This is a genomic window from Streptomyces sp. NPDC054883, assembly GCF_053610645.1.
Genome location: NZ_JBSGYT010000028.1, coordinates 1 through 54,840 on the forward strand (window position 1 = coordinate 1; position 54,840 = coordinate 54,840).

Below are 54,840 nucleotides of genomic sequence, written 5' to 3' on the forward strand. Positions count from 1 at the left end.
CCCTCTTCGGAAGAGGGGCGCGGCAGGCCACCGCCCTGCGTGTGGGTACCGCCCTGTCGCGGTGCGACTACCACCGATACCAGCGGCCGCTGCCCCCCTTCGGACGAGCGACGAAACCGATCAGCCACAGGACCAGAACGGCGATGGCGATCCACCAGAGGATCTTCACCGCGAAACCGGCACCGAAGAGGATCAGGGCGAGCAGAAGAACGAGAAGCAGGGGAACCATAGTTATCAACCTCCGAAGCGCCTTCTGCCCGGCCGCTCCGCCCGCATGCATTCGATTTTTATTTGTTTCTTATCCCGGCAGGCGGGCAGGAGATCCGGCCGCGATCGGTGCCCCGGCACGGCCGGTACCGCGATGATGGAGCGGATATCGACACGCGATCCGAAGGAAATACCCGCCATGCCCGTGCCTGCGGACCCGAAGGTTCTCCATCCCATGCCCGAGCAGCCCCGGGTGGTGCTGCTCAGGCCGCTGGTGAAGTCCTCGCTGATCGAGGTCGGGGAGTACTCCTACTACGACGACCCGGACGATCCGACCGCGTTCGAAACGCGCAACGTGCTCTACCACTACGGGCCGGAAAGGCTGATCATCGGCAAGTTCTGCGCGCTGGGCACGGGAGTGCGGTTCATCATGAACGGAGCCAACCACCGGATGGACGGTCCCTCGACCTTCCCCTTCCCCACCATGGGCGGCTCGTGGTCCGACCACTTCGACCTGCTCACCGGACTGCCGGACCGGGGGGACACCGTCGTCGGCAACGACGTGTGGTTCGGCCACGGTACGACGGTCATGCCCGGCGTACGGATCGGCCACGGCGCGATCATCGGCACCGGAGCCGTGGTCACGGCCGACGTGCCCGACTACGCGGTCGTCGGCGGCAATCCGGCCCGCCGTATCCGTGCCCGGTACGGCGAGGACGAGATCGCCCGCCTGCTCGCGGTGGCCTGGTGGGACTGGCCCGCGGAGCACATCACCGCACACGTCCGGACGATCATGGCGGGCAGCATCGCCGACCTGGAAGCCGCCGCCCCGAAGGCGCCGGAAGGGTAGGCAAGGCGCCCCGTGCCCAGGCCGGTCCACCAGCTCGGCGGTGGCACGGGGCTCGGCGTGCGGGTGCACGCATTTCCACGCTGCCGGAGGTCAGATGCGGCCGCCGGTGAGCCTCGTGAGCGGGCCGCTGCGGCGCAGCGCCGTACGGCGGCCCAGGGTGTAGGCGGTGGTCACGGCGGCCGCGCCGGCGGTGGCGGCGCCGGCCGCGAGGGCCTTGCGGGCCCGGAGCGCGGTCCAGACCCAGCCGGCCCGGCCGACGGTCCCGCGGAGCGCCTGCGCCGCGGCCGCGGTCTTCTCCGCCAGCGGGGCGGGGAGAGCCGTGAAAGCGCCCGCGGCGCCGCTCGCCGTGCCGGAGGCCGCCTTCGCGCCCTCCCGCGCGGCGCTGCCGGCCCGGGACCTGCTCTTGGTTCCGTTGGACGAACTGCGGTCTGTGGAACTGTTGTTGGTGGACTTCTCCGATTCAGTCATGTCCCGCGTGTGACCGAAAGCCCGTGCGGTAAACCCCGCGCCTTCACAGGAGCTTCCCCAACGGCCCGAGGTCGATGTTGAGGTCTTCGGGGCGGAGTCCGAAGCGGCTGCGCAGGAGTTCCATCCGGTCTTCGAGGAGCATCAGGGTCAGGCCGAGCCGCTCCTCCTGGTCCTCGGTGAGAGTTCCGCTCTCGACCCGGCGCAGGGCTTGGCGCTCCATCAGCTGCCGCAGCAGTTCGATGATGGTCAGGACGAGGCGGGCGAGGTCGCGTTCGACGGTGTCGGGGTCGAGGTCCACCCGCTGCGGACGGCTCATGACGCTCCTTCCCCCCAGGGGGCGGGCACGGTGTCGTTCACCGAGCTGATCAGGGCTTTGAGGTCGATGCGCACCAGGTCGATGTCGGCGATCCGCAGGGTGATGTCGCCGGCGAGGACCACACCGCCCGCCAGCAGGCGGTCGAGGAGGTCTACGAGGGCGACTTCCTGATCTCCGATCATGCGGGCTCGGCCGACGGGGCGGGCGCGTTGGTCTGGGTGAAGGAGTAGGGCACCCAGGGGCCGGTGACTTCCACCCGGACGCCGGGCGGCAGGTCGTCGGCCGCCGGGACCTCGTCGAGAAAGGCCTGCCGGCGCGCGGTGCGAACGAGGTAGGCGGCGTTGAGGACGTTCTGTCCGGGCGCTTGGGAGAGCTGCTGTTGCTGGGGCGGATGGAGGACGGCGCCTGACGCCTCGTGACTGAGCCGTTCGTGGAGGGCTTCGGCCGTTCGCCGGGCCCGGCCCGTACGGTCGGCCTGGTCGCGGCGGGTGGCCAGGCGGCGTCGGAGGTAGTCGCGGCCGGAGGCGGCGGAGGCGCCCGTCGTGTCCGGGTCGGCGGCCGGGGAGGCGGCGGGTGTGGCCTGCGCGTAGAGCTTGACGCCCCATTCCTCCGCGTCCTTCACCCGTTCCAGGGCTTCGCCGATGGTCCGGTGGGCGTCGTCCAGCATCCGCCGGACTCCGTGGCGGCCCCGGCAGAGGGTCGCGAGCCGGAGGGGGACAGTGGTGGTCTGGCGGCCGACGTGGGCGACCACGTCGTGGTGGGCCCGGGCCACGTCGGCGAGCCAGTCCAGGTCCTCCAGGTGGGCGCGCAGCGGCTCCTCGTCGAAGTGGGCCGCATCCACGGGTTCTACGACTGCCGTGAGCCCCTGGTGCTCGACCAGCTCGAGCCCGTGGCCCAGACGGGCCTGAGGGTCGAGCGCCAGGGGCGCGGACGGCGGTGTCGCGCTCCGCAGCACGGTGTAGACGTAGAGCAGCAGTTCGTCGGTCACGGGAGTTCCTCCTGGCGCGCCTCCAGCTCGGCGACGCGCCGGCGCAGTTCCTCGTTCTCCCTGCCCAGTTCGCGGTGCCGGGCCTTGGAGGAGAGGGCGGGGTCCTGTTCCCACCAGTCGATCCCCATCTCCTTGGCCCGCTCCACCGATGCGACCACCAGGCGCAGCTTGATGGTGAGCAGTTCGATGTCGAGGAGGTTGATGCGGATGTCGCCGGCGATGACCACGCCCTTGTCGAGGACCCGTTCGAGGATGTCGGCGAGGTTGGCACTGGAGTTGTCGTCGTAGGGCCGGGGCAGGCCGGAGGGCATGGTCATGCGCGCCGTCGGTCTTCCCGGCGGCCGCGCGGCCGGGCGGCTTCCGGCTCGTCGTCCGCGGGGCCGGGGCCGGATTCCTCGTCCGCTTCCACCCGGTCGTCGTCGGGGGCGCCGGCTTCGTCCTCGTAGCCCTCGTCGTCCTCGTAGGCGCCCGGCTCTTCCTCGTCCTCGTAGGCGTCGTCGTAGGCGTCGTCCGCCTCATCGGCCTCCGGCGCCGCGGCTTCGTCGTCGTCGGGGTCGGTCGTGTCCTCCGCGTCGATCTCGTCTGGCTCCTCGTGGTCCTGTTGGTCCTCGGGCTCCTGGTGGTCCTCGACGAGTTCGCCCTCGCGGATCTCGCCGCGCCAGCCGTCCGGCCGGCCGCCGTTGACGGTGAGGTAGCGGGCGTAGTTCTTCAGGTCTAGGCGGACCCGTCGGCCCTGTGCGCGCCAGAGATTGGCGGTCTTCTCCACGAGGCCCTGCGGGTGGTACTCGATGACCAGCAGGACACGGGTGAGGCCGGCCGCCAGTTCGTGGAAGGTGACCACGCCGCGGGTGGTGCCCTTGGCTCCCTCGGAGGTCCAGGCGATGCGCTCGTCGGGCACCTGCTCGGTGACGTGAGCCGTCCAGCTGCGGCGGGACCAGAAGATCTTGGCGTTCCAGTCGCTGGTGGTCTCGTCGGTGGCTTCGGCGCTGGTGACGGCGCGCGCGAACTCCGGGAAGTCGCGGTACCGGGTCCACTGGTTGTAGGCGTCCCTGACGGGCACGCCGACGTCCACCGATTCGAGGATGACGGTGGGGCGGCCACGGCCGGGCTTGCCGCCCTGCCTGCCCAGCCGGTCGCGCAGGGCGTCGGCGGCCTTGTCCTTGGCCTGCTTCGCCCCGGCTTCGACGACCGCCCGAAGGGGCCCGCGCCCCTTGCCGATCCGGCGGGCGCCGTCGAGTGCGAGTGCCTTCAGACCGGGGCTGCTGCCGTCGGCCAGTGCGTTCAGGTGGGCGGTGGAACGGCCCATGGCCCGTCCGGCGCCCGTCAGCAGGCGCTCGGCCTGGGCCAGCAGGTAGGCCTCCAGTTCCTGCTTGGCCCGGTCGGCGGCGGGGCTGTCCTTGAGTCGTGCCAGTGCGGTCTCAGGCATCGCCGTCACCTCCCTGGCCGTGGCCGGCGGACCTCTTCGCGGCTCGCCGGGCAGGCGGCTTGTCGGCGTCGGTGCTCCTGCGCTTCGTCCTGTCCGGGCTCTTGGCCGTAGCGGAGGAGGCCCGCCGGTTGCCGGTGCGGGAGGCTGCCTGCTTGCGGGCAGGTCGCTTTCGCGCCGGCCGCTCACCGGTAGCTTCCTCGTCCCCCTCGTCGGCCGCCCGGGCCTTGCCGCGCTCGCCGTCCCCGTCGGCCTCCTCAGCCGCCCGGTCGCCGTCCTCGTCGTCGCGGCCGGTCAGGCCCGCGAGGCGGTCCTGCACCCCCAGCGTGCGGTCGTGGAGCCGGTCGGCCACCGCCTCCAGCCGGCGGTCGACCAGGGCGCTCGCGGCCGCCGATCCGACCCCGCGCAGGTCCGTGCGCAACTGCTCGCGTATCTCCTTGAGCTGCGGGCTGTCTCCCAGGCGGCTGCCGATGAAGGAAGCGACCGACGCTCCGTCCGGGGCGAGTTTGCGGCCTAGCACCAGAGTCGTCAGGCCGAAGGCGAGTTTGGCCTTCTTCGTGCGGCCGAGCACGTAGCCGGCGCCCAGCGCCACTCCCATTGCCATGCGGTTGTTCATTGGGGTCGCATCCTGGTTTCAAGTCGGGCCAGGAGTTCGTCCTCCCGGCGGTCGAATTCGGACTCGTCCATGCGGCCCGCCTCGAAAGCCGCGACGAGCTCGGCGAGCTCGCGCTGGACGACGGCGGGGTCGTAGTACTGCCGCTCCGCTTCCGCGACGACCTGGCGCAGGACCCAGCCGGTCCCGCGCAGCGGCGCGGCAGGGAGCAGCAGTACTTCCTTGAGCAGCCCCACGGCGCTCAGTCCGCCTCGGCGAAGCTGTACGGGGGCAGCGGTCCGGTCGCCTGCACCTGGAGGTGTTCGTGCTGCTCGTACAGGCCGCGGACGGCGGCCAGGAAGTCCTCCCGGCGCTCGCGGTCGACGAGGAACGAGTAGTTGGCGAGCCAGCCCGTGCTCTCGGGGCCCCGGCGCACGCCTTCGGCGAGGGGCACGAGGGTCTGCTCGATCAGGGCGGCGTCCGCGCGCTCGCGCTCCGAGACGGCCCGGGCGACGAGTTCACCGAAGGCCAGCTTCTGCTCGTGGGTGCCGCCCCCGGCCGCGCGGTTGGCCTCGTGCCGGGCGCGGAGTTCGGGGTCGGCCGCGAGTACGGCGTACAGGACCGCTTCCTCGTGGTGATTGGCCTTGACGTTGTACTCGTCCCGGCCGGTCAGGACGCCCAGTCGGGCCAGGTAGGCGTCGTGGTGCTCGTTGAGGATCGCGCCCACGGCCTCGTCGTCGGGAGAGACGCCGCCGAAGCGCAGCGGCAGGACGGGCCCGCCGACCTGCGCCTGGATCACCACCCGCTGGTGGGCGAGCAGGTCGCGGCGCTTGGCCTTCAGCTCCGTGGGAGCGTCGCTGACCAGGGCGACCAGTTCTCCGGCCTTGACGGTTCGGACCGGCAGCGGCGGATCGCCTATCCCCTCGATGCTGTCGGGCAGCTGCTGCGAGGCGCGCGTGATGCCGTAGACGTAGGTGCTCATTCCTTCTCCTCCCGGCGGGTGGTGGTGCGGCGGCGCGGCCGGCTCTCGCTCTTCTCTTCGGAACTCTCTTCGCGCGCCTGGCTGAAGGCGTCGGAGATGGTCTGCGCGGCGCCGCTCAAGGCGCCCTTGGTCTTGCCCCGCGCCCCGGATTCGGTCATCTCACCGACGAGGTCGGGCAGGCCGGGGCTCTTGCGGGGGCCGGCTTCCAGGTCGAGTCGGTTGCAGGCCTCGGCGAAGCGCAGGTAGGTGTCCACGCTGGCCACGACCACACGTATGTCGATCTTGAGGATCTCGATGCCGACCAGGGAGACCCGTACGAACGCGTCGATGACCAGGCCGCGGTCCAGGATGAGTTCGAGTACGTCGTACAGGCCGCTGGAGCCGCCGCCCGAGGCGGCGGGCGCGGGCTGGGCAGGAACGACAGTCATAGTTTCCGGTTCCCTTTCTGTCGGGCAGGGCCGGGAGCTTCCGCCGGGTCAGCGGCGGTCCGCACGACCCCTTTCGTAGCGGCGGGTACGGCGGTAGCCGATGAGCTCGCCGTCGCCGTCGACTTCCACGTCGTACGAGGCGAGCAGCGTCATCGTGTCCGGGACGCGGGGCAGTTCGACGATCTCGACCTTCAGCTTCCAGGTGCCGTCCTCGGCGCGCTCACAGGAGCTCACCGCCTCTGCCGGCAGGCCGAGCAGCTGGGACAGCTGCTGCATCGCCGAAAGGATCACCGCTGCCGGGCGCGGGGGCTTCCTCTCGTCCGCCTTCTTCTGTGTGTCGTTGTCAGATGTGTTGGCCATGACTTCCTCCTGCCGCGTATGACCAACTGACCCGGCCTCAAACGGTGCGGTGCGTCCCGTCCGGTGAAGGCGCGCCGTGGCACGGTCCTACGGCAGGGAGTCCAAAGGGGGCGGCGACGCGGGTCCGCCCGGCGGAAAACCTCGCGAGGGCGGCGCGAGACCCGCCGCGGCCGGGCCGGATCCCGGCCGGGTCCCGGCCGGGTACGGGCGCGGTCAGCCCGTCGTCCGGTGCTCCGCGATGTCGCAGTCGGTGTAGACCGGCGGCCTGGTCATCAGTCCCGAAAGCCGCTGGGCCAGCTCGCTCGTCTCGGGCGCGTTGCTGTTGGCCATCGCGTCCTCGTGGGACTCGAACTGGACCACGGCGAGGTAGCGGTTGGGATTGGCCCGGTCCCGGAGCAGGGTGCGGGCGGCCGGGGTGCTGGTCCGGCCCGCCGAGCGGACTTGCTCCTCGTAGGCGCGCATGAGGTCGCGTACCTCGTCGATGCGCTCGGTCTCGAAGTCGATGATCTGTGCGAACTTCATGGTTCCGGTGCCTCCTGGAGCGTGGCGGCCCCGGGGCTGGGGCCCTTCCTGCCGCCAGCAGACACCGGCGCCCGCGGCGCCCCCGGCTCACACGCCCGGCGGCGCGGCGATTCCACGAGGATGGCGGGGGAGAGGCGGAAGATGGGCCGGACGAACCATGCTGCCCCGGACGCGGAGGAGGAAGAGGGCGTGTACCGACCCGACGGCTGGGACGCACGGGTGCGCATCGGGGTGCTCACCCCGCATGCCGATGTGGGACCGGAGTCAGAGCTGCGCGCCATGGCCCCCGGCGACGTCGGTGTCCACGCGGCGCGGGTCCCCTTCGGCGCGATGCGGTCGGGCGGTGCCATGGACCGCACGATCCCGCTCGCCCCGGTACGGGCCTTCGCCGAGCCTCCCCACGTGGACGAGGCGGCGGCGCTGCTGGCCGAAGCGCCCGTCGACGTGCTGGCGTTCGCCTTCACCAGCTCGGCGTACGTGACCGGAGCCGAAGCCGAGGCGGGGATGCTGGACCGGCTGTCCGCGCGGGCGCGCGGCCTGCCGGTGGTCGGCACCTGCTCCGCCACGACGCGGGCGCTGCACGCCCTGGGGGCCGGCCGCATCGCCCTGGTCGACCCGCCGTGGTTCAGCGCCGAACTGAACGGCCTCGGCCGGTCGTACTACGAGGCCGCGGGCTTCGCGGTGGTGTACGCCGCGCCCTGTTCGCTCCCCAGCGGGCAGCGGCTGATCCGGCCCGCCGAACTGCACGACTGGATCGCCGGACACGTGCCGTCCGGCGCGGAGGCCGTGGTCGTCGGCGGCAACGGATTCCGCGCCGTGGGGGCAGTGGAGAACATGGAACGGACCCTGCAGCTCCCCGTACTGACGGCCAACCAAGTACTGCTGTGGGCCGCGCTCCGGGCCGCCGGGAGCTCAGCGGCCGGAATCGAGGGGTACGGGCAGTTGTTCTCGCGCACCGCCGACGGATGATCGGCACCGCCGGTCCCGGCCCTCGGGGCGGGGGTCGCTCGGTGGTCACGACGTCGAAGGCCGGGTAGCTTCGGCTTGGCGTCGGTGAATCGGGTCGGTGCCGTCGGAGACCCAGGTGGCGTCGCCCGAGTGCTCGGTGCGGATGTTGCAGACGACCTTGGACGAGCCACCGGCTCAGCGGTACGGCGGAGGGCAGCTCGTGGATCCCCTGCTTGAGCCGCTCCGGGGCTGGACATCGGCCTGCGCGCCCCGCCCCCGCCCCACCCGCGCCGCGGCGTCCGCCACGGCCCCTCAGCGGTTCGAGCACCTCGGCCTGCCGCCGGGGCGGCTCCGCATGACATCAGCGGGCGTCCGGGTCACCGCTCTCCCGGCGGCTGCGCCGGCGTCGGCCGAGGGCCCCCGCCAGACCGATCAAGGCGCCCGAGAGCGCGCCGGCCACGAGGATGCGCAGCAGGTCTTCCATCGAGTACTCCCCTCCGAGCCAGGTTCACCGTCGCCCGGGCCGCCTCGGCCGCCGGTCGAAGACGGCTTCGTCCGGCGGAGGCAGTCCAGGTGCGCAGGTGCCTGATCGACTACGAACGGCGACACTATCGACGTGCCGACGGCCTGGCTTGGACAAATCTGACCTCGGCCTCAGAGCGCGAGGGCTCCCTCCGCCACTCGGGCCGTCGCCACCCTGCCGGGCGTGGTGCCGGCCAGGGCGCGGAACTCTCGGTTCAGATGCGCCTGGTCGTAGAAACCGCAGGCGGCTGTCGCCTCCGTGAGGTGCGCGCCCTCACGCGTGAGCAGCCTCATGGCCCGGTGGAAACGCAGTACCCGGGCGGAGGTCTTGGGCGTCAGGCCCACCTGTTCGGTGAAGCGGCGCACCAGGTAGCTCTGGCTCCAGCCCACTTCGGCCGCGATCCGGCCCACCGGGACCGCTCCGCCGGCCCGGGACAGCAGTCGCCAGGCATGGCCCACCTCGGGCGCGGGGCGGGGTCCGCGTTCGAGCCGGGCCGTCAACGCGAGGTCCAGCAGGTCGAAGCGGGCTCCCCAGTCGCCGGTGGCCGCCAGTTGCTCCACCAGCGCTCCGGCCTCGGGTCCGAGGACGTCACCGAGCTGGACCACCCTGTTGGTCAGCTCGCTCATCGGCACGGCGAACAGCCGGTAGGCGCCCAGTGGGGTCAGCTCGAGCCGAATGGCCTCCTGACCCCCGGGATGGTCACAGACCCGGGGTCCGTCCTCCAGACCGGCCACCAGCGAGCCGGTCACCTGGCTGTCGGGAGGCGTGCCGTCCAGTCTGCGGATGTGCGCGAACGGTTCGCCGAGGCTGATCACCACGACGGCCCGGCCCGTGGGGACCAGCCGCACCCGGTAGGGGGAGGCCGTCGCCTCCCAGTAGCCGGCGTAGCTGTGCAGGACCGGCCGCAATCGCTGCGGCCAGGGGCGGGTCACCCGCCACCGGGCGCCCACCCTCGTCATCTCGACCCCCGGACCGGCCCGGCCCGTCCTTGCGCCCCCCGGCATACGCCTCCCCCTCCCCCGCGATACCCCAGCATCCTATGGAGGGCCTATGGAGGGGGCCGCGGCGTCGGGTCCGCCGGCGCAGCGCTCAGGTGTCGGGCTCCGCGGCCGAGATCGCGGCGAGGGCCGACCCGGGGTCGCGTTCCACTTCGAGATCGCCCAGGGTGACGACCCCCACGAGTTCCCCGTCCGCCGTCTGCACGGGCAAGCGCCGCAGCGCGTGCCGACGCATGAGGTCGCTGGCCCGGTCGACGCCGTCGTCGGGCTTGATGGTGACCGGTTCGGTGCTGCAGACCGCCTGCACCGTCGTCTCGGCGGGATCCCGGTCCTCGGCCATGGCGCGGATGACGAGGTCCCGGTCGGTCAGGATGCCGTGCAGCCGACCACCGTCGACGACCAGGACGTCCCCGATGTCGGCGTCCCGCATCACGCGCGCGGCCTCTGCCAGGGAGGTGAGTTTTTCGACGGTCACCGGCTTCCCGGTCATCACCTCGTGGACTCGTCGGGTCATGGCTCCTCCCGCTGCTTGAAGCGGCTGCTGCCCGGCGCCTACCCTTCCTGGCGAGCGGTACGCCCCGGTGGGCCTGCGGCGCTTCCGGGGCGCTCATCCGGCGCACGTCACCCGTCGTGGCGTATGAGCCGGCGGCGGACGCCCTCAGCGACCGGCCGCACGGGGCGCCGGCCGACGAGGCCCGTCACGGACCGCCTGTCACGGACCGCCTGCCGCGGCCCGGGGCAGCCGGCCGCAGGCTCCTCACGGCTGTCCGCCGGCCGCTGCGGCCGTCTGCCGCAAGGTGCGGCCGGAGCGCGTGGAGCGGGCCCGTCTGGGATCGGGCGGTCCTTTCGCCGAGGCGCGCCCGTCGGCGCGCTTGACCAGCAGCCATGCCTCGCGCCCGCCACTGCCGGAGGTCCGGAAGCGGGTGAGGGCGTAGCCCCCGTGCAGCTTGTGGCCGTCCAGCCAGAAGGAGGCGTGGCCTGCTGCGAGCGCCTGGGCGAACGGGATCTCCCTCCCGTCCTTGCGGGCCGAGAGGTTGCGGTAGGTGCCCTCGTCCCAGATGATCACGCTGCCCGCGCCGTACTCGCCCTCGGCGATGACGCCTTCGAACTCCCGGTACGCGAGCGGATGGTCCTCGGTGGGCATGGCCAGTCGCTTGTCGTGCGGGTCGCCGGAGGGCCCCTTGGGCACCGCCCAGGACTTCAGTACGCCGTCCACCTCCAGCCGGAAGTCGAAGTGCAGGGCGGTGGCGTCGTGGATCTGCACCACGAAACACGGCCGTAGGTGCGGCTGACGGGGCGCGGCAGCGTCGCCCCCGCCGCTGGGCTCCGCGGTCTTCGAGAAGTCACGCCGTCGCGCGTATTCCGCGAGTCGGCCCTTGGGGGTCATGGTCACCTCCGGCGTTCCGCCCGCGTCTCCACTTCCGCTACCGGGCCCGTACCCGCGATGCCCCCGCCCATGGGCGGGGGCATCGCCGCCGGTCGTGGCTTGGGCCGTCCGGGGGGAAGCGACGTCCGGCACGCGCCGGGCGGGGAAGGACAGAGGTGGGTCACCGCCGCGGGGACAGGATTCGGTGCGGGTGGGTGCATCCGAAGGTTCCCCGGCCGCCGAACCACCGAGAGCGCAGTCGCCCATCCGACGGAGGACCGCAATTGATTCCGAAGGCCGTTCTCGAACAGGCCCACACCGTGGCCCGGGCCGGGTCGACCGGCTCCAGGTGCGCGCGGGTGGACGCAGACGTGCCCGCGGCGGTGCACCAGGAGCTGGCAGCCGTCCTGGACGATCTGCGGGTCAGGGCACGCGCGCTCGACTCCGTCTTCGCCTCCGACGTGGCGGACCGCCTCGTCGCCTTCACCCTGCGGGGCGGGCGCCGCAACCGGTCGAGGTTCCTCTGGTGGGCCGCCCGCGCCTGTGGGGCCGGCGAGGCCCTGACACCGGCCCTGCTGCGCGTCGCCGCAGCCCTGGAGCTGATCCAGACGTGCGCCCTCGTCCACGACGACGTGATGGACCGGTCCGCGCTCCGCCGGGGCGGCCCGTCCTTCCACGCACAGCTCGAAGCGCGGTACGCCGACGGATGCGAGGACCCCGGAGCCTTCGCCGCCTCCGCCGCCGTCCTCGCCGGGGACCTGGCCCTCGTATGGGCCGACGACCTCGTGGCCGCGGCCGCTCTGCCGGATGCGGCACGGGACACGGTGCTGGAGATATGGCGGCTCATGCGTACCGAGATGGTGGCCGGACAGTACCTGGACCTGCACACCCAGGCCACCGGCGCCCGTTCCACCGTGCTGGCCCTGCGCACCGCCTGTCTCAAGACGGCCCGGTACACCGTGGAGCGGCCGATGGTCCTGGGCGCCGCCATCGCCGGGGCGGGCGCCGCCACGGTGGCGGCGCTGGGCGCCGCCGGGCGCTGCGCCGGGGTCGCCTTCCAGCTCCGCGACGACCTGCTCGGGGTGTTCGGCGATCCGCAGGTGACCGGGAAGCCGGCGGGCGACGACATCCGGGCGGGCAAGAACACCTACCTGGTGGCACTGGCCCGGTCCCTCGCCGCCGCCGGCCCGGACCCGCGTGCGCCGCACCTCCTCGACCGGTCCCTGGGCGACCGGTCGCTCACCGAAGCCGACCTGGCCGAGGTCAGGGAGGTGCTTCGGCGCACGGGCGCGGTCGAGCGCGTCGAACGGCGGATCCGGCGGCTGGCCGCCACCGCGGAGCGCCACGTGGCCCGGGCGGAGCTGCACGGGCCGGCCGCGCTCACCCTCGTACGACTCCTGCGGGAAGTCGCGTCCCCCGGTCCGCAGCAGGACCGGGGTCCCCGCCCGCTGCCCCCGTCCCCGGCCGCCGCGGCCCGGTGCACCGGAGGTGGCCGATGAGGACGGTCACCGGACGTACGGACCACGTGGTGGTCGTGGGCGCCGGCCTCGCGGGGCTCGCCGCCGCCCTGCACCTGCTGGGCGCGGGGCGGCGGGTAACCCTGGTGGAGCGCGCCCCGGTGCCTGGGGGCAGGGCCGGTCTCCTGGCGAAGGGCGGCTTCCGCTTCGATACCGGCCCGACCGTCCTGACCATGCCCCACCTGCTGGAAGAGGCTTTCGCGGCCGTCGGCGACACGCTCGGCGACCGGCTGGAACTCACACCCCTGCATCCCGCCTACCGCGCCTCCTTCGCCGACGGCAGCTCGCTGGACGTGCACACCGGGGCCGAGGCCATGGAAGCGGAGATCGAGCGGTTCGCCGGGAGCCGTGAGGCGCTCGGGTACCGGCGCCTGCGCAGCTGGCTCCAGGACCTCTACCGGGCCCAGATGAAGCGGTTCATCGACACGAACTTCGATTCGCCCCGGCAACTGCTGCACCCGGACCTCGCCCGCCTGGCAGCGCTGGGCGGCTTCGGCCGCCTGGACCCCGCCATCGGACGCTTCGTCAAGGACGAGCGGCTGCGCAGGGTCTTCTCCTTCCAGGCCCTGTACGCGGGTGTCCCGCCGGCCCGCGCGCTGGCCGCCTACGCGGTCATCGCCTACATGGACACCATCGCCGGTGTCTACTTCCCCACCGGCGGCATGCACGCCCTGCCGCGTGCCATGGCCGCCTCCGCCGCCGGCGCGGGCGCCACCCTGCTCTACGGGCAGGAGGTGAGGCGGCTGGAGCGGCGCGGCGAGCGGATCACCGCCGTCGTCACCGACCGGCAGCGCATCGCCTGCGACGCCGTCGTCCTCACGCCCGACCTGCCGGTCACGTACCGGCTCCTCGGCTCGTCACCGCGGCGGCCCGTGCGGCTGCGGCACTCCCCCTCGGCCGTGGTCCTGCACCTGGGCACCGACCGCAGCTGGCCCGGGCTCGCCCACCACTCGATCTTCTTCGGCCGGAAGTGGAAGGAAACCTTTCACGAGTTGACGCGGACCGGGCGGCTGATGAGCGACCCTTCCCTCCTCGTCACCCGGCCCACCGCCACCGACCCCCACCTGGCCCCGGCCGGGCGGCACAGCCTGTACGTGCTGGCGCCCTGCCCGAACACCGACATCGGTCCGTCGGCCGGCCAGTGGGCGGCACTCGGACCCCGTTACCGCCGGGACCTGCTCGCCGTACTCGAACGCCGGGGACTCAGCGGTCTCGAAGCCGCCGTCGAAGAGGAGGCCCTGGTCACCCCGGCCGACTGGACCGCGCAGGGCCACGCCGCCGGCACCCCTTTCTCCGCCGCGCACACCTTCGCCCAGACCGGCCCGTTCCGCCCGCGCAACCTCGTGCGGGGCACCTCCAACGCCGTCATCGCCGGCTGCGGCACGACACCCGGTGTCGGCGTCCCCACGGTCCTCATCTCCGGGAAGCTCGCCGCCGCCCGCATCACGGCGGAAACCCGACGTCCGCTCCCCCGCGGCCGGTCCACCGAGAACGGAGCTCCGGCGTGACCCGACGGGAACTCGACGCGGCCGGCATCACCGAGCCGGCCCTGCGCGCCGCGTACGCCGCCTGCCGCCGTCTCAACGCCCGCCACGGCAAGACGTACTTCCTCGCCACGCGCCTCCTGCCCGCCGACCGCCGCCCGGCCGTCCACGCCCTCTACGGCTTCGCCCGCTGGGCGGACGACATCGTCGACGACCTCGGCGACGCCACCGAAGGGCAGCGCTCGCGGCTCCTGGGAGACCTCACCGCCTCACTCACGACGGTACTGGGCGGCGGCGGCAGCGAGGACCCCGTCGTCCGCGCGCTGGCGGACACCGCGTTGCGCTACCGCATTCCGGCCGCCCACTTCACCGACTTCCTGACCTCCATGCGCAGCGACCTCAGCGTCACCCACTATCCGACGATGCGGCACCTGTGCGACTACATGCACGGCTCGGCCGCCGTCATCGGTCTGCAGATGCTCCCCGTCCTCGGCACGGTCGGCCCCCAGGACGAGGCCGCGCCGTACGCCGCCGCTCTCGGCGAGGCGTTCCAGCTGACCAACTTCATCCGGGACGTCGGCGAAGACCTCGACCGCGGCCGCGTCTATCTGCCGCTGGACCTCCTCGGCGCACACGGCGTGGACCGCGACCTGCTGCTGTGGAGCCGCGGCACGGGGCGCGGCGACCCGCGGATCACCGAGGCGCTCAAGGCCGCGGCCGCGCACACCAGGAGCGTCTACGCGCGGGCCGAACCCGGCATCGGCCTGCTGCACCCCACGAGCCGGCCCTGTATCCGCACCGCCTTCGTGCTGTACGGCGACATCCTCGACGCCGTCGCCCGCGACGGGTACGCCTCCGTCCACCGCCGCTCGGCGGTCCCCCGGCGGCGCCGGGCGGCCGTCGCGGGGCGGGGCCTGGTACGGGCCGTCGCCGCCCGGCGGCGCCGCTCCGGCGGCCGCCCGCAGCAGCCCGCCCGGCCCGCGGCCACGGCCGTGCCGACGCCGCAGAACCTGCCGGAGAACGTGACGGAGACAGCCCGGTGAGCCCGAAACGCACCCGCCGCAACCGCTACCCGCTCAGCCTGCGCCGGGCGCCCGTCCCCTGGGAGCGGCAGGAACCCACCTGGCGCGCCGCCTCGCCTCGGACCATCGGAGCGTCATTGGAGCGCGCGCTCGCCCGCCCGTCGGGCAACTGGTACGTGCTGGGTGCCTCGTCCGGCATCGGGCCGGGCAGGCCGCACGGCTTCGCCGTGGCCGGCGAGGAGATCGTGGCGTGGCGCGACGGACAGGGGCGGCTGGCGGCCGGGTCCGGGATCTGCCCCCACCTGGGGGCCCCGTTGGCACGGGCGCGGGTCCACTGCGGGACACTCGTCTGCCACTGGCACGGAATGGCTCTGGACGGTGGCCCGGTCGCGGGCTGGACCGGCTATCCGGCGCACGACGACGGCGTCCTGTGCTGGATCCGGCTCGATGCGCACGGCGGGGAGGAGCCCACGCCCCGGCCCGCCGTACCCCGGCGGCCCGGCCCGGCCCGCGCGGTGGCCGCCGTCTACGAGGCCACCGGGACCTGCGAGCCCGAGGACATCGTCGCCAACCGTCTCGACCCCTGGCACGGGGCCTGGTTCCACCCCTACTCATTCGTCGACCTCCGGGTGCTGGACGCGCCGGGCCCGTCGTCGGCACCGGACGAGGCCCTGGTCGTCCGGGTGTCCTTCCGCCTCGCCGGCCGGGTCGTCATCCCCGTCACCGCCGAGTTCACCGCCCCCGGGCCCCGTACCGTCGTCATGCGCATCACCGAGGGCGAAGGGCGGGGCTCCGTGGTGGAAACCCATGCGACCCCACTGGGGCCGGGGCGGGACGGCCGGCCCAGGACCAGGGTGACGGAGGCCGTCATCGCGGCCTCCGAGCGCCCCGGCTTCGCCGTCGCCCGGGCCGGTGCGGCGCTGCTGCGGCCGCTCATGCGCCAGGCGGCGGGCCGGCTCTGGAAGGACGACCTGGCGTACGCCGAACGCAGATGGCAGCTGCGCAGCACCGGCCGCTTCCCCGGCTGACGCCCGGGGGTGCGCTGCCTCAGGCCCGGCCCAGCCGGGCCAAGGACCGCATCGTCGCGGAGCGCCCGCGGGCCGGCACCGTCCACAGCGTCTCGCCCCGTACCCCCCACTGCTCCAGCAGGGCGTTGGCGGCCAGGAACCCGCTCGTGGCAGCCCGCTCCATCAGCGCCACCGGCAATCCCGTACGGACCACGTCGCCCGCCACCACCAGCCGCGGATCGGGAGTGCGCACCCCGGGACGGGAGGCATAGCCGCCGGTCTCGAACAACGGGCAGTCCTCGTGCCATTCGTGCCGGACGCCGACCGTCCCGGCCCCGCGGGTCTCCGGGTACACCGTGTGCAGCTGCTCCACGAGCCGTTGCTCCACCTCCGCGCGTTCCTGCGCCGGGTCCACGGCGTACGCGTGCAGTTCCACGACCGAGCCGCCGGTACGCAGCGCCCACCGGTGCGCTTCTCCTTCCCAGCGGTCGAGGACGCTGACGTTGTCCAGGTCCCCGTAACCGCTCGTCCCGAGGAAGCCCGGGCGCCGCGGCCGTACCGGCCGGTCCAGCCACCATCGCGAGACGAGGAACGGCGGGGCGGTGCGCAGCCCGGCGATGTCCGCGCGCCACTGTTCGTCGCCGAGACCGGGCGAGGCCGCCACGACCCGCCGCAGACCCGGGACGTCCATGGCGAGCACGACCGCGTCGAAGCGTTCGTCGCGGCCCGCCGCCCGCACCTCGTGGCCGTCCGGCCCTGCGGGGCGGACCTCTTCCACGGCGGTCGCCGGGCGCACGTCGGCACCCAGCGCGGCCAGGTGACGGCCCAGCGGCTCCCACAAGGCCTGCGGGAACGGCTCGCGCGGTACGTCGAAGAGCAGGCCCTCGCTGGAACCGAGGAAGTAGATGTGGAACATCAGCACCAGCTCGGCCGCCGACAGCCGCGCCGGGTCGGCGAAGAAGCTGCGCGAGAACACCTCGAACGCGAGGTGGTGCGCGGCCTCCGGGAACCGGATCGCGGCCAGGAACTCGGCGGCGCTCACCCCGTCGAGCCGCCGGTAGACCTCGGGCACGGCCACGTCCAGCAGCGGCAGCGCGGCGCGCGGGTCCATCCGGGTCAGGTCGCGCCAGCCGAAGGAGGGACTGCGGGCGACGAAGCCCAGCGCACTGAGGGGAGGCGTGCGCGGTACCCGGGCGAAGCCGTCCTCGCCGCCGCCGCTGTGCCGGAGCGGGTAGTCGGGCAGCCCCACGAGTCCGTGCAGGCCCGGATCCGTACGCCCGAGCAGCGCGCGCAGGTTGTAGTACTGACGGAAGAACGCGTGGAAACCTCGGCTCATCGTGGCCCGCGAACCGTCACCGAGCCGGACCGGCCACCCGGCCAGTCGCCCGCCGAGTCCGTTCTCCCGCTCGAACACGGTCACCGCGACGCCGCGCTCCGCCAGCAGCACCGCGGCGGCCAGCCCCGCGATGCCGCCGCCCACCACCGCGACGTGCGGCGCGGGTCCGGCGATCCGCTCCCGGCCCGGCCGCCCCGGTACCTCGTGCGCCCGCCGGTCCCTGCCCGGAAAGCGGCGCTGCCGGCCTCTGGAGGTCATTCCGCCGGCCCCCCGCGCCCCGGGGCCCGCGCCACGAACGTGTGGGTGATGCCCCCCTGCCACCCGGCGAGCGGCAGGATGCGTACACCGGTGAAACCCGCGCGGCGCATCCGGTCCGCGAACCGCGGGGCCGTGTCGAAGGCGACGACGCTGCGCCACAGGTGCTCGTACAGGGCCGCGTCCCCCGTCGCCCGGCCCAGCGGCAGCACCACTGCCCGGCACACCGCGCTCCAGGCGGCCCGGTGCACCGCGCGGCCGCTGAGCGTGTATTCGTGTACGGCGATCCGGCCGCCCGGGGCCAGGGCCGCGAGGACCGCCGCCAACGCGCCGTCGGTGTCGGTGACGTTGCGGAAGAGGTACGCGGCGAAGACCGCGTCGAAGGGGCCGCCCGCTCCGGCGGCGGGCAACCGGTCCGCGGGTGCGTGGACGAAGGAGACGTTCGGCGGCCACCGCTTCGCCGCGGCCCGCTCCAGCATGCCCGCCGAGGCGTCGACCGCCGTGATCTCGCACCCCTGGGCACCCGCTGCGAGCAGCGCGGCGGTCGAGGCGCCCGTTCCGCAGCCCAGGTCGAGCAGCCGGCTGCCGTGGGGCAGCGACCGGACACCGAGCCGGCGGGCGGAGCGGCGCAGTTGGCTGTGGTAGCCGGGATGGGCGCCGACCAGCAGATCGTAGGTCGACGCGGCACGGTCGAAGGCGGCGGACAGATCGTCGTCGCGCAGCAGGGGTACGGGGTGCGTGAGTGGCATGGGTTCCTTCCAGGGGGCGGCCGCGGGAGCGTCCTCGGCGGGTCAGGAGTGGGTCCGCCGTGGTAGCAGGGGCAGTTCCAGCAGGGACAGGAGCATGGGGGCCACGGGGGTGCGCAGGCCGAGCAGGAAGTCCTCCCACCAGGCCGTCGTACCGTCCAGGAACCGCAGCAGCCGGTCGGCCGGCACGGTCCGGAAGAGGTCGGCGAAGAAGCGTGCCCCGTCCATCCGGCCGGTCGCGAGGGCGCGCAGCAGCACCGCGTCCATGGCCAGCGGGCGGGCCCGGTACGGGCGGGGGACGGCCGGGTCGCGGCCGTGACGCAGCGCGGCGTCGATGGCCCGCGTCTGGCGCTGGATCGCCGCGAACGTGTAGCCCGTCGAGGGCCGGGTCGCGCCGCCGGCCGCTCCGATGGGGACGATGGAGCGGCCGCGGCTGCGCGGATAGCGGGAGTCGGTCATGGGGATGACGCCGGATTCGGTGCCGCTGACGGTGAAGGCGCGCAGACCGAGGACGTCGCGGCAGTAGGCCAGCAGTTCCCTGTCGTAGGCCGGCTTGGGCAGCACGTTCGGCGAGAACTGCGTGTACTCCACCAGGGCTTCGGTACGGCTGAAGGGCAGCACGTAGCCGAAGGACAGGCCCGGCTCCGGCTGCGGCGTGCGGAAGTCCATCAGGTGGGCGCAGGACGGATCGAACGCCGGAGCCGGGGTCCGGACGAACCAGCCCTTGAAGTGCTGGAGCAGTGCGGTGCGGAAGGGTGGGAGGGGGCACAGGGGGCGCGAGTCGAAGGCCCACCGGGCACGGTACGTCTGCGGACGCCCGTCCGCGTCGTACCCCCGTACCTCCGCGCCGCCCGGGCGGTCCCGTACCGACTCGACGTCCAGCCGGCGGCGCCGGCAGCCCCGGGCCGCCAGCGTCCGGCCCGCGGCGGCCTCGAACTGCGGGGAGCGCAGCATCTTGTACCGCCACGGGCCGAGATCCGCGTCGGCGGGGCGGCCGTCTCCGCCGGTCACCCGCAGCCGGTCCCACTGGCCGGTGAGCAGCGGGTCGTGTTCACCCGGTCCTTCCTCCCAGAAGCACCACGTCCGGTCCGGCGCGCGCAGCGGACCGGCGCCCGCCTCCAGGACGGCCACGGAGGGCGGACCGGTGGCCCAGCCGCCGGGGGCGGTCAGGCGCAGGGCGAGGCTCAGTCCGGCGGCTCCCGCCCCGATGATCACCACGTCCGCGTCCCGGCCCAACCGCCCCACCCCTTTCGCTCCGCTCCACAGTGACCGCTGCCCTGCTTCCCTTCCCCGAGTGCGGCCGTCGCGGATGCACCGGCTCGCCCGTATGGCCTCCTGCGGAGCCGCTCTGCGTGCCGCGGCCCGACCCGGGCCGGGGCTCGGGTATCACCGTGGGTGACGGGATACGCGCGCCGGGGTGCGGCGGGGTCAGGAGGGCGGCTGGTGGACGTGGAGCGGCATCGGGGACTCGAAGCGGCGGGGGCGGCGATCGGTGCGCTGCCGCCGAGGTGGACGGCGGCGTCGGAGCGGGCGGCGGGCGGGTTGTGGCGGCTGCCGAGGGCGGCCGACGCCGTGGAGTGCGCGTTGGGGCAGGGCGCGGACGGCCTGCGGGAGCGCGGCTGGGTGATGGTGCGCGCCCGGGTCGCCGAGGAGATCGGCTCGGGCCGGGACTGGACGCGGGAGGCCGCCGTATGGCTCGCGCGGGGAGGGGCGACGTGGCGCGAATCCGCCCGGGTGACGGGCGACCTGGCGTGGCGGGCGCGGGCCGAGGGAGCCAGTGCCCTGCTGTTCCTGGACGAGGCGTACGTGACCTCGCTGGATCCGGGCACGGCGTTCGGGCGGGGCCTGTGGCACTGCTTCCTGACGACGCTTCGCTACGATTTCCGCTGCGCCGCCATCGAGGAGTTCTTCGCCGGACCGCCGGCCGGACGCGAGCGCGCGGACCCGTACACCGACGCCCTGCACGCCTTCGCCCTGCTCGGGCGCTCGCGGACGGAGGGGCTGGAGGTCATGGCGGAGGTGGTGGCGAGGGCGGGCGACGAGGACAAGGTGGTCCACGCGCTGCTGCACGGACTGTGGCTCGGCGAGAACCTCCCCGGCCAAGCCTCGCTGATGCTGGAGCTGCTGGAGAGCCCCGCCTTCGCGCAGGGCCTGCTGGGGCCGGAGGCGCTGTTCCGCAAGGCGGGGGCGCTGCGCAGGCTGGGACGGTACGAGCCCGCCCTGGCGGCCGTGCAGAGCGCGATCGACCGCCTCGATCCCGGCGAGGTCGTCGTGCACGCCGACTGCGTCCGCGAGCGGTCCCTGATCCTGGCGGAGCGCAGCCTGCACACCGCGACCGGCCCCCGGACCGCCCCCGCCGACGGCCCGGCGCCGGGGCCCGCTTGAGCCTGCGGTCGCCGGGGGCTACTGGGTCGGCGGCGGGGTGAACTTCGTGAGGATCAGCAGGGTGTCGACGAGGTCCTCGGCCGGGGCGCCGGTGGCCAGGCGGCGGAGTTGCTGCCCGAAGACCAGGGCGACGGCCACGCCGGCCAGGCGTTCGGGGTCCGGCACGCCGAGCTGGGTCAGGATCCGGGTGGCCAGCAGGTCGTAGGCGGCGAAGCACTCCGCCGCGGCGGCGCGCAGCCGCTCGTCCCGGCCGGCCTGGACGTACAGCTCGAAGGGCGCGATGTGGCGGCTGTCGAAGGCGTTGCCGCCCGCGACCCGTGCCACCACCTCGGCCGCCTGCCCGATGTCGAAGCGCTCGTCGGTGCAGGCGTCGGCGAGCTCCGTGAAGTGCCGGGTCTCCTCGGCCACGAAGTGCAGCAGGCTTTCGCGCAGCAGCTCGTACTGGGTGGCGAAGTGGTAGGTGACGGAACCGAGGGAGACGCCGGCCTCCTTGGCGATCCGCCGGTTGGTGACGGCGGCGATGCCGTCCTGCCCGATGATCCGCAGCACGGCGTCGATGATGCTCTGGCGGGTGTCGGAAGCATGGGGCATGCCGGCATTCTGCCCCATCGGCTGACACGAGTACCCGCGCGGGGATGGGGAGTTGACGCGTCAGGGGTGTGGACAGCCGATGAGGCAGTGCCTACTGTTCGTTCGAACGAACAACAGGGGTCCGCCGCACGGGAGTCGTCGTGGAGATATCGGGATCGAACGTTCTGCTCACCGGGGCCACCGGAGGCATCGGCTCCGCACTGGCCGCGCGCCTGACCGCCCAGGGGGCCCGGCTCACCGTCAGCGGGCGCCGGGAGGAAGCGCTCAAGGCCGCCGCCGACGCCTGGGGCGCCCGCACCGTGGTCGCCGACCTCGCCGTCCGGGCCGACGTCGTCCGCCTCGCCGAGGCGTGCGCCGAGGCGGACGTACTCGTCGCCAACGCCGCCCTGCCCGCCAGCGGCGAACTCCTGGACTACACCGAGGAGCAGCTCGACCGTGCGCTGGACGTCAACCTGCGCGCCCCCGTCCTGCTGTCCCGGCTGCTCGCGGCGCACATGGTGGCCCGCGGCCGCGGCCACATCGTGCTGGTCGGCTCCATCTCCGGCAAGGCGGCGACCAAGTCGACCTCCCTCTACAACGCGACGAAGTTCGGGCTGCGCGGGTTCGCCCTTGCCCTGCGCCAGGAACTCAGGGGCACGGGGGTCGGAGTGTCCCTCGTACAGCCCGGCTTCGTCCGCGACGCCGGGATGTTCGCGGCCACCGGCGCCACCCCGCCGAACGGCATCAGGACCGTCACGCCGGGCCAGGTCGCCGACGGCGTCGTACGAGCCGTCCGCCACGACCGGTGCGAGGTCAACGTTGCGCCGCTGGAGCTGCGGCTGCTGAGCGCCATCGCCGGGCAGTTCCCCGGGTTCGCCGAGCGGATCCAGGCCCGGACGGACATCGACGGCTCCGTGCGACAGATCGTCGACGCCCAGCGCTCACGCCGCTAGTGCTGTGGCCGGGAAGGTTCGCCGGGTTGCGGTGTTCGGTGCGGTGCATCGCAAGGCGGAGGGCCGCGGCTCGTACTGGACGTACTTCCGTGGTCCGACAACGCGGCGAGGTGCAGCGCCGGGCGCCGCGACCCGGTGGACCTTTCCGGCCACAGCACTAGGCGGACGCCGGTCCCGCGCGCCGGGCGGGACCGGCGCCCGCCTCCCCTTGTCCCCACACGTTCCCGTACCTCCTCGCCCGTGGGCTCCCGCACATCCGCGCCGCTTCCATGCCACCTCATGTGAACGGAGAGCACCGCTGTGCCGAGTGAACATGCATCTTCGGCCCCACCGGGCCGCGGACCCGGCTGGTAACGGGGCGACCTGCACCTGCACAGCGTGCACTCCGAGGGCAAGCGCACGGTGGACGAGATCGTCGCGGCCGCCCGCCAGGGGCTGCACTTCATCGCTACCTCCGACCACAACACCAGCTCGACCGGGGTGACGTGGCACGGCAACGTCCCGGCCGACCTGCTGGTCATCAACGCCGAGGAGGTCACCACCCACCACGGGCACTGGCTGGCCGTCGGCCTGCCGCAGGGCGAATGGGTGGACTGGCGCTACGGTCCCGCGGACCAGGGGGCGTTCGGGAGCCACACCCGGCGCGTGCACAGTCTGGGTGGACTCACGATCGCCGCCCATCCGTTCATTCCGGCCGCCGGATGCTTCTGGGAGTTCGGCCTCGACCGGGTGGACGCGGTGGAGGTGTGGAACGGGCCGTGGACCCTGGACGACGCGGCCAACATCGCCGCCTGGCACGTCATGCTGTGCCTCGGCAAGCGGATCGCCGCCGTGGGCAACAGCGACGCGCACAGCCCCGCCGACGCCGTCGGCCGGCCCCACAACGTGGTGCGTGCGGCCGCCCTGTCCACGCCCGCCGTGCTGGACGCGCTGCGCCTGGGCCGCTCGTACGCCGTCGAATCCGCGGCCGTGACGGTCGACTTCACCGCCCGCACCGGCGCGGCGGTCGCGGGACCCGGCGAGGAACTGCCGCTGTCCTTCTTCGACACCGTCGACGTGACCTTGGACGTGACGGGCGCCCCGGACGGCATCGCCACGCTGTACACGGAGTGGGGCATCATGGCCGCCACCTGCATCGACGGCAGCGGCAGGGGGCAACTGCGCTGACGCGGCCGGGGCAAGGCCTCGCTGTTCGCCCGGGCCGAGGTGTGCCGGCCCAAGCCCGCCTCCACCACGCTGGACCAACTGGTGGCCATCACCAACCCGGTGTGGTTCTACTCCGCGCAGCTGCCCCCGTACGACGTCGAGCGGCGCGCGCTCTTCCACACCGAGCGCCGCCCCCGACGGCTCGTGGAGCAGCATGCGGCCGCTGCCGGGCACCGACGCCGGCGCCACGTCGTTCGCGGGGGTCCAGAGCTCCGTGGCCGGCCTGCCGGACGGCTCCGTCGTGGTGCTGGGCATCGCGCCCGACAACGGCCTGTGGCTGACCACCGTACGGGGTCGGGCCGTGCTCCAGCCCTGGCAGCACGTCCAGGGGCCGGACGGTGCGAGCGGGTTCGCCGTCCGGGAGGCGGACATCGCCGCCTTCCCCGACGGCACCTGCCGGCTCGTCGTGACCGCCTTGGACGGCACCGCGTTCCACCAGCAGCGCCGCGCGGACGGCATCCTGCCCGGCTTCCGGACCCTGCCCGGGTTCACCGCGCGGAGCCGCTGGGGTGCGACGAAGGTCTCGATCACCGCCATGCCCGACGGGTCCTCCCGGGTCCTCGCGATCGGGCTCGACGGGATCGTCTACCACCAGCAGCGGCCGCCCGACGGCTCCTGGACCGGATTCCGGCCCCCACGGGGCGTCACCACCCCCACCATGGGGGCCGGCGCCATCGGCAGCACCGGAACGCCGGACGGTTCCGCCCAGGTGGTGGCGGTCGGGCTCGACGGGCGGATCTGGCACAACCTGCGCAAGCCGGACGGCTCCTGGACGCCGTTCGCACAGGTACCCGGCCCGAACGGGAGGGACCCCTTCCCCGCGGGGCAGGTCCGGATCAGCGCCCTGTGTGACGGCGCCACGCACCTGACGGCCGTCAGCGCCGGCTAGCCAGGGGGTGTCCGGGGCGGGCGCGGCCCGGCCGGCACCGCGGCCCGGCCGGCACCGCGGCGCGAGCGGCGAGTGCGCCCGTGGCGGCGTACGCGTGCACGTGCGGGCAGGGCCCGGCGGGGCGGGGCACCATGGGCTCATGAGAACGCGTCCGGTGCTCGTCTACGACGGAGACTGCGGCTTCTGTACGGCCTCGGCCGGAGCGGCCCGGCGCCTGCTCCGCCCCTCGTGTGAGTTCACCCCGTGGCAGTCCGCCGACCTGCAGTCCCTCGGCATCACCCGGGAGCGGGCCGAGTACGAGGCGCTGTGGGTGACTCCCGCCGGGGAGGTGTACGGCGGCGCGCAGGCGGTGGCGAGACTGCTGCTCAGCGCCGGCCGGGGATGGCCGGTCCTGGGGGCGGTGCTCACCCTGGCGCCGATGCGGTGGATCGCCCACGGCGTCTACCGGGTCATCGCGGTCAACCGGAGGCGGCTGCCCGGCGGCACCCCGGCCTGCGCGGTGCCGCGGCCGGGAGCGGGCCGGGGGTTGTCCGGCGGATCAGGGCCGGACCTCCTCTAAGCCGCGGCCGCCCCCGGACCTGCCCCGGTTTTGATCGGCCGGGCCCGGCGGCCGTAGGGTTGGCCGGCAAGCGGACCATGACCATGATCGACGATGAGGAGCAGCCGTGAGCGAGTCGGCGTCCACCGCCCTGCAGGAGCAGATCGCCCGGGAACTCCAGGTGTCGGACACCTTCGACGCCGAGCTGGAGATCGAGCGCCGGGTGGCCTTCCTCTCGGAGCGGCTGACCTCGACCGGCCTGCGCGCCCTGGTCCTCGGCATCAGCGGCGGCGTGGACTCCACCACCGGTGGGCGGCTGTGCCAACTCGCCGTCGAGCGGGCCCGGGCCGGCGGCCACGAGGCGGCCTTCTACGCGATGCGGCTGCCGTACGGCGTCCAGGCCGATGAGCGGGACGCCCAGCTCGCGCTCTCCTTCATCAAGGCGGACCACGTCCTGACGGTGGACGTGAAGCCCGCCAGCGACGCCGCGCTGGCGGCGGCCGTCTCCGCCGGCGTGAGCTTCCGCGACGCCCACCACCAGGACTTCGTCCAGGGCAACATCAAGGCACGCCAGCGCATGATCGCCCAGTACGCGGTGGCCGGCGCCCACGAGGGCCTGGTCGTCGGCACCGACCACGCGGCCGAGGCGGTCTCCGGCTTCTTCACCAAGTTCGGCGACGGCGCGGCCGACGTGGTGCCGCTGACCGGGCTGACCAAGCGCCGGGTGCGGGCCGTCGCGGACGCCTTGGGCGCCCCCGCCGAGCTGGTGTGGAAGGTCCCGACCGCCGACCTGGAGACCCTCGCCCCGGGCAGGGCCGACGAGGACGCGCTGGGAGTCACGTACGACGACATCGACGACTTCCTGGAGGGCAAGCCGGTCGACGAGCGGGCCTTCGAGACCATCGTGCACCGCTACCGGCTCACCGGGCACAAGCGGCAGTTGCCCCTCGCCCCGTAGTCGTCTGTCGCGCCGCCCGGCGCGGCCACCGCGGCGGCGCCGGCCCGGAGTCATCTGGTGAAGACCGCCCGGGCGATCCCGTCGGGGGCGGCGCCCGCCTCGGCGACGAGCTCGCCGTCGGCGGACCAGATCCCCGAACGGCCGGACGTGTGGTCGAACCCGCCGCCCGTCGGCCCCGCGAAGGCCGCGGTGGCGACCCACACCCCGTGGTCCGCGGCGACCCGGCGGGCGCGCTCGCCGTGCAGCCCGGCCTCGTGGTCGGCGTGGACCACCCCGGCCAGGTAGCCGTCGATGCCCAGCGCGGCCGTCTTCGCGGCGTGCTCGGGAATGCCGGTGTCGCGGCAGACCGCCAGCCCCAGCCGCCACCCGTCCACTTCGATCACGGCGGGCTCTCCCGGCACGAACCGGGCGGACTCGCTGCCGTGCAAGTGGACCTTCGCGTACGCCACGCGCGCACCGGCTCCGTCCACGGCCAGGACGCCGATGCGCGGGCCCGGCACGGGTGCGCCGACCAGCGCGAGCGTCCCGGTCTCGGCGCAGGCGGCGACGATCGGAGCCAGCCGGTCGTCGTCCGGGGAGACCGGCGTCGCCGCGAGCTCGTACCCCGTCAGTGACATCTCGGGGAACACGACCACCCGCGCGTCCGCCGCCCTGACGGCCTCGGCGTGGGCCACCGCGTTGGCCGCCACGTCGTGAGCCGCGCACCTCGGCTGCGCCACCGCGATGCTCAATGTCTGCTCCACCCGAACTCCCCTGGTCACGTCCTACGCATCACCTCACCCTATGCAGCGGCCGCCTCCCGGCCGTTCCGCCGCAGGTCACTGCCCGCCGCCATGTCGAGCGGACCGCCGGAGATTCCGTGTGGGCCCGCCGTTGGATGCGCAGACTCGGCCCCATGGCGCACATGGGCGCGTTCCGGGAGGCGGTCGGCCGCTGGGCGGCCGGCGGTCCCGGCGAACCGGCGGGTGAGCCGGCCGTACGACTGGGCCTGCGGACGGCGGTGCGGTGGAAGAAGGCCCCAGTGACCTCGCGTCCGCCGAGGCGCCGACTGCGAAACGGGCCCGGGCGCCGCACCGGAGCGGGAACCCGGATGGATCTGAGTATCTGCGCTCTTACCGGTGCGGGGACGGGCCCGAACACTGGGGTCATGTGCGAAGGAATCCGGATACGTGTTCTCCCCCTGTTGACGGCCCTGGTGCCGGCGGCGCTGTCGATGGCGCTGTGGGCTGCCTGGCTGGGCTGGGACCAGCACCGGGACGTCCACCCTGACGGCTCGGTGACCGGCCCTTACGAGACGTGGCAGGTGGTCGGGCTCGGGGTGACTCTGCTGGCGCTGGTGTACTGGGCAGCTTCCCGCAAGCACATCGCCGCAGCCGTGCTCGGCACCCCCGCCGGACTGACCGCCGCCGCGTACTACGACTGGTCGGACGACTCCAGCGGGCTCTTCGTCGTCGGGGTGGGCATGGTCATGATCGGCAGCTCGGTCGTGACCGGCGTCTTCTCGGCCTTGGTGGCCTCCCGCAAACGGCAGGCCGGTGCCGGGCGGCTGATCCGCTGATCCGCTGATCCGCTGATCCGCTGTGGGCCGTCGGGGGCGAAGTCGCCCGCACCTGCGTGCGCCTGCCACCGGGTGTCCGCACGAGGTCGGACAGTTGCGCTGGTCAAGGCACATGGCCCGGGTGCGGGCGGCATCGAGGGAGCGACCGATGGACGCAGCAGGACCACCGGACCGCAGGGCTCTGCTGGCCGGCGTACTCGCGGGCGCCACCGTCGGGCTCGTGGGGTGCGCGTCGAAGACTGGCGCCACGCCGGCGGCCGGCGCGTCGGCGACGGTGCGGCCGGCCACTCCCGCCGAGGCGTTCGCGAGGCTGATGGAAGGCAACGAGCGCTGGGTCAGTGGCGACCTCCGGCATCCCGACCGGGATCCGGACCGGCGTCAGCTGGTGGCCCAGTCGCAGGAGCCGTTCGCGGCGGTCCTCGCCTGCATCGACTCCCGGGTCCCGCCCGAGCTGCTCTTCGACACCGGGCTGGGCGACCTCTACGTGATGCGCACGGGCGGAGAGGCGGTCGGTCCGGTGGTCACCGGTTCCGTCGAGTACGGGCCCATGACCAGTGGCACTCCGCTGATCGTGGTCCTCGGGCATCAGCGCTGCGGCGCCGTCGAGGCCGCGTACAAGTCCCTTCGTGACGGCAAACCGCTGCCCGGCAACCTCCAGGCGATCGTCCGGGCCCTGCAGCCGGCCTACGCGCAGGCGGTGCGGGAAGGCGGCACCGACCCGGTCGAGACCATGGCCCGCGCCCAGGTCACGCTGACCGCGACGGGTCTGCGCTCCAACCAGGACCTCGCCCCGCTCGTCGAGAAGGGCGCCCTCGGCGTGGTCGGCGCCTACTACTCGCTCGACACGGGCAAGGTGCAGGTCCTCTCGGGCCGCCCCTGAACGGGCAGGACCCCGGGCTGGTTGCCCGTGCGGGGGCAGCCGCCTTACGCTCGCGGCATGCCGCGCGAGAGGGAAGTGCCGCCGCCGGCCGATGTGTTGCGCGCGGCCTACGGTGCGTTCGACGCCGTCGTCGTCACGATCACGGACGAACGGTCCTGGCTGCCGACCGGCTGTGCCGGCTGGTCGGTGCGCGATCTGGTCTTCCACTGCCTGGCCGACGCGCAACGGGGCCTGGTGGCGCTGCACACGCCCGCCGAACGGGCCCCGGACCGGGACGCGGTCAGCTACTGGGCGGACTGGGGCCCGGACCCCCTGGGCGCGGCCAACGGCCGGCGGTTCAACCGGGTCGTCGCCAGCATGTTCCTGCACGTCGAGCAGTTGTGCGGGCTGTATTCGGAGACCGCGGGCGCGGTGGTGGACGCCGCGGCCGGAGCCGCGGCCGGCCGGCCGGTCGCCACCCAGGGCCACGTGCTGCGCGCGGGCGACCTCATCCGCACGCTGGCCGTCGAGGCGACGATCCACCATCTCGACCTCGTCGCGTTCCTCCCCGACGCGCCGGGCCCTTCGGCAGCGGGGCTCGGCCAGGTGCGCCGTACGCTGGACGGGCTGCTCGGCCGCCCCGTACCGGTGGCCTGGGACGACGCCGCGTACGCGCGCGCGGCGACCGGGCGCGCGCCGCTGACCGAGGCCGAACGGGACCGGCTGGGCGCGGACGCCGCCCGGTTCCCCCTGTTCTGTTGAACCGGCCGCCGCCCGACGGCCATAGTGGACAGCGACCGGGATCCTTCCCTCAACGGAGGCGTGGATGAAGCGCGTTGTCTCTCTGATCGTCTCGGCGGCTCTCGGAGCGGGCCTGGTTGCCGTCGGCGCGGGCCCGGCGTCCGCGGACGCCTACGACTGTCGCACCTGGTACGAATCCAGCACCACTGCCGCCGGTACGTGCACCAACGGCACCGGCGAGTTCCGGGTGTACACCAAGTGTGTCCGGACCCTCGCGAAGGACTACACCGTCTACGACCCCACGTGGAACCGCGTGGGCACCACCAGCACGGCCACCTGTTACAGCGGGGGCCGGGCCACCGGCGCGGGCATCCAGGTGCGCTGATCCGACGACGGCCGGGCCGCGCGGCGCGCACGGCCCGGCCGTCATCGGCACGTGACTCCAGTCACTTGAGCCACGGATGAGACATGGCTTCCGGGGGCACCGGGCAAGAGCGGGGATTCCCAGGTCGCCGCGGGTCCGCCGCGGTACCGGAACCGGAGGTACAGCGCGCCGTGTCGGAGCAACACACGATTCACACAGCCGGGACGTGGCGGTCCGCGGTCTCAGGGGCCACCAGGGAGATCCTGGATCCCGCGGACGCCACCGTCCTCGCCGTGGTCGCCGAGGGCGACGCCGCCGACACGGACGCGGCCGTCAGCGCCGCCCGGGCCGCCTTCGACGGCGGACCGTGGCCGGGTACCCCGGTCGCCGAACGTGCGGCGCTGCTGCGCCGGACCGCCGACCTGCTCCAGCGTGACCGGGAGCACATCGGCCTGCTGGAGAGCCGGGACGCGGGCAAGACGCTCGAAGAGGGCCGTGTGGACGTGGACTGCGTCAGCGACGCCTTCCGCTACTTCGCGGACCTCGTCACCGGGGAGGGCGCAGGCCGGGTCGTGGACGCCGGCTCCCCCGACATCCACAGCGTCGTCGTCCACGAGCCGGTCGGGGTGTGCGCGCTGATCACCCCGTGGAACTATCCGCTGCTCCAGGCCAGCTGGAAGATCGCCCCGGCCCTGGCGGCGGGCAACACCTTCGTCATCAAGCCGAGCGAGATCACCCCGCTGACCACGGTGGCCCTGATCAGGCTGCTGGTGGAGGCCGGCCTGCCCGCCGGAGTCGCCAATCTGGTCACCGGCCCCGGCGATCCGGTCGGCGCCCGCCTCGCCGCCCACCCCGACGTCGACCTGGTCTCCTTCACCGGCGGCCTCGCCAGCGGTACGAAGGTCATGCGGGCGGCCGCCGACACCGTCAAGAAGGTCGCCCTCGAACTCGGCGGCAAGAACCCGAACGTGGTCTTCGCCGACGCCTGCGCCACCGAGGAGGGCTTCGACACCGCCGTCGACCAGGCCCTCAACGCCGCCTTCACGCACAGCGGCCAGGTGTGCTCGGCCGGCTCCCGGTTGATCGTCGAAGAGCCGCTGCGCGAGCGGTTCGTCGCCGAACTCGCCCGCCGCGCCGAGAAGATCCGCCTCGGCCGCGGCACGGACCCGGGGGTCGAGTGCGGCCCGCTGGTCTCGGCGGCCCAGCTCGAACGGACGCGGTCGTACGTGGCCTCCGCGCTCGCCGAGGGCGCCGTCCTGCGCGCCGGGGGCGAGCGTCCCGAGGGGCCGGGGTACTTCTACCGCCCGACCGTCCTCGACCGCTGCCACCGGCGGATGCGCGTCGTACGCGAAGAGGTCTTCGGGCCGGTCCTGACCGTCGAGACGTTCCGCACCGAGGACGAGGCCGTCGCCCTCGCCAACGACACCGAATACGGCCTCGCGGGCGGCGTCTGGACGGCGGACCACGGCCGGGCCCGCCGGGTGGCCGGGCGGCTGCGCCACGGCACCGTATGGATCAACGACTTCCACCCCTACCTGCCGCAGGCCGAATGGGGCGGCTTCGGGAAGTCCGGCATCGGCCGCGAGCTCGGCCCGTCGGGACTGGCCGAGTACCGCGAGACCAAGCACGTGTACCAGAACCTCGCCCCGCGCCCCGTGCGCTGGTTCGCGGGCTGACGGGGGGGCAGGAGAGACATGACCGGCACCACGCACCACTCCGACCGGCCCGAGCCCGAGCACGAGTACGACTACGTCGTCGTCGGCGGCGGCACCGCCGGCTCCGTGATCGCTTCCCGGCTCACCGAGGACCCCGACGTCACCGTCGCCGTCATCGAGGGCGGCCCGAGCGACGTGGACCGCCCCGACGTCCTGACCCTGCGCCGCTGGATGGGCCTGCTCGGCGGGGAGCTCGACTACGACTACCCCACCACGGAGCAGCCTCGCGGCAACTCGCACATCAGGCACAGCCGGGCCCGCGTCCTGGGCGGCTGCTCCTCGCACAACACGCTCATCGCCTTCAAGCCGCTGCCGTCCGACTGGGACGAGTGGGCGGACGCGGGCGCCGACGGCTGGCACGCGGCGGCCATGGACCCGTACTTCGACCGGCTCCTCAACAACATCGTGCCGGTCGGCGAGGCGGACCGGAACGCCATCGCCCGCGACTTCGTGGACGCGGCGCAGGACGCGCTGGGCGTGCCCCTGATCGACGGCTTCAACCGCAAGCCGTTCCACGAGGGCGCCGGGTTCTTCGACCTCGCCTACCACCCGGAGGACAACAAGCGCTCGTCGGCGTCGGTTGCCTACCTCCACCCCGTCATGGACGGCCGGCCCAATCTGCGGCTGCTGCTGCAGACCTGGGCCTACCGCCTGGAGCTGGACGGCACCCGGGCCCGCGGGGTCCACGTCCGCGCCGAGGACGGCAGCAGGTCGCTGATCACGGCCCGCCGTGAGGTGCTGGTGTGCGCGGGCGCCGTCGACACCCCGCGGCTGCTGCTGCACTCCGGCATCGGCCCGCGGCGCGACCTGGAGGCGCTCGGCATCCCGGTCCGCCACGATCTGCCCGGTGTCGGCGAGAACCTGCTCGACCACCCGGAGTCGGTGATCGTCTGGGAGACCGACGGCCCGATCCCGGAGAACTCGGCGATGGACAGCGACGCGGGCCTGTTCGTCCGGCGCGACCCGGACTCCCCGGGGCCCGACCTGATGTTCCACTTCTACCAGATCCCCTTCACCGACAACCCGGAGCGGCTCGGCTACGAACGCCCGGCGCACGGCGTGTCGCTGACCCCGAACATCCCCAAGCCGCGCAGCCGCGGCCGTCTCTACCTCACCAGTGCGGACCCCGAGGCCAAACCGGCCCTGGACTTCCGTTACTTCACGGACGAGGAGGACTACGACGCCCGCACGCTGGTGGACGGGATCAAGCTGGCCCGCGAGATAGCCGCGACCGAGCCGCTGGCGGGATGGCTGCGGCGCGAGGTCTGCCCGGGCCCGGAGATCACCGGCGACGAGGAGCTGAGCGCGTACGCCCGCTCGGTGGCACACACCGTCTACCACCCGGCCGGCACCTGCAAGATGGGCGCCGACGACGACGAAAGGGCCGTTGTGGCACCCGACTTGAAGGTGCGCGGCCTCGACGGCCTGCGCATCGCCGATGCGTCCGTCTTTCCGACGATGCCCGCCGTCAACCCGATGATCGGAGTGCTCATGGTCGGGGAGAAGGCCGCCGATCTGCTGCGGGGCGGTGATGTCCGGTGAACACGACCCTGACCGGTGCGGTCGCGCCCGGCACCGGAACCACCGACTCCGCCGTCTTCGCCGTCGAGGGCCTGTGGAAGGTCTTCGGCCCCCGGCGCAAGGCCGCCCGGGTCCCGGGCTCGGAGTACGCCGCCCTGCCGGCCGCCGAGCTGCGCGAGCGGACGGGCTGCACCGCTGCCGTGCGCGACGTCAGCTTCGACGTCCGCAAGGGCGAGGTCTTCGTCGTCATGGGCCTGTCCGGCTCCGGCAAGTCCACCCTGGTGCGCTGCCTGACCCGGCTGATCGAGCCCACGGCCGGCTCCCTCGCCATCGACGGCGAGGACGTCCTCGCCATGGACGCGGCCCGGCTGCGCGAGCTGCGACGCCACCGCGCCGCCATGGTCTTCCAGCACTTCGGCCTGCTGCCGCACCGCACCGTGCTCGACAACGTGGCGTACGGGCTGGAGATCCAGGGCATGAACCGCGCCGAACGGCGGGCCAGAGCCGCGGAGATGGTCGCCAAGGTCGGCCTCGAAGGCCTTGAGGGCCGCCGGCCCGGCCAGCTCTCCGGCGGTCAGCAGCAGCGCGTCGGCCTGGCCCGCGCCCTGGCCGCCGATCCCGAAGTCCTCCTGTTCGACGAGCCGTTCAGCGCACTCGACCCGCTGATCCGCCGGGAGATGCAGGACGAGGTGGCGCGGCTGCACCACGACGAGGGCCGCACGATGGTCTTCATCACCCACGACCTGACCGAGGCGCTGCGCCTCGGCGACCGGATCGCGCTGATGCGCGACGGCCGGATCGTGCAGCTGGGCACGCCCGAGGAGATCGTCGGCTCGCCCGCGGACGACTACGTACGGGACTTCGTCCGCGACGTGCCGCGCGAGCAGGTGATCACCGTACGCAGCGCGATGCGCCCCGCGGTGGCCGACGAAGCCGCCCAGGGGCCGGCGCTGACGCCTGCCGCCACGGTGGTGGAAGCCATCGAGGCCGTCGCACGCAACGGCGGTCCGGCGCGGATCGTGGACCACGGCCGCTGCCTCGGCGTGGTCGACGACGCGGGGCTGCTCGCCGTGGTGGCCGGTCTGCCGGCGCCCGACGGCCGGGGGGTGGCGGCATGATGCCCCGCACCCGCTGCGCCGCCCCTGTCCCCGGCACCGGGCGGTGGCGGGGATGACCGCGACGACCACACCCGTGCGCGAGCCGGGCCCGCCGGGCCGGCTGCCCGTAGCACCTGCCGGACCCGACGGGACCCGGCGGCCGGACGACGGCAGACGGCCCGGCCGCGAGCCGTCCGGCGCCGGCTCGCCCGCAAGCCGCCTGAAGACGCTGTTCCTCCAGCACCGCGCAGGCCGCAGGGTCCTGCCCCTCGCCGTCGTCGCCGTGCTGCTCGCGCCCCTCGCGGTCTTCTTCCCCGGCGCCGCCTCCTGGCCCGCCTCGCTGGCCGTCGACGTGTCCGGGCCGCTCGGCCGGGCCGGCGACTGGATCATCGACAACCGGGACAGCCACCCGCTCTTCCTCTACTTCTTCGGGCACGTCAGCAACGCCGTGGTGGTGTCGGTCCGCGCGGTCTACGTGGTCCTGCTCGCCGCCGGCTGGACGGGCGTCACCGCCCTGGCCGGCCTGGTGGCGCTGCGTCTCGCCGGCGTCCGGCTCGCCCTGACCTGCGTCGCCGCGTTCGCCGCGTGCGGGCTGCTCGGCATGTGGGTGCCGACCATGCAGACCCTGGCACTGATGGTCGTGGCCGTCGCCGCCTCCGTCGCGGTCGGCGCCGTGCTCGGACTCGTCGCCGGGACTTCGGCCCGCGCCGACCGCGCGCTGCGCCCCGTGCTCGACACCATGCAGGTGCTGCCCGCCTTCGCGTACCTGCTGCCCATGGTGCTGGTGTTCGGCATCGGCGTGCCCGCCGCCGTCCTGGCGACCGTGGTGTACGCGGCTCCGCCGATGGCCCGGTTGACCGCGCTCGGCCTGCGCGGGGCCGACGCCGGGGTGCTGGAGGCCGCGGCCTCGCTCGGCGCGACGGCGCGCCAGCGTCTCCTCACCGCACGGCTCCCGCTGGCCCGGCGACAGCTGATGCTGGGGGTCAACCAGGCCATCATGATGGCGCTGTCCATGGCCGTCATCGCCTCGGTGATCGGCGCCGGCGGCCTCGGCGACCGCGTGTACCAGGCGCTCGCCTCGGTCGACGTCGGTGCGGCGCTCGCCGCCGGCCTCCCCATCGTGCTGCTCGCGGTGGTCCTCGACCGGACCGCCGACGCGGCGGGCAGCCGGCTGGGTACCGCCCCGGTCCCGGCTGCGCGACGGCACCCGCTGCGCCGGGTGCTCGCCGGCTGGTACGGATGGCTGCTGACGCTGCTCGCGGCGGTCGCCGCGGCCGTCGCGGGCCGGATGGCGGGCACCTCCCAGTGGCCCGGTTCCTGGACCGTCCCGATCGCGGAGCCCGTGAACCGGGCGGTCGCCTGGATGACCGGCCACCTCTACTCGGGGGTCCCGGTGGTCGGCGGCACCGCCGACTGGGCGGCCCGCTTCACCGGCTGGATCCTCGACCCGCTGCGCTCCGGGCTGCAGGCCACGCCCTGGTGGCTGCTCCTGGCCCTGGTCGGCGCCCTCGGCCTGCTCGTCGGTACCCGGCGTACCGCGCTGACCGCCGTCCTCGCCCTGGCCGCCATCGGTGTCCTCGGCGCGTGGGAGCCGTCCCTCGACACCCTCTCCCAGGTACTGGCCGCGGTCGCCGTGACCCTCGTACTCGGTTTCGCCGTCGCCGTCGGCGCGGCCCGCAGCGCCCGCGTCCAGCGTCTGCTGCGCCCGGTGCTCGACGTGTGCCAGACCATGCCCCAGTTCGTCTACCTGATCCCGGTGGTCGCGCTGTTCGGTGTCGGGCGGGCGCCGGCCGCGGCCGCCGCCGTCGTGTACGCGCTGCCCGCCGTGGTGCGCATCACCACCGAGGGCCTGCGCGGGGTCAGCCCGGCGGCCCTCGAATCGGCCCGCTCGCTCGGCGCGACCGGTTCGCAGCAGCTGCGCCAGGTCCAGCTTCCCCTGGCCCGGCCGGCGTTGCTGCTCGCCGTGAACCAGGCGGTGGTGCTGGTCCTCGCCGTCGTCATCATCGGCGGCCTGGTCGGCGGCGGCGCGCTGGGCTACGACGTCGTCCTCGGCCTGGCCCAGGGCGACCTGGCCACCGGGCTGGTGGCCGGCGCCGCGATCGTCTGCCTCGGCCTGCTGCTCGACCGCGTCACCCAGCCCGTGAAGGAGGCCTGACATGCGGATCCCCCACCACGGGCGGTGCCCCGTCCGAGGGCGGCGCACCGTCGCCGCCCTCGCCGCCACGGCGTCCCTCGTCGCACTCACCGCCTGCGGGGCGGCCGACATGACCCGCCAGGCCTCCCCGTACGCCGCCGCGCAGGGCGCGAAGACCGTGACCCTCTCCGTCCAGTCCTGGGTCGGGGCACAGGCGAACACCGCCGTCGCGGCGTACCTGCTCGAACACGAGCTTGGCTACCGCGTCGACACCGTCCAGGTGGACGAGGTGCCCGCGTGGGACGCGCTCAGCCAGGGCAGGGTCGACGCGATCCTCGAGGACTGGGGGCACCCGGAGCAGGAGAAGCGGTACGTCGAAGGCAAGAAGACGATCACACCGGGCGGCGACCTGGGCGTGACCGGCCACATCGGCTGGTTCGTCCCGACGTACTTCGCCGAGGAGCATCCGGACGTCACCGACTGGAAGAACCTCGGCAAGTACGCCGGCCGACTGCGCACCGCCGAGAGCCGCGGCAAGGGCCAGCTGATGGACGGCTCCCCGTCGTACGTCACGAACGACAAGGCGCTGGTCAAGAACCTCGGGCTCGACTACGAGGTCGTCTTCGCCGGATCGGAGGCGGCGCAGATCACCCAGATCAGGCAGTTCGCCAAGGAGCACAAGCCGTTCCTGACCTACTGGTACGAGCCGCAATGGCTGTTCGAGCGGGTCCCGATGACGGAGGTGAAGCTGCCCGAGCACCAGGAGGGGTGCGACGCGGACCCGGAGAAGGTGAACTGCGCCTACCCGCACACGCCGTTGCAGAAGTACCTGAACACGCGCTTCGCGGAGAACGGCGGGAAGGCGGCCTCGTTCCTGAAGAAGTTCCACTGGACCGTCGCGGAGCAGAACGAGGTGGCGTTGATGATCGCCGAGGAGAAGCTGTCGCCGGAGCAGGCCGCCCGTAAGTGGGTGGAGCGCAACGAGCAGGTGTGGCGGCCCTGGACGCGCTGATCCGTCCGCCGCGCCGGCGCCGGCCGCTCGCCGGGCTCGGCCATACGGCTTGAAGTCGCCGGTGTCCGGGGAGGTGACGCGACGCGAAGGCTCCGTCTCCCTACCTTCGTGGGTGTTCCTTGCCCGATCGAAAAAGGTGGATTCGTGCGCTCTGTACGTTCTCTCGTCACCCTCCTCGCCGCCGGTGTCGTCATCTTCGGCGGTGCGTCCTCCGCCAGCGCGGACGTGAACGTCACCTACCAGCCCGAGCCCTCGTACACGTTCGTTTTCGGCAACTGGCTCCAGTTCGCGGCCGACGACGTGTTCAACGCGGGCCACGACAACACGGTCGGCTCCAACAACTGAGAGCGGTGATCCGCAGCGCCTTCTGCCGTCCGGCAGGGACGTGAGCGGACACAAGGGTGCACAATCGTTTACCCTGGGGGTAAACAGTTGTGCACCCTCGCCGTGTCCCGCTCTCGTCCCGCGTCTGGAGCAGCATGCCCCCCGCGATACCCGCACCCGGCGCGGCCCCCGCGCGCTCCCCGCGCCCCCGGGCCGTCGTGCCCGTCCTCGCCTTCTGCGGCGTGGTCGTCGCCGTCATGCAGACCCTCGTGGTTCCCCTGCTGCCGCACGTGCCGGACCTGACGGGCGCGAGCCCGGGCGCCGCCGGCTGGCTGGTGACCATCACCCTCCTGACCGGCGCGGTCTTCACCCCGGTGCTCGGCCGGGTGGGTGACATGTACGGGAAGCGGCGGGTGCTGCTCGCCTCGCTGGGCGTGCTCACCGTCGGTTCCGTCCTGTGCGCGGTCAGCTCCGACATCGGCGTGCTGATCACCGGCCGGGCCCTCCAGGGCGCGGCCCTCGCGGTGATCCCCCTGGGCATCAGCATCATCCGCGACGAGCTGCCCGCCGACCGGGTGCTGCCATCGATCGCCCTCATGAGCTCGACGCTCGGCATCGGCGCGGCGATAGGCCTGCCGGTGGCCGCGGTGGTCATGGAGAACTTCGACTGGCACACCATGTTCTGGGCGTCGGCCGCCCTCGGCCTGCTCGATCTGCTCCTGGTGCTCTGGATCGTCCCCGAGTCCCCGGTGCGCTCCCGGGGCACCTTCGACGTCCTGGGGACCCTCGGGCTGGCCGGTTCCCTCGTCGGGCTGCTGCTCGCGATCACCCAGGGTGCGGACTGGGGCTGGGCCTCCGGCCGCACGCTCGGCCTGCTCGGTGCCTCCGTCGCCGTCGGGCTGCTCTGGGGACGGTTCGAACTGCGTACCCCCTCCCCCATGGTGGACCTGCGGGTTTCCGCCCGGCCGGCCGTGCTGATCACCAATGTCGCGGCCCTGCTGATCGGTTTCGCCTTCTACGCGAACTCCCTGGTCACCGGCCAGATGGTGCAGGAGCCCACGAGCACCGGGTACGGGCTCGGCGCCTCCATCGTCGTGAGCGGCCTGTGCCTGCTGCCCGGCGGCCTGGCCATGGTCGCCCTCTCCCCCGTCTCCGCGCGGATCTCCGCCGCGTACGGGCCCCGTACCGCGCTCGCGCTCGCCGCCGCCGTCATGGCCGTCGGCTACGTGGTCCGCTTCTTCACCAGCCACAGCCTCTGGCTGATCGTGACCGGCGCCACGGTGGTGGCCTCCGGCACCGCGATCGCGTACTCGGCGCTGCCCGCCCTCGTCATGCGGGCCGTGCCGGTGAGCGAGACGGCCGCGGCCAACGGGCTCAACACCCTGATGCGCTCGGTCGGTCAGGCCTGTTGCAGCGCCGTGGTCGCCGCCGTGCTGGCCCACGTGACGTTCGTGGCCGGCGGCCGCTCCGCCCCGACCCTGCACGCCTACCTGCTGATCTTCCTGATCGCCGCCGGAGCGGCGCTCGCGGCCCTCTGCGCCACGCTCTTCCTGTCGTCGGACCGGCCCGGGGGCGGTGCCCCGCGCGACCGCGGCCCCCGGGGCGGTACGGTCACGGTGTCGGCGTCCGTGACCGCCGCCCGGGAGAGCGCATGAGCAGCACCGACGGATCCGCCGCCGCCACGGCCGGCGGGGAGGACGCTGCCGGGACCGGACGCGAGGCCATCGTGCGTGCCGCGCGCCGGGCGTTCACGTTGCGCCCGTACGGCGAGGTCACGATGCGCGGCATCGCCGCCGCCGCCGGGGTGAGCCCGTCGCTGATCGTGAAACGGTTCGGCAGCAAGGAGGCCCTCTTCAACACGGTCGCCGACTTCCGGACCGCCGCCGACGAGCTCTTCGCCGCTCCGCCGCCCGTGCTCGGGCGGCACCTGGTGCTGACCATGGTCGAGCTGCGCGACCGGTTCCGCGGGGACCCGCTGCTGCGGGTGGTGTTCTCGCTGGGCATCGAGGACGAGCGCACGCTGCTGCGCGAGCGGTTCCGCGAGCAGGTCACCGACCGGCTGGCCGCGGCCCTCACCGGGCCCGACGCCCAGTTGCGGGCCGAGCTCATCGCCGGCCAGCTGCTGGGTCTGGGCGCCACCCTGAGCCTGCACCGACCGGACGGCGCCGGCGCCCGGGCCGGCGCCGAACGGCTGGCGGACCTGTACGCGCCGGGCCTCCAGCGGCTCATCGACGGCGCCTGACCCGGCGCCGCGAAGGCAGCCCACCAGGGCCGGCCGCTGACCGCCTCGGCCGGCCCGGTGCCCGATCCCGTTCATGGAGCGGGCCAACGGGTGGCATGTACAGTTCAGTAGCCTCGTCGGCGATCACCGGACTGCCGCGCGTTTCGAGAAGGCGGTCACAGCATGAAAGCGGGCGTATCCGCGAACGGGGCACAGCCGCGCCTGGCCGTGCTCGACGGCATACGGATCCTCGCCGCCCTCGCTGTCGCCTTCTACCACTACACCGCCCTGGAAAGCGCATGGGGCAAACCGACCGACTCCGTATTCCCGGACGCCCACCGCTTCGCCGTCTACGGCTGGCTGGGCGTCGAAGTCTTCTTCCTGGTCAGCGGCTTCGTCATATGCATGAGCGCCTGGGGCCGTACCGTGGGGGACTTCGCGGCGTCCAGGTTCGCGCGCCTCTTCCCGGCCTACTGGGCCGGGATCATCGTCACTTCGGTCACGCTCTTCACCTGGCCCGAGGTACGAAAACTGCCCGTTCTCAGCGATGTCGTGGTCAACCTGTCCATGCTCCAGGGCGGATTGCGCATCCCGCACATCGACGACGTGTACTGGACGCTCTTCGTCGAGCTGAAGTTCTACGTTCTTTTCGCAGTCGTGGTCATGTGCGGTGTGACGTACCGCAATTGCGTCCTGTTCTGCGGTCTGTGGACGATTTCCGGGGTGGTTTCCGCCACGGCGGACAGCGGACTGCTGTCGTTCTTCGCCTTCCCGTCGTTCTCCCCGTACTTCATCGCCGGCATCGCCTTCTACCTGATGCGCAGATTCCGTCCGAGCGCCGTCCTGTGGGCCATCGTCGGCATCCAGTTCGTGCTGGCGCAGCAGTACGTCCGCGCCCGGATGGTCTCCAACCTGGGCAGCGCCATCGCCGAGCGGACGCCCGCCTGGCCCGCCCACGCGCTCATCACCCTCGGCTTCGTCGTCATGGCGGCCTGCGCCCTGGGCGCGCTCGACGCCGTCCGGTGGCGCTGGCTCCCGTACGCGGGCGCGCTCACGTACCCGTTCTACCTGATCCACATGATGGCCGGACTGACGCTCATCCACCGTTTCCGCGGCCAAGTGCCACCCGTCGCCCTGGTCCTGGGGGTCACCGCCCTCATGCTCGCCCTCTCGTGGGCCATCCACCGGCTCGTCGAAAAGCCCCTGGGTCCCAGACTGCGCCGCGCACTGCACCGCGGCATACAGGACATCCGCGTGCACAGCCTCTCCCGGTCACCGCTGCCACGGATTCCCGCCCAGGCGTGCGCGCCCGAGGCCGAACGGACGTCCTCCCTCCAGCGGGAACCGTCCGGGCGCCCCTGAGCGCGACGTGCCGACCCCAGCGGCCCCGTAGGCCCCGTAGGCCCCTCCACCCGTGACCTGTGAGAACGATCATCGCCATCAAGCACTCGACCGGACGGCAGTCGGTTGTACCGTCGGCCATGGACCACATCCCGCCACGCGGAATCGTCGATCTGCGTGGTGACTCCGGCCCGGACGTCCCGATCTCCTACCCGCACGATGCCGTCGTCGTCGTGGCCGGGCTTCCCGGCAGCGGGAAGAGTACGCTGCTCAACGCGTGGGCCGCGGCCGCCACCGTCGTCGATCCCCGCGCCACCCGCACCGCCTGTGAAACGCTGATGCCGTCCTGGCTCCCGTATCCGGTGTACCGGCCGTGGGCGCGGCTGCGGCACATGCGGTGGATACGTACGGAGATACGCGGCGGCGCGTGCCCGCTGCTCGTCCACGACTGCGGCAGCCGCGCCTGGATGCGCCGGTGGCTGGCCCACAACACCGACCGGGCCGGGCGGCCCCTGCACATGGTCGTGCTCGACGTCGGTTCCGACGAGGCGCTGTCCGGCCAGCGCGCCCGTCGGCGGCTATCCTCGCGGCGCGTCTTCGCCACCCACCAGAGGGGCCTGGCGCGACTGCTGTCCGGCGTCGAACGCGACGGCCTCGCGACGGTCCCGGGGCTCAGTTCCTTGGTACTGCTCGACCGTGGCTCAAGGGACCGCGTCCTGCCTGTGCGGTTCGGCCCACGGTCCCCCCGGGGCTGAACACGTAGCCACACGACCACCCTGCAGGGCATCGCGTTCGACTCGGTCAACGGGCACCTCTACACCCTGCAGACAGCCGGCGCTGTGGCCGGCGGCTCCGCCCTGCCGGTGGCCGACTCCCGCGAACCGGAGGGCATGGCCGTCTGCATGGGCCCCCAGGGCCTGCGTCTCTGCTTCGGCATAACGAACAATTCCCCGTCCGACACGCGCCGATTCGACCTCTGCTACAAGGTCTGAGCCGGATCCGGGGCGGGGCCGGCCGGCGTGGGTTCCGGCTGTGGATCGGCTGTGAAGCGACGTAGGGAGGGGCTCGGGGTGCGGGAGGAGTGCGGACAAGTTCTATATTCGTATGAACCATCCACACGCGGCCCTGCTGCGGTGAGCAGGGGGGACGACAGTGATGGCCGACACCGACGCCGCCGCGGGCACCCGGGCGGAGTCCCGCAGCAGCCGCAAGGTGCGCCGCAAGGCGCAGAACCGCAAGCGGCTGGGCATAGCCGCGGCCGTCGTCGCCCTGGGTGGCGCAGCCGCCACCGCGTACGCCTTCACGCTGGGCGGCGCCTCCGGGTCCGCTCAGCGGGAGGCCAAGCTCGCGGCGGCGAACGGGGCCGCCGGCGCGAAGGGCCCGGAGCAGCCCTGGGACGGCAAGGTCAAGATCCTCGGAGACGGCTCCACCTCCTACACCGGCCCGCAGCCCGGACAGCTCAAGCCCGAGCGGCTCAAGCCCGGCGAGAAGCCGCCGCAGTTCGTGGTGTTCTCCTGGGACGGCGCCCTGGAAGGCGACGACCACCTCTTCTCGCACTTCCGCCAGGTGGCCCAGGAGAGCAAGGCCCACATGACCTTCTTCCTGACCGGCATCTACCTGCTGCCGGACAGCAAGAAGTCGCTCTACCACCCGCCCCAGCACAACCCGGGCGCGTCCGCCATCTCGTACCCGACCGTCCCGCACGTGAAGTCCACGCTCGCGCAGCTGCGCGGTGCCTGGGCCGACGGCGACGAGATCGGCTCGCACTTCAACGGCCATTTCTGCGGGCCCAAGGGCGGCGGGGACTGGAGCCCCGACGAGTGGAAGAGCGAGATCGACCAGACGTACTCCTTCGTGAAGAACTGGAAGACCAACACCGGTTTCACCAAGGAGGCGCCCCTGCCCTTCGACCCGGACCGGGAAGTGGTCGGCGGCCGCGCACCCTGCCTGGAGGGCCAGAAGAACCTCCTGACCGCGATCAAGCCGTACGGCTGGCGCTACGACGCGAGCTCGTCGGGAGACTTCCAGCTGTGGCCGTCCAAGCCGGACGGCATATGGAACTTCCCCCTCCAGCTGGTGCCGCTCCAGGGCAAGGAGCTGCAGGTCCTGTCCATGGACTTCAACTTCCTCTACAACCAGTCCGGCGACAGCACCCAGGGCGACCCGGCGAAGTTCGCGGCGTGGCAGGCGCAGACCCGCGCCTCGTACCTGAACGGTTTCAACCGCGTCTACAACGGCAGCCGGGCGCCGATGTTCATCGGCAACCACTTCGAGGACTGGAACGGCGGCATCTACATGAAGGCCGTCGAGGACGTGATGAGGGACGTCTGCCCGCGCCAGGAAGTGCGCTGCGTCTCGTTCCGGGAGCTTTCGGACTGGCTCGACGCCCAGGACCCGAAGGTGCTGGCCCAGCTGCGGATGCTCGACCCGGCGCAGGCGCCGGACTGGACCACGTTGATCAAGTAGTCGGGCCCCGGCAGCCGCCGGGCGGCGCGTGCCGCCCGGCCTACTTCACCGCCTTGATGTAGTCGGCCCACAGGTTCAGCGCCCGGTCGCTGCCTGGCGTGGCCGGGGTGTCGCCGCCCAGCCCCGTCAGCGGCAGCGGAATCAGGTCGGTCAGCGACATCCGGTAGACCACCACGGCCGTGGACTCGCGCTCGGTGCTGCCGACGAACCAGCCCGCCGTGTTCGCGGCGGTCGTTCCCGTCTTGCCCGCCGCCCCGGGGTGCGCCTTGGCCACCGCCTTCGCCGACCCCTCGGTGACGGCGGACCGCAGGGCGTCCGTCACCTCATGGGCGGTCTCCGCCTTCATGGCCCGGACCGGGTTCGGGGCGGCGAGCGGCAGCGCGGCGCCGTTGCGGCTGACCGCTCGCACCGAGTAGGGGTCGGTGTGCATGCCGCCGGCGGCGAAGGTCTCGTAGGCGCCTGCCATGCGGATCGCGCTGGGGGTCGAGTTCTCGCCGAGTGCGAACGTGGGGATCCGCGGCCCGAGGCTCGCTCCGAGCAGGCCCGAGCGCTCGGCGAACGCGTCCACCCGGTCGAGACCGACGTCCAGGCCGAGCTGCAGCATCGGGGTGTTGACGGAGTTGGCGACGGCCTGGCGCAAGGTCACCTGGCCCCAGTTGCGTCCCTCGTCGTTTCGGCCCTTCACCGCCTTGCCGCTGCGGTCCCAGTACGGACCCTCGGGCGTCTGCACGGTCACCTGGTCGTTGCCGTCGTACGGGGTGGAAGGGGAGACGGGCGTACGGGCCTCGTCGCGCGTGCGCTGCACCCCCTCTTCGAGCGCGGCGGCGTAGACGAACGGCGTGAACGCCGTGCCGGCCGGGATCGTCGTCGCGTTCGACTCGTTGAAGCCCTGCTTGAGGTAGTCGGGGCCGCCGTACACGGCGAGCAGCCGGCCGTCCGGTGCCACGCTCGCCGCGCCGACCTTGGCGTGTTTGTCCGTGTTCGGACGCCGCTCGGCGTCGAAGTCCTTCTGGGCCTCCTGGACGGCGGCGGTCAGGGCCGTCATCCGGGCCTTGTCGAAGGTCGTGTAGATCTGGTAGCCGCCGAGGTCGAACTCGGCGTCCGGGATGTGGCCGGTCTTGATCGCGTACGCCTTCGCGAGCTCGACCAGGTAGCCGGTCTGCGCGCCGGGGGTGCCGGGTAGGGACGCGGCCGTGGGCTCGGGGAACTTCGTGTAGGTGGCGCGCTCGGCGCGCGAGAGCTGGCCGGTGTCGACCATGCGGTCCAGGATCCAGGACCAGCGCTCGACGGCCCGCGCGCGGTTCTCCTGGCCGAGCGCGGGGTCGTACAGCCCGGCGCCCTTGAGGAGGGAGGCGAGGAAGGCGCCCTCGCTGGGGTTGAGCTGCGAGACGTCCTTGCCGTAGTAGGCCTGGGACGCGCGCTGGATGCCGTAGGTGCCGCGCCCGAACCAGCTGGTGTTGAGGTAGTCCTGGAGGATCTGCTTCTTGTCCTTCTGGTTGTCCAGCTTCACGGCGAGCAGGATCTCGGTGAACTTGCGGGACAGGGTGCGGTCCTGGCTGAGGTAGGCGTTCTTCACGTACTGCTGCGTGATGGTCGATCCGCCCTGGGTCTCTCCCCCCGTCACGGCGGCGCGCAGGGCGCGCAGGACGCCGGACGGCGAGACTCCGGGATCGGAGTAGAAACTCGCGTTCTCGGCCGCGAGCACGGCGCCCTGGACCTTGGGGGGCACCTTGTCCAGCGGCATCTCCTGTCGGCTGACCCAGCCGGTGCGGGCCATCGTCGAACCGTCCGCCCAGTAGAAGACGTTGTCCTGTTGTTGGGCAAAGGAGTTGAGATCGTCGGGTATGTCGGTGGTGGCGTAGGCGATGGCGACGAAGCCCGTCACGGCTATGCACGCGTACAGACAGGCGCCCAGCCACTGGCGCCAGGAGGGTATCCACCGGCGCCAGCCGGTGCGGCCCGGCCTCGGGAAGTCGGGCCGCAGGCGCCGCAGTCGGCTGCGCGCCGCGGCGGCGGCCGGCGCGAGGGCGCCGAGGCGGCGCGCCTGCTCCCGGAGGCGGCGGAGCACCGCGAGGCCGCCGACGCGCGCCAGGACCCCGCCCGTACGCTTGGGGGCCGCCCGCCTGCCACGCGATCGCCCTCCTCCAGCCGAATCCTGCCTGCCCACTCCGAATGCCCCCTGTGCCGTGCTTTCCCCGCACACCCTAGATGCACTTGCTGTGAGACCGGGAGGCGGTGCCGACTTCCCGCCGCGGTCCGGGCCGATCGGCGCCCGAGGGGGAAACGGAGGGGGGCAACCCGGCAAATGGGGCGACCGCCCCTGGCGGCCGACGGCGAAGCGGAACGCGACCAAACCGTCGCCCAGTTGTGCGAAGATGCCGTCCCCCGGTTCGTGTGTACCGGGTGACAAGGGGAAACACAGTGATACCTAAGAGGTTCAGGCCCGCCGCCATCGCGGCCCTGACCGTGGCCCTGGCGTCCGGCAGCATGCTCGCCTACTCCGCGAGCGCAGGCACCGGACCCGAGGCGGCCGATCGCGCCACCACCGATTCCTTCGCCCGCATAGCCGACGACGTGCTCTCCCAGCGCACCCAGGCTCTGGTCGAGGCGCAGCCGGGACACCACGACTCCGGCCGCAGCTCGGCGAAGACGCGGTTGTCGGCCCAGCTGAAGAAGGACGAGGACGCGGCGATCGCCTCGCTGCGGTCCCGCAAGACGCGGCTCGCGGAGCTCGGCGAGGCCTACACGGGCGCCGACACCCGCGTCGCCGTCGACCGGGCCACGGTCACCGGCGGGAAGGCGACCGTCCAGGTCACCGAGCAGACCACGCTCACCTACAAGAAACTGCGCGGGGACGAGCCGGCCACCACCGACTTCCGCACGCGCTACGAGCTCACGCTCACCAGCAAGCGGGGCGGCGCCTGGGAACTGACCTCGATCAAGTCCCAGGAGAACGGCCCCGTCGCGGTCAACGAGCCGGTCGCGGCCGCGGCGAACGTCGTCAAGGACGACGGCAACCAGTACCCGGACGGCACGCCCGCGTCCACCAAGTACCCCGCCCCGGCCAAGCCCAAGGCGAAGACCGGCGGCGCCTACGACTACGCCGCCATGGCGAAGTACGCGGAGAAGTACTGGAGCAACTACAACCCTGCGTACCGGAAGTTCACCGGCGCCGGGGGCGACTGCACCAACTTCATCAGCCAGGCGCTGAAGGCGGGCGGCTGGAAGGCCGTGCCCGGCTCCTCCTCGGACTACCGGAACTGGTGGTACGACGGTGCCCGGCAGTCCGACTCCTTCGTCGGCGCCAACGAGTGGGCGTGGTTCACCCTGTCCAACCAGCGGGCCGCCAACCTGGCCAACGTCTACCAGGCGGACGTCGGCGACATCGTGCAGGTGGACTTCAACAAGGACGGGTCCAAGGACCACTCCATGATGGTGACGTACCGCAGCAGCGCGGGAATGCCGTACCTCACCTACCACTCCACCAATACATACCGCAAGTCCCTCGCGAGCATCATCGCGTCCTACCCGAACGCGGTGTACTTCGCGTACCGCACCTGACGGATGCCCTCCGGCCCCTCCTGCCGTGGCACCGCCACGGCAGGAGGGGCATGCGACATGCGGGAGTTTGTCCCGTTCGGGGTGTTCGGCGCGTTAGTTCCGGGTAGGGCGCAAAGATGAGCTACGTACACCCTGGCGAGGAGTACTCGCGCGACAGCCGGTACCTGACCACCCGGATCACCGCTGACGGACGCGACGGTTTCCCGGTGGAGCCCGGCCGCTACCGTCTCGTGGTGAGCCGCGCCTGCCCCTGGGCGAGCCGCGCCGTGATCGTACGGCGACTGCTCGGGCTGGAGGAGGCCCTGCCCATGGCCGTCGCCGGGCCGACGCACGACGAGCGAAGCTGGACCTTCGACCTCGATCCCGGCGGCCGGGACCCGGTGCTGGGGATCGAGCGGCTCCAGGAGGCGTACTTCGCCCGCGACCCCGGCTACGACCGGGGCATCACCGTGCCCGCGATCGTGGACGTGCCCAGCGGAGAAGTGGTCACCAACGACTTCCCGCGGATCACCATCGACATGTCGCTGGAGTGGACAGCCCACCACCGCGCCGGAGCGCCGGCGCTGTACCCGCCGGCGCTGCGGCCGGAGATCGACGCCGTGAACGAGGTGGTCTACCGGGACGTGAACAACGGCGTCTACCGGGCCGGTTTCGCAGGGTCGCAGGAGGCGTACACCAAGGCGTACGAGCGTCTCTTCGCCCGGCTCGACCAGCTCTCCGAGCGGCTGGAACGGTCCCGCTACCTCGTCGGCGAGACGATCACCGAAGCGGACGTGCGGCTGTTCACCACGCTCGTGCGCTTCGACGCCGTCTACCACGGCCACTTCAAGTGCAACCGGCACAAGCTCTCCGAAATGCCGGTGCTGTGGGCCTACGCCCGCGACCTGTTCCAGACACCCGGCTTCGGCGACACGGTCGACTTCGACCACATCAAGAGGCATTACTACCTCGTGCACTCCGACATCAACCCGAGCGGCATCGTGCCCGTCGGCCCAGACCCTTCGGGTTGGCTCGAACCGCACGGCCGCGCGGCGCTGGGCGGCCGCCCCTTCGGCGACGGCACCCCGCCCGGACCCCCCTCCCCCGCCGAGACCGTCCCACCGCACCACGCGCCGCCGACGGACGACCGGAGCTGACCCGGCCGGTGGTTTGACCCCGAGGCGTTCGGTCGCTTTGATCTCACTGGTCGGCGTTCGACAACGGGGGTGGTACCGGGCATGGTGGCTGGGCGGTCGCTGGGGCGGCAGTTCGGGTGGCTCTGGGCGGCGTACACGGTCAGCACGCTCGGCACGTGGCTCGCGTTCGACGCGTTCCCCTTGATCGCGATCCTCGTCCTGCACGCCGGGACCACGGAGGTTTCGGTGCTGGCGGCCGCCGGGCTGGCGGTCGGCGCGGCGGTGGCGGTGCCGCTCGGCCCGTGGGTGGAGTTCCGGCGCAAGCGGCCGGTGATGATCGCGATGGACCTGGTCCGCTTCGCGGCATTGCTGAGCGTCCCCGCGGCGTACGCGCTCGGCCTGCTCGGCTTCGCCCAGCTCCTGCTCGTGTCGATCGTCGTCGGGGCGGCTGACATCGCGTTCACGGCGGCCGGCGGCGCGTGTCTGAGGACGCTCGTGAAGCCGGAGGACCTGCTCGTCGCGAACGGGCGGTTCGAGTCCACGACCTGGACCGCCACCATGCTGGGACCGCCGCTCGGCGGTGCCGCGATCGGGCTGTTCGGACCGGTGATGACCGTGCTGGCCAACGCGGTGAGCTACCTGCTCTCGGCGGTGGGGATCCGCGCGATCGGCGGCCCGGAACCGCGCCCCGCGCGTACCGAAGCCGCGCAACGGCTGCGCGCCGGCGACCTCTTCGAGGGGTGGCGGTACATCCTCGCCGACTCGGCGCTGCGGCCCCTGTTCCTCAACACGATCCTGGTCAGCGGCCTGGTCATGGCGACCTTGCCGCTGCTCGCCGTCCTCATGCTGGGCAGCCTCGGCTTCGCACCCTGGCAGTACGGCCTCGCCTTCGCCGTGCCCTGCGTCGGCGGCCTGCTCGGCTCGCGCCTGGCCCCCCGGCTCGTCGCCCGGTTCGGGCAGCACAAGGTCATGCTCACGACCGGGGCGCTGCGGGCGTGCTGGTCGCTCGGGCTGGCCTTCATCGGGCCGGGCACCGCCGGACTCGTGCTCGTCATGGCGGTCGAGTTCGGGTTGATCACCTGCATGGGAGTGTTCAACCCGGTGTTCGCCACCTACCGGCTGGAGCGGACCCCGGCGGACCGGGTCGCCCGCACCCTGTCCGCGTGGTCGGTCACCAGCAAAGTCACCGTCGCCGCGCTGACCGCGCTGTGGGGCCTGCTGGCCGGCCTGACCGGTCCGCGCGTCGCGATCGCGATCGCCGGGCTGCTCATCCTGACGACGCCGTTCCTGCTCCCGCGCCGCCACCGGCCGCCCCGGCACGAGCAGGAACCGGCCCGGAGCCGTACCTGAGGCACGGCAACCCCCTCGCGCCGGAGGGCGGGCCCGGCGAGGCCGGAGGAGAATGGGGAACAGCGCATGGAGGGCCATGTTTCCCCTACTCCGATTGGTGGGCCGCCGCTCGTTGACCGCGGTGCTCCTGAGTACGGCGGTCGCCTGGGGTACGCCCGCCGCTCCGTTCGCCGGCGCCGCCCCAGCGCCGCCGGTGCGGGCCGTGGCAGACAGGTACATCACCCTCGATCCGGCCGAAGGTACGGCCGGCAGTGCGGTGACGGTCCTGGGCTCCGGATTCGGCGGCTGCCAGACGTGTCCGTCGCCTCCGGCGCCGGACACTTCCCAGCCGGGCTCCGGCGCCGGCCTCGCTCCCGAGCCGACGCCCGGTGTGATCGAGGTGACCTGGGAGGGCGGTACCGTCATCGGCACGGCCGAGGCCGCGGACGATCAGACGTTCACGGCCGACGTCACGGTTCCGCCCGACGCGGCCCCGGGCACCCATGACGTCACCGCCCGTTGCACGGTCAACTCGAAGGCCAGGGCGACCGCACAGTTCACGGTGACGCACGTGCCGGCCGTGGCGACCCTGGCACTGGACCCGGCGCAGGGGCCCGTCCGGACGTCGGTACGGGTGACCGGCTCGGGGTTCGAGGACTGCGTCGCGGACGGCGGCAGCGCGGGGGACTCGGGCGGTACGGTCGCCCTCGCCTGGGACGGCGGCCCGCTGGCGGCCGAGCCGCCCGGGGAGTTGACCGTGGTGGACGGCTCCTTCACGGCCCGGGTGAGCGTTCCGCCCGGCACGGACGCGGCGGATCACACGGTCACGGCGGCCTGCGTCGGATACGAGCAGCTCGCTGCCGAGGCGGCCTTCACGGTCACCGCCGCGCCCGTGCCGCCCCCGGGGCCCGAGCTGACGCTCGATCCGGACTCGCTGCCGGTCGGGGGCGGGGTCACCGACATCGCGGGTTCGGGATTCAACTGTTCACCGGTGGACCTGTTGTGGGACGGAGAACAGACGATGACGGTCGACACGGCCGACGACGGGACCTTCGAGGCGCAGCTCGCCGTACCGCCGGAGGCCGGAGCGGCCCCGTACACGGTGCGGGGCCAGTGCGCGACGCAGCCGGACGTGGCCGTCGAGGCCGTGTTCACGGTGACGGCCACCGGCCCGGTCTCGCCCACGCCGACGCCGGTCCCGCCGACGCCCACGCCGGACCCCACACCCGGCCCCGGGGACACGGTCCCCGTCGGCCTGGCCGTCGGGGCGAGCCTGCTCGGCGTGGCCCTGTTGGCCGCCGTCGGGGCCGCGTTCCTCGCCCGGGCCCACCGCGGTCCGCGCTGGATCCAGGGCCACCTCACCTCCCGGCTGCGGCCGGCCGCCGCGGCGACGGAGGTGACGGAGCCGTCGGACGCGGGGCCGCCGGGCCGTTCCGTACGGCTGGAACCCCATCCGGACCCGGGCGACCAGACCGTCGAGGAGGAGGACCCATGACCACGGCTCCGGCTGTCGAGCCCCTCACCGTCCGGGCACTGCTGCTCGGCCCCGAGGCGCAAGCGCCCGACGTACTCGCCGATACCCTGCACGACCACGGCGCGGCCACCGGTCTCCTGCCCGGCGGGCGCGGTCTGACCCCGGCGGCGGAGCGGGCCGTCGACCGGGAACTGGCCACCGTCGTGAACGGCTTCCTCGACCTCGATCTCGTCTCCCTGGTGGCTTCGGGCTGGTGCAGGTACCGGGCCCTGACGGAGGCCGCCCGCCGGACGCGCCGGTACCCCGGCAGCGAGGAGGTGGTGGCCCTGGCCACCCACAGCATCACCTCGGCGCACCATCCGTCGGTGGACCTCCTCGTGGACGGCGCCCCGGCGGCCACGGTGGGGGTGGGCCTCACCGTGGTCTTCCGGATCTCCGGGCTGGTGGCGGTGGTCCGCGACGGGCTGCTGGTCGCGGTCCGCAGCGGGCAGTGCGCGGTCGAGGCGAAGCTCGCCGTCCGGGACATCGTGGTCGCCTCGCGGCAGGGACGGCTGGACCTTCCCGCCACGCTGCGCCTCCGCGACCCGATCAACCTCCTCCCACCCCCGCCGCCCCCTCCCCCGCCCTTCCCCCCGGCGCCGCCTGCTTCCTGGGGGCGCGGTTAGAACCCGCGCGCCGGGACCTGCCCGGCCGCGGACCGATCGGCTCCCGGTGACCTCGTGGCCGGTTGGCGAGCCGCTGTTCGGAGCCCGCGCCTCGTCCGGGCACAGCAGCGGCAACAGCATGGAGTCGGCGTCCTCCAGCAGCAGCCGGCCGCCGCAGCGCCTGGCCCATCGAACGCAGCGCCTTCGCCCGGTCGGCGAGGTGCACCAGCACCAGCCGGGCGGGCACCAGGTCGAAGCCGCCGGGCGGCGGGGCGGCCGCCACGTCGGGGGTCAGGCACCTCGATCACGCCGTCGGTGCCGTGCTCGCCCATGTGCCGGATTCTCGCAGAGGGGTACCGGGCGGGCTCCGGAGGCGCGGCGCGGCGCGGCGCCGCCGCAGGTGCGATGCTGGAGAGGAGTGGAGGGCCGGCCGCCGGACTGATGGGCCGGCCCGTCAGCGAAGGAGGATGACGTGCCCGGTCTTCTTCGAGGAGTAGCCCGCACCGCTGTGGTCGCCGGTACGGCGACGGCAGTCTCCAACCGCGTTTCGCGGCGCCAGGCCGGCCGGTGGGCCGAGCAGGAAAACCAGAACCAGCCCCAGCAACAGCAGCAGTACGCCGCCCCTCCCCCGCCGCCTCCCCCTGCCGCTCCGCCGCTTGCGGATGACATGAGCAGCAGGATCGATCAGCTCAAGGAGCTCGCGGCGTTGAAGGAGCAGGGGATCCTGACCGAGGCGGAGTTCGCGGAACAGAAGAGCAGGATCCTGGCCGATTGAACGCGCGGCCGTCAGCCGCTCACTGGCCTTCCCCGGCGTCGAACCGGCTCGCCTCGGCGTCGAGGGAGGCCAGGATCGCCTGTACGGGGATGCGGCCGCTCGCCACCATCTGGGCGCCGCCGCGCCGCAGGGCTCGGGCGAAGGGGGCGGCCCAGCGGTTCTCGTAGACCAGGATCGCGGCCGCGTTGCCCGGCTGGAGGGCGTTTCCGGCCTCTTCGAGGTCGTCCTGGCCGAGCAGTTCGGAGGAGGCGCCTTCGAACACGGTCAGGTCCATCGCCCCGTCCTCGGCGTCGGGTCCGGTGAGTTCCAGGGCGGTGACGCTTCCGTCGTCGTGCTTCTGGACGAAGCGGAGGTCGAGGATGCGGATGAGGCCCTTGTCCACCAGGTCGATCAGCAGGGGGAACGCTTCGCCCGTCATCCGGTTCCCGGGGAACTCGACGACCAGGTAGTCGACGGGTCCCATGTCTTCGATGTCGTCACTCATGAGCGCTCCTTGCGTTGCTGAGAACACGTCGGCGGACGGACCCGGCTCTGCTCCCATTGCAGCACCCGGTATGGGGCCCCGCACCTCCACGCGCCCCGCACGCTCACGCGCGCGAGGCCTCGTCGAGTTCGTGGTCGAGGGCGAGTGCGGCGGTGATGAGGGCGAGGTGGGTGAACGCCTGGGGGAAGTTGCCCAGTTGTTCGCCGCCCAGGCCGACCTCCTCGGCGAAGAGCCCGACGTGGTTGGCGTAGGTGAGCATCTTGTCGAAGGCGTAGCGGGCCTGATGGAGCCGGCCGGCCTTGGCGAGGGCGTACACGTACAGGAAGCTGCACAGGGAGAAGGTGCCCTCGGAGCCTTGGAGTCCGTCCGGGGACGCTGCCGGGTCGTAGCGGTAGACGAGGCTGTCCGAGACGAGTTCCGCGTCCATTGCGTCGAGGGTGGACAGCCAGCGCGGGTCCTTGGGCGTGATGAACCCGACCAGGGGCATGAGCAGCAGGGAGGCGTCGAGGACGGTGCTGTCGTACTCCTGGACGAAGGCCTGACGCGTTTCGCTCCAGCCGAGTGTCATGACCTGTTCGAGGATCGCATCCCGTGCGGCGGTCCAACGGGGCACGTCGGCCGGGCGGGCGGTGGCGGTGGCCTGGCGGATGCCCCGGTCGAAGGCGACCCAGCACATGAGGCGGCTGTAGGTGAAGTTCTTCTGGCCGCCGCGGGTCTCCCAGATGCCCTCGTCACGGCGGTCCCAGTTGTCGCACAGCCAGTCCAGCAGCGCGGCGCAGCGCTGCCAGTCGTCGTACCCCACGAGATCGCCGGCCTGGCCGGTCTGGGCGAGGGCGTAGACCGCCTCGCCGTGGATGTCCAACTGCAGTTGGTCCGCAGCGCCGTTGCCCGCGCGCACCGGTGCGGACCGCCGCCACCCCTCCAAGTGATCGAGGACCTCCTCGGTCAGGTACGGGTCCCCGTCGACGCGGTACATGATCTGCAGGGGTTCGCCGTTGGGGGCGCCGCCCTCCCTCAGCCGCTGGAGGACCCAGCGGCGGAAGGCGTTCGCTTCCTCGGTGAATCCGAGGGCGCGCATGGCACGCACCGCGAAGGAGGCGTCGCGGATCCAGGTGTAGCGGTAGTCCCAGTTGCGTTCCCCTCCCTCCTGTTCCGGCAGGCCCATGGTGGCGGCGGCGATCGGTGCGCCGGTCGGTGCGTACGTCATCAGCTTGAGGGTGATGGCGGAGCGGTTGACCATCTGCTGCCAGCGGCCGCGGTAGGTGCAGCGTCCGATCCAGCCGTGCCAGAAGTCGCGCACGGCGTTGAACTCCGCCACCACGTCGTCCAGGCCCACCGGCGCCGGGGCGGCGCTGTCCGTGTCGCAGACCGTCAGGAGGACGGCCGCGCGTTCCCCCTGGGCGAGGGAAACGGTCGCCCGCACGTCCGTACCGTCGGCCTCCAGGGCCACCGGCCCGAGGGGTTGCAGGTGCGCGACGGTACCGGGTCCGTCGAAGCGGGCGGCGGCCCGGTCGAAGGTCAGGTCGTGCGGGGCCCTGCCGTAGTCGAAGCGCGGGCGGCATTCCAGGGTGAAGCGCACGCTCCCGCGCACCACGCGCATGACGCGCACCACCTGGTGCCGGTCGGTGGGGGTGTCCGGTGCCGGGACGGGCATGAAGTCGATGACCTCGCCGACGCCTTCGGGGGTGAGGAAACGGGTGATGAGGACGGCGGTGTCGGCCATGTACAGCTGGCGGCTGACGACGCCGGCTGCGCCCGGCGCGGCCTGGGGGTCCTCGGCGGTGATGGCGAAGTGGCCGCCACGGCTGTCGTCGAGGAGGCCGGCGAAGATGCTGGGCGAGTCGAAGCGGGGTGCGCAGAACCAGTTCAGTACGCCTTCGGACGAAACGAGGGCACAGGTCTGCAGGTCCCCGATCAGGCCGTGCTCGGCGATCGGCGGGTACGGACGCATCGGTCCTCCAGCAGGATTGGGAAGCCCGGTGGACCTTCCCCGGCGCGGACTCGGGTGGTCGCGTCAGGCCGGTACCGGGGCGAAGGGGAACAGGGCGTCGGCGCCCGGCCGTACGATGCCGTAGCTGCCGTCCGGGACCTCGTTCCAGGCCCCCGGCAGGTCACCGAGCGGTTCGGAGACGATGAGACGGGTCTCTTCCGAGACGTCCTGCAAGAACGCGACGTCGGGGTGCAGTCTGCGCAGCGCGTCCACCCGGCTGCTGTAGAACAGCGAGCGGGAAGCGTGCCCGCTGGAGTAGCGGAAGGCCCAGACGCTTT

At 73.0% G+C, this 54,840-nt stretch carries 60 protein-coding genes and 1 pseudogene (1 of these 61 only partly in view); 34 read left to right on the forward strand and 27 right to left on the reverse strand.

The features are described 5' to 3' along the window. Positions 1-67 precede the first annotated feature (67 nt). Positions 68-229: a hydrophobic protein gene (locus ACWGH1_RS20990; protein WP_451525876.1), complete on the reverse strand. Its 162-nt coding sequence runs from the start codon at positions 227-229 to the stop codon at positions 68-70. A gap of 177 nt (positions 230-406) precedes the next feature. Here ACWGH1_RS20990 and ACWGH1_RS20995 point away from each other — a divergent pair, with 177 nt between their 5' ends. Next, on the forward strand, positions 407-1,057 hold the full coding sequence (locus ACWGH1_RS20995; protein WP_453357815.1) for a CatB-related O-acetyltransferase: 651 nt from the start codon (positions 407-409) through the stop codon (positions 1,055-1,057). A 90-nt stretch (positions 1,058-1,147) separates the two neighbouring features. On the opposite strand, the gene ACWGH1_RS21000 is transcribed toward ACWGH1_RS20995, so the two are convergent. The 12 genes from ACWGH1_RS21000 to ACWGH1_RS21055 all read right to left on the reverse strand — a co-directional run bounded on the left by ACWGH1_RS21000 (position 1,148) and on the right by ACWGH1_RS21055 (position 7,136). Beyond that, positions 1,148-1,525 carry a hypothetical protein gene (locus ACWGH1_RS21000; protein WP_453408894.1) on the reverse strand — a complete coding sequence of 126 codons (378 nt, stop codon included), beginning with the start codon at positions 1,523-1,525 and terminating at the stop codon, positions 1,148-1,150. 43 nt (positions 1,526-1,568) lie between these two features. Next, a complete protein-coding gene (locus ACWGH1_RS21005; RefSeq protein WP_453357480.1) occupies positions 1,569-1,841 on the reverse strand; it encodes a gas vesicle protein K in 273 nt (90 codons plus the stop codon). After that, entirely contained in the window at positions 1,838-2,023 is a 186-nt protein-coding gene (locus ACWGH1_RS21010) for a gas vesicle protein (RefSeq protein WP_453357479.1), read from the reverse strand. The genes ACWGH1_RS21005 and ACWGH1_RS21010 overlap by 4 nt, the downstream gene beginning before the upstream one ends. Beyond that, a complete protein-coding gene (locus ACWGH1_RS21015; RefSeq protein ID WP_453357478.1) occupies positions 2,020-2,829 on the reverse strand; it encodes a GvpL/GvpF family gas vesicle protein in 810 nt (269 codons plus the stop codon). The genes ACWGH1_RS21010 and ACWGH1_RS21015 overlap by 4 nt, the downstream gene beginning before the upstream one ends. After that, the gene (locus tag ACWGH1_RS21020) at positions 2,826-3,146 is read right to left on the reverse strand and encodes a gas vesicle protein (RefSeq protein WP_453357477.1); all 321 of its coding nucleotides are present in this window, start codon (positions 3,144-3,146) and stop codon (positions 2,826-2,828) included. Before ACWGH1_RS21020 ends, ACWGH1_RS21015 begins: the two co-directional genes overlap by 4 nt. Continuing rightward, the gene (locus ACWGH1_RS21025) at positions 3,143-4,255 is read right to left on the reverse strand and encodes an SRPBCC family protein (protein WP_453408895.1); all 1,113 of its coding nucleotides are present in this window, start codon (positions 4,253-4,255) and stop codon (positions 3,143-3,145) included. Before ACWGH1_RS21025 ends, ACWGH1_RS21020 begins: the two co-directional genes overlap by 4 nt. Next, complete coding sequence (locus ACWGH1_RS21030; RefSeq protein WP_453357151.1) at positions 4,248-4,856, reverse strand: DNA primase; 609 nt, start codon at positions 4,854-4,856, stop codon at positions 4,248-4,250. The genes ACWGH1_RS21025 and ACWGH1_RS21030 overlap by 8 nt, the downstream gene beginning before the upstream one ends. 8 nt (positions 4,857-4,864) lie before the next feature. Beyond that, the gene (locus ACWGH1_RS21035; protein ID WP_453357150.1) at positions 4,865-5,101 is read right to left on the reverse strand and encodes a gas vesicle protein GvpG; all 237 of its coding nucleotides are present in this window, start codon (positions 5,099-5,101) and stop codon (positions 4,865-4,867) included. Between the two features lie 5 nt (positions 5,102-5,106). After that, complete coding sequence (locus ACWGH1_RS21040; RefSeq protein WP_453357149.1) at positions 5,107-5,826, reverse strand: GvpL/GvpF family gas vesicle protein; 720 nt, start codon at positions 5,824-5,826, stop codon at positions 5,107-5,109. After that, positions 5,823-6,254, reverse strand: a complete 432-nt coding sequence (locus tag ACWGH1_RS21045; protein WP_453408896.1) for a gas vesicle structural protein GvpA — start codon at positions 6,252-6,254, stop codon at positions 5,823-5,825. The genes ACWGH1_RS21040 and ACWGH1_RS21045 overlap by 4 nt, the downstream gene beginning before the upstream one ends. A gap of 48 nt (positions 6,255-6,302) precedes the next feature. Next, a complete protein-coding gene (gene gvpO / locus ACWGH1_RS21050) occupies positions 6,303-6,614 on the reverse strand; it encodes a gas vesicle protein GvpO (protein ID WP_453357537.1) in 312 nt (103 codons plus the stop codon). Between the two features lie 213 nt (positions 6,615-6,827). Further along, entirely contained in the window at positions 6,828-7,136 is a 309-nt protein-coding gene (locus tag ACWGH1_RS21055; protein ID WP_453408897.1) for a putative quinol monooxygenase, read from the reverse strand. Positions 7,137-7,325: 189 nt separating this feature from the next. Here ACWGH1_RS21055 and ACWGH1_RS21060 point away from each other — a divergent pair, with 189 nt between their 5' ends. Continuing rightward, positions 7,326-8,105: a maleate cis-trans isomerase family protein gene (locus ACWGH1_RS21060; RefSeq protein WP_453357539.1), complete on the forward strand. Its 780-nt coding sequence runs from the start codon at positions 7,326-7,328 to the stop codon at positions 8,103-8,105. 340 nt (positions 8,106-8,445) lie between these two features. On the opposite strand, the gene ACWGH1_RS21065 is transcribed toward ACWGH1_RS21060, so the two are convergent. The 4 genes from ACWGH1_RS21065 to ACWGH1_RS21080 all read right to left on the reverse strand — a co-directional run bounded on the left by ACWGH1_RS21065 (position 8,446) and on the right by ACWGH1_RS21080 (position 10,992). Then, the gene (locus tag ACWGH1_RS21065) at positions 8,446-8,568 is read right to left on the reverse strand and encodes a hypothetical protein (protein ID WP_453357200.1); all 123 of its coding nucleotides are present in this window, start codon (positions 8,566-8,568) and stop codon (positions 8,446-8,448) included. 170 nt (positions 8,569-8,738) lie between these two features. Continuing rightward, a complete protein-coding gene (locus ACWGH1_RS21070) occupies positions 8,739-9,566 on the reverse strand; it encodes a helix-turn-helix domain-containing protein (protein ID WP_453357199.1) in 828 nt (275 codons plus the stop codon). 130 nt (positions 9,567-9,696) lie between these two features. Beyond that, positions 9,697-10,119, reverse strand: a complete 423-nt coding sequence (locus ACWGH1_RS21075; RefSeq protein WP_453408898.1) for a CBS domain-containing protein — start codon at positions 10,117-10,119, stop codon at positions 9,697-9,699. Between the two features lie 243 nt (positions 10,120-10,362). Further along, positions 10,363-10,992 (reverse strand): DNA polymerase ligase N-terminal domain-containing protein, encoded by a 630-nt coding sequence (locus ACWGH1_RS21080; RefSeq protein WP_453357201.1) that lies wholly within the window; start codon positions 10,990-10,992, stop codon positions 10,363-10,365. A gap of 338 nt (positions 10,993-11,330) precedes the next feature. On the opposite strand from ACWGH1_RS21080, the gene ACWGH1_RS21085 reads away from it, so the two are divergent. Genes ACWGH1_RS21085 through ACWGH1_RS21100 form a run of 4 tightly spaced genes read left to right on the forward strand, consistent with a single transcriptional unit; the run spans position 11,331 to position 16,022 of the window. Continuing rightward, complete coding sequence (locus ACWGH1_RS21085) at positions 11,331-12,470, forward strand: polyprenyl synthetase family protein (protein ID WP_453357552.1); 1,140 nt, start codon at positions 11,331-11,333, stop codon at positions 12,468-12,470. After that, the gene (crtI, locus tag ACWGH1_RS21090) at positions 12,467-13,996 is read left to right on the forward strand and encodes a phytoene desaturase family protein (protein ID WP_453408899.1); all 1,530 of its coding nucleotides are present in this window, start codon (positions 12,467-12,469) and stop codon (positions 13,994-13,996) included. Before ACWGH1_RS21085 ends, crtI begins: the two co-directional genes overlap by 4 nt. Next, positions 13,993-15,015, forward strand: a complete 1,023-nt coding sequence (locus tag ACWGH1_RS21095) for a phytoene/squalene synthase family protein (RefSeq protein WP_453408900.1) — start codon at positions 13,993-13,995, stop codon at positions 15,013-15,015. The genes crtI and ACWGH1_RS21095 overlap by 4 nt, the downstream gene beginning before the upstream one ends. After that, positions 15,012-16,022, forward strand: coding sequence for a DUF5914 domain-containing protein (locus tag ACWGH1_RS21100; protein WP_453356383.1), 1,011 nt, complete (start codon positions 15,012-15,014; stop codon positions 16,020-16,022). Before ACWGH1_RS21095 ends, ACWGH1_RS21100 begins: the two co-directional genes overlap by 4 nt. Positions 16,023-16,041: 19 nt before the next feature. Here the strand turns inward: ACWGH1_RS21100 and ACWGH1_RS21105 are convergent, their stop codons facing one another. From ACWGH1_RS21105 to ACWGH1_RS21115, 3 genes are read right to left on the reverse strand one after another with little or no spacing between them, the layout of a single operon-like run. After that, entirely contained in the window at positions 16,042-17,595 is a 1,554-nt protein-coding gene (locus tag ACWGH1_RS21105; protein ID WP_453356384.1) for an FAD-dependent oxidoreductase, read from the reverse strand. Next, positions 17,592-18,341, reverse strand: coding sequence for a class I SAM-dependent methyltransferase (locus tag ACWGH1_RS21110; protein WP_453356385.1), 750 nt, complete (start codon positions 18,339-18,341; stop codon positions 17,592-17,594). The genes ACWGH1_RS21105 and ACWGH1_RS21110 overlap by 4 nt, the downstream gene beginning before the upstream one ends. Positions 18,342-18,383: 42 nt before the next feature. Then, positions 18,384-19,574, reverse strand: a complete 1,191-nt coding sequence (locus tag ACWGH1_RS21115; protein WP_453408901.1) for a lycopene cyclase family protein — start codon at positions 19,572-19,574, stop codon at positions 18,384-18,386. 207 nt (positions 19,575-19,781) lie between these two features. Here ACWGH1_RS21115 and ACWGH1_RS21120 point away from each other — a divergent pair, with 207 nt between their 5' ends. Continuing rightward, positions 19,782-20,723 carry a hypothetical protein gene (locus ACWGH1_RS21120; RefSeq protein WP_453356989.1) on the forward strand — a complete coding sequence of 314 codons (942 nt, stop codon included), beginning with the start codon at positions 19,782-19,784 and terminating at the stop codon, positions 20,721-20,723. Between the two features lie 18 nt (positions 20,724-20,741). On the opposite strand, the gene ACWGH1_RS21125 is transcribed toward ACWGH1_RS21120, so the two are convergent. Further along, complete coding sequence (locus tag ACWGH1_RS21125; protein WP_453356988.1) at positions 20,742-21,314, reverse strand: TetR/AcrR family transcriptional regulator; 573 nt, start codon at positions 21,312-21,314, stop codon at positions 20,742-20,744. Between the two features lie 140 nt (positions 21,315-21,454). Between ACWGH1_RS21125 and ACWGH1_RS21130 the strand changes: the two genes are divergently transcribed. From ACWGH1_RS21130 to nadE, 5 genes are all read left to right on the forward strand, one after another. Continuing rightward, entirely contained in the window at positions 21,455-22,246 is a 792-nt protein-coding gene (locus ACWGH1_RS21130; RefSeq protein WP_453356987.1) for an SDR family NAD(P)-dependent oxidoreductase, read from the forward strand. Between the two features lie 363 nt (positions 22,247-22,609). Further along, positions 22,610-23,413, forward strand: a complete 804-nt coding sequence (locus ACWGH1_RS21135) for a CehA/McbA family metallohydrolase (RefSeq protein ID WP_453355408.1) — start codon at positions 22,610-22,612, stop codon at positions 23,411-23,413. Between the two features lie 193 nt (positions 23,414-23,606). Beyond that, a complete protein-coding gene (locus ACWGH1_RS21140) occupies positions 23,607-24,341 on the forward strand; it encodes a hypothetical protein (protein ID WP_453355401.1) in 735 nt (244 codons plus the stop codon). Between the two features lie 139 nt (positions 24,342-24,480). Next, positions 24,481-24,900: a thiol-disulfide oxidoreductase DCC family protein gene (locus tag ACWGH1_RS21145; protein ID WP_453355402.1), complete on the forward strand. Its 420-nt coding sequence runs from the start codon at positions 24,481-24,483 to the stop codon at positions 24,898-24,900. 106 nt (positions 24,901-25,006) lie between these two features. Next, complete coding sequence (gene nadE / locus ACWGH1_RS21150) at positions 25,007-25,837, forward strand: ammonia-dependent NAD(+) synthetase (protein ID WP_453355403.1); 831 nt, start codon at positions 25,007-25,009, stop codon at positions 25,835-25,837. A gap of 50 nt (positions 25,838-25,887) precedes the next feature. Here nadE and ACWGH1_RS21155 read toward each other — a convergent pair whose 3' ends face one another. Then, the gene (locus ACWGH1_RS21155; protein WP_453355404.1) at positions 25,888-26,580 is read right to left on the reverse strand and encodes a carbon-nitrogen hydrolase family protein; all 693 of its coding nucleotides are present in this window, start codon (positions 26,578-26,580) and stop codon (positions 25,888-25,890) included. Positions 26,581-26,984: 404 nt separating this feature from the next. Between ACWGH1_RS21155 and ACWGH1_RS21160 the strand changes: the two genes are divergently transcribed. From ACWGH1_RS21160 to ACWGH1_RS21235, 16 genes are all read left to right on the forward strand, one after another. Further along, the gene (locus ACWGH1_RS21160; RefSeq protein WP_453355405.1) at positions 26,985-27,395 is read left to right on the forward strand and encodes a hypothetical protein; all 411 of its coding nucleotides are present in this window, start codon (positions 26,985-26,987) and stop codon (positions 27,393-27,395) included. A 148-nt stretch (positions 27,396-27,543) separates the two neighbouring features. Further along, positions 27,544-28,275, forward strand: a complete 732-nt coding sequence (locus tag ACWGH1_RS21165; protein ID WP_453355406.1) for a carbonic anhydrase — start codon at positions 27,544-27,546, stop codon at positions 28,273-28,275. 57 nt (positions 28,276-28,332) lie between these two features. Further along, a complete protein-coding gene (locus tag ACWGH1_RS21170) occupies positions 28,333-29,016 on the forward strand; it encodes a maleylpyruvate isomerase N-terminal domain-containing protein (RefSeq protein WP_453408902.1) in 684 nt (227 codons plus the stop codon). Positions 29,017-29,080: 64 nt separating this feature from the next. Next, positions 29,081-29,380 (forward strand): hypothetical protein, encoded by a 300-nt coding sequence (locus ACWGH1_RS21175; RefSeq protein ID WP_453408903.1) that lies wholly within the window; start codon positions 29,081-29,083, stop codon positions 29,378-29,380. 170 nt (positions 29,381-29,550) lie between these two features. Then, positions 29,551-31,035, forward strand: a complete 1,485-nt coding sequence (locus tag ACWGH1_RS21180; protein WP_453408904.1) for an aldehyde dehydrogenase family protein — start codon at positions 29,551-29,553, stop codon at positions 31,033-31,035. A gap of 18 nt (positions 31,036-31,053) precedes the next feature. Next, a complete protein-coding gene (locus ACWGH1_RS21185) occupies positions 31,054-32,616 on the forward strand; it encodes a GMC family oxidoreductase (protein ID WP_453356637.1) in 1,563 nt (520 codons plus the stop codon). Beyond that, positions 32,613-33,713: a quaternary amine ABC transporter ATP-binding protein gene (locus ACWGH1_RS21190; RefSeq protein ID WP_453356638.1), complete on the forward strand. Its 1,101-nt coding sequence runs from the start codon at positions 32,613-32,615 to the stop codon at positions 33,711-33,713. Before ACWGH1_RS21185 ends, ACWGH1_RS21190 begins: the two co-directional genes overlap by 4 nt. Before the next feature lie 52 nt (positions 33,714-33,765). Further along, positions 33,766-35,847, forward strand: coding sequence for an ABC transporter permease subunit (locus tag ACWGH1_RS21195; protein ID WP_453408905.1), 2,082 nt, complete (start codon positions 33,766-33,768; stop codon positions 35,845-35,847). Between the two features lies 1 nt (position 35,848). After that, positions 35,849-36,838 (forward strand): ABC transporter substrate-binding protein, encoded by a 990-nt coding sequence (locus ACWGH1_RS21200; RefSeq protein ID WP_453355808.1) that lies wholly within the window; start codon positions 35,849-35,851, stop codon positions 36,836-36,838. 144 nt (positions 36,839-36,982) lie between these two features. Beyond that, a complete protein-coding gene (locus tag ACWGH1_RS21205) occupies positions 36,983-37,183 on the forward strand; it encodes a hypothetical protein (RefSeq protein WP_453355807.1) in 201 nt (66 codons plus the stop codon). Positions 37,184-37,317: 134 nt separating this feature from the next. Further along, entirely contained in the window at positions 37,318-38,817 is a 1,500-nt protein-coding gene (locus ACWGH1_RS21210; RefSeq protein WP_453355806.1) for an MFS transporter, read from the forward strand. Then, entirely contained in the window at positions 38,814-39,404 is a 591-nt protein-coding gene (locus tag ACWGH1_RS21215; RefSeq protein ID WP_453408906.1) for a TetR/AcrR family transcriptional regulator, read from the forward strand. The genes ACWGH1_RS21210 and ACWGH1_RS21215 overlap by 4 nt, the downstream gene beginning before the upstream one ends. A 162-nt stretch (positions 39,405-39,566) precedes the next feature. Next, positions 39,567-40,745, forward strand: a complete 1,179-nt coding sequence (locus ACWGH1_RS21220; protein WP_453355678.1) for an acyltransferase family protein — start codon at positions 39,567-39,569, stop codon at positions 40,743-40,745. A gap of 59 nt (positions 40,746-40,804) precedes the next feature. After that, on the forward strand, positions 40,805-41,479 hold the full coding sequence (locus ACWGH1_RS21225; RefSeq protein WP_453355677.1) for an AAA family ATPase: 675 nt from the start codon (positions 40,805-40,807) through the stop codon (positions 41,477-41,479). A gap of 84 nt (positions 41,480-41,563) precedes the next feature. Beyond that, entirely contained in the window at positions 41,564-41,716 is a 153-nt protein-coding gene (locus tag ACWGH1_RS21230) for a hypothetical protein (RefSeq protein WP_453355676.1), read from the forward strand. Positions 41,717-41,879: 163 nt separating this feature from the next. Continuing rightward, on the forward strand, positions 41,880-43,190 hold the full coding sequence (locus ACWGH1_RS21235) for a hypothetical protein (protein ID WP_453355675.1): 1,311 nt from the start codon (positions 41,880-41,882) through the stop codon (positions 43,188-43,190). A 40-nt stretch (positions 43,191-43,230) separates the two neighbouring features. Here the strand turns inward: ACWGH1_RS21235 and ACWGH1_RS21240 are convergent, their stop codons facing one another. After that, positions 43,231-45,258, reverse strand: coding sequence for a transglycosylase domain-containing protein (locus tag ACWGH1_RS21240; RefSeq protein WP_453408907.1), 2,028 nt, complete (start codon positions 45,256-45,258; stop codon positions 43,231-43,233). A gap of 353 nt (positions 45,259-45,611) precedes the next feature. Between ACWGH1_RS21240 and ACWGH1_RS21245 the strand changes: the two genes are divergently transcribed. From ACWGH1_RS21245 to ACWGH1_RS21265, 5 genes are all read left to right on the forward strand, one after another. Beyond that, positions 45,612-46,751: an amidase domain-containing protein gene (locus ACWGH1_RS21245; RefSeq protein WP_453356813.1), complete on the forward strand. Its 1,140-nt coding sequence runs from the start codon at positions 45,612-45,614 to the stop codon at positions 46,749-46,751. Positions 46,752-46,867: 116 nt separating this feature from the next. After that, entirely contained in the window at positions 46,868-47,887 is a 1,020-nt protein-coding gene (locus tag ACWGH1_RS21250) for a glutathione S-transferase family protein (RefSeq protein WP_453408908.1), read from the forward strand. 81 nt (positions 47,888-47,968) lie between these two features. Then, positions 47,969-49,216 carry an MFS transporter gene (locus tag ACWGH1_RS21255; protein ID WP_453408909.1) on the forward strand — a complete coding sequence of 416 codons (1,248 nt, stop codon included), beginning with the start codon at positions 47,969-47,971 and terminating at the stop codon, positions 49,214-49,216. Between the two features lie 202 nt (positions 49,217-49,418). Then, positions 49,419-50,690 carry a hypothetical protein gene (locus ACWGH1_RS21260; RefSeq protein ID WP_453356966.1) on the forward strand — a complete coding sequence of 424 codons (1,272 nt, stop codon included), beginning with the start codon at positions 49,419-49,421 and terminating at the stop codon, positions 50,688-50,690. Beyond that, positions 50,687-51,334: a hypothetical protein gene (locus ACWGH1_RS21265; protein ID WP_453408910.1), complete on the forward strand. Its 648-nt coding sequence runs from the start codon at positions 50,687-50,689 to the stop codon at positions 51,332-51,334. The genes ACWGH1_RS21260 and ACWGH1_RS21265 overlap by 4 nt, the downstream gene beginning before the upstream one ends. Before the next feature lie 52 nt (positions 51,335-51,386). On the opposite strand, the pseudogene ACWGH1_RS21270 reads toward ACWGH1_RS21265, so the two are convergent. Further along, a pseudogene (locus ACWGH1_RS21270) lies at positions 51,387-51,608 on the reverse strand (SAM-dependent methyltransferase); the annotation flags it as partial. A gap of 177 nt (positions 51,609-51,785) precedes the next feature. Here ACWGH1_RS21270 and ACWGH1_RS21275 point away from each other — a divergent pair. Continuing rightward, positions 51,786-52,088 (forward strand): SHOCT domain-containing protein, encoded by a 303-nt coding sequence (locus ACWGH1_RS21275; protein WP_453353895.1) that lies wholly within the window; start codon positions 51,786-51,788, stop codon positions 52,086-52,088. Between the two features lie 19 nt (positions 52,089-52,107). On the opposite strand, the gene ACWGH1_RS21280 is transcribed toward ACWGH1_RS21275, so the two are convergent. From ACWGH1_RS21280 to ACWGH1_RS21290, 3 genes are all read right to left on the reverse strand, one after another. Continuing rightward, positions 52,108-52,572 (reverse strand): DUF6325 family protein, encoded by a 465-nt coding sequence (locus tag ACWGH1_RS21280; protein ID WP_453353894.1) that lies wholly within the window; start codon positions 52,570-52,572, stop codon positions 52,108-52,110. A 103-nt stretch (positions 52,573-52,675) separates the two neighbouring features. Further along, the gene (locus ACWGH1_RS21285; RefSeq protein ID WP_453353893.1) at positions 52,676-54,523 is read right to left on the reverse strand and encodes a glycoside hydrolase family 15 protein; all 1,848 of its coding nucleotides are present in this window, start codon (positions 54,521-54,523) and stop codon (positions 52,676-52,678) included. Positions 54,524-54,586: 63 nt separating this feature from the next. Then, a protein-coding gene (locus tag ACWGH1_RS21290; RefSeq protein WP_453353892.1) for a class II glutamine amidotransferase crosses the window boundary here: on the reverse strand, positions 54,587-54,840 show its 3' end. It continues 580 nt past the right edge of the window; only the last 254 of its 834 coding nucleotides appear in the window; the start codon falls outside the window, past its right edge — the gene reads right to left on this strand; it ends in the stop codon at positions 54,587-54,589.

Coding starts and splice junctions, on each gene's coding strand:
- ACWGH1_RS20990 (WP_451525876.1), bottom strand. CDS start 229: ATGGTTCCCCTGCTTCTCGTTCTTCTGCTCGCCCTGATCCTCTTCGGT.
- ACWGH1_RS20995 (WP_453357815.1), top strand. CDS start 407: ATGCCCGTGCCTGCGGACCCGAAGGTTCTCCATCCCATGCCCGAGCAG.
- ACWGH1_RS21000 (WP_453408894.1), bottom strand. CDS start 1,525: ATGACTGAATCGGAGAAGTCCACCAACAACAGTTCCACAGACCGCAGT.
- ACWGH1_RS21005 (WP_453357480.1), bottom strand. CDS start 1,841: ATGAGCCGTCCGCAGCGGGTGGACCTCGACCCCGACACCGTCGAACGC.
- ACWGH1_RS21010 (WP_453357479.1), bottom strand. CDS start 2,023: ATGATCGGAGATCAGGAAGTCGCCCTCGTAGACCTCCTCGACCGCCTG.
- ACWGH1_RS21020 (WP_453357477.1), bottom strand. CDS start 3,146: ATGACCATGCCCTCCGGCCTGCCCCGGCCCTACGACGACAACTCCAGT.
- ACWGH1_RS21025 (WP_453408895.1), bottom strand. CDS start 4,255: ATGCCTGAGACCGCACTGGCACGACTCAAGGACAGCCCCGCCGCCGAC.
- ACWGH1_RS21030 (WP_453357151.1), bottom strand. CDS start 4,856: ATGGCAATGGGAGTGGCGCTGGGCGCCGGCTACGTGCTCGGCCGCACG.
- ACWGH1_RS21040 (WP_453357149.1), bottom strand. CDS start 5,826: ATGAGCACCTACGTCTACGGCATCACGCGCGCCTCGCAGCAGCTGCCC.
- ACWGH1_RS21045 (WP_453408896.1), bottom strand. CDS start 6,254: ATGACTGTCGTTCCTGCCCAGCCCGCGCCCGCCGCCTCGGGCGGCGGC.
- gvpO (WP_453357537.1), bottom strand. CDS start 6,614: ATGGCCAACACATCTGACAACGACACACAGAAGAAGGCGGACGAGAGG.
- ACWGH1_RS21055 (WP_453408897.1), bottom strand. CDS start 7,136: ATGAAGTTCGCACAGATCATCGACTTCGAGACCGAGCGCATCGACGAG.
- ACWGH1_RS21065 (WP_453357200.1), bottom strand. CDS start 8,568: ATGGAAGACCTGCTGCGCATCCTCGTGGCCGGCGCGCTCTCGGGCGCC.
- ACWGH1_RS21070 (WP_453357199.1), bottom strand. CDS start 9,566: ATGACGAGGGTGGGCGCCCGGTGGCGGGTGACCCGCCCCTGGCCGCAG.
- ACWGH1_RS21075 (WP_453408898.1), bottom strand. CDS start 10,119: ATGACCCGACGAGTCCACGAGGTGATGACCGGGAAGCCGGTGACCGTC.
- ACWGH1_RS21080 (WP_453357201.1), bottom strand. CDS start 10,992: ATGACCCCCAAGGGCCGACTCGCGGAATACGCGCGACGGCGTGACTTC.
- crtI (WP_453408899.1), top strand. CDS start 12,467: ATGAGGACGGTCACCGGACGTACGGACCACGTGGTGGTCGTGGGCGCC.
- ACWGH1_RS21105 (WP_453356384.1), bottom strand. CDS start 17,595: ATGACCTCCAGAGGCCGGCAGCGCCGCTTTCCGGGCAGGGACCGGCGG.
- ACWGH1_RS21110 (WP_453356385.1), bottom strand. CDS start 18,341: ATGCCACTCACGCACCCCGTACCCCTGCTGCGCGACGACGATCTGTCC.
- ACWGH1_RS21125 (WP_453356988.1), bottom strand. CDS start 21,314: ATGCCCCATGCTTCCGACACCCGCCAGAGCATCATCGACGCCGTGCTG.
- ACWGH1_RS21140 (WP_453355401.1), top strand. CDS start 23,607: ATGCGGCCGCTGCCGGGCACCGACGCCGGCGCCACGTCGTTCGCGGGG.
- ACWGH1_RS21145 (WP_453355402.1), top strand. CDS start 24,481: ATGAGAACGCGTCCGGTGCTCGTCTACGACGGAGACTGCGGCTTCTGT.
- ACWGH1_RS21160 (WP_453355405.1), top strand. CDS start 26,985: ATGTGCGAAGGAATCCGGATACGTGTTCTCCCCCTGTTGACGGCCCTG.
- ACWGH1_RS21165 (WP_453355406.1), top strand. CDS start 27,544: ATGGACGCAGCAGGACCACCGGACCGCAGGGCTCTGCTGGCCGGCGTA.
- ACWGH1_RS21170 (WP_453408902.1), top strand. CDS start 28,333: ATGCCGCGCGAGAGGGAAGTGCCGCCGCCGGCCGATGTGTTGCGCGCG.
- ACWGH1_RS21175 (WP_453408903.1), top strand. CDS start 29,081: ATGAAGCGCGTTGTCTCTCTGATCGTCTCGGCGGCTCTCGGAGCGGGC.
- ACWGH1_RS21185 (WP_453356637.1), top strand. CDS start 31,054: ATGACCGGCACCACGCACCACTCCGACCGGCCCGAGCCCGAGCACGAG.
- ACWGH1_RS21195 (WP_453408905.1), top strand. CDS start 33,766: ATGACCGCGACGACCACACCCGTGCGCGAGCCGGGCCCGCCGGGCCGG.
- ACWGH1_RS21200 (WP_453355808.1), top strand. CDS start 35,849: ATGCGGATCCCCCACCACGGGCGGTGCCCCGTCCGAGGGCGGCGCACC.
- ACWGH1_RS21210 (WP_453355806.1), top strand. CDS start 37,318: ATGCCCCCCGCGATACCCGCACCCGGCGCGGCCCCCGCGCGCTCCCCG.
- ACWGH1_RS21215 (WP_453408906.1), top strand. CDS start 38,814: ATGAGCAGCACCGACGGATCCGCCGCCGCCACGGCCGGCGGGGAGGAC.
- ACWGH1_RS21220 (WP_453355678.1), top strand. CDS start 39,567: ATGAAAGCGGGCGTATCCGCGAACGGGGCACAGCCGCGCCTGGCCGTG.
- ACWGH1_RS21235 (WP_453355675.1), top strand. CDS start 41,880: ATGGCCGACACCGACGCCGCCGCGGGCACCCGGGCGGAGTCCCGCAGC.
- ACWGH1_RS21250 (WP_453408908.1), top strand. CDS start 46,868: ATGAGCTACGTACACCCTGGCGAGGAGTACTCGCGCGACAGCCGGTAC.
- ACWGH1_RS21255 (WP_453408909.1), top strand. CDS start 47,969: ATGGTGGCTGGGCGGTCGCTGGGGCGGCAGTTCGGGTGGCTCTGGGCG.
- ACWGH1_RS21265 (WP_453408910.1), top strand. CDS start 50,687: ATGACCACGGCTCCGGCTGTCGAGCCCCTCACCGTCCGGGCACTGCTG.
- ACWGH1_RS21280 (WP_453353894.1), bottom strand. CDS start 52,572: ATGAGTGACGACATCGAAGACATGGGACCCGTCGACTACCTGGTCGTC.
- ACWGH1_RS21285 (WP_453353893.1), bottom strand. CDS start 54,523: ATGCGTCCGTACCCGCCGATCGCCGAGCACGGCCTGATCGGGGACCTG.